This window comes from Streptomyces ambofaciens ATCC 23877, assembly GCF_001267885.1.
Classification (GTDB): domain Bacteria; phylum Actinomycetota; class Actinomycetes; order Streptomycetales; family Streptomycetaceae; genus Streptomyces; species Streptomyces ambofaciens.
Map to the genome: position 1 here is coordinate 4,594,845 of NZ_CP012382.1, position 55,747 is coordinate 4,650,591.

The following is a 55,747-nucleotide window of genomic DNA, read 5'->3' on the forward strand; positions in this document are numbered from 1 at the left end:
TGGATCCCGTGAAGTTCGTCGACGACCAAGGAACCGAGCACAGCATGGTGCCCGCGTCCGTCGTGGCTTCCGTTCCGGAGGCCAAAGCCGCGGCGGAACGTTACGGCCGGGAAACTCGCTTCGACTTCCTCGACGACAGGGCCGTCCACTGGATGCTGTTCCAGCGGCGTGAGGACACCGAGAAGGGAGGGGTCGTCGGTTGCGTGCTCGCTCTTCTGCTCTTCGTCTTCGGTGTGGGGGCCTGGCCTTTCTGGGACTTGGTCGCCTCCCAGAAGTCTCGGCAGTTCCAGATCGCATTCATCGCGGTGGACGCCCTCATCCTGTGCACCGTGCTCGTGGGCGGGTACCTCGCACGGCGGCGCACCCTGCTCGATCCCGTCGTGCGCAATGTGCGCTGCCGGGCCCGCCTGTATCGCAAGATCGTCGGGATCGCCCGCAAGGGAGGCGCCGACATCCCGCGCCTCTACCCCTATTACGGCATGTACGCCACGTCGCGGAAGTTCTTCCCCGAAGCCCCCGACCGTCCCGTGCCGGAAAAGGAACAGTATCCGTGACGAGCCAGCCCGACCTTGCAGAGTTGATACCGACCCATCCTGCCCCGGTCGCACTGCATGCCGACGACGTTCACGTGCGCTGGGTGATGCCGGAGATCTTCCACGACATTCCGATCCACGTGGCGGATGACGACGAGGCCGTGCGCCTGCTGGGCGAGCTTGTGGAGAAGGCGCTGCCGGGCGCCGGGGACGAAGCCCAGACGGCGCTTGCGGTCACGTGCGCCCTGGGCGTCGACGATCTTCTGGCCGCCGGAGCCGAGTACGCAGGTATATGCGTCACAGTCGTCGACGACTCGCCCTGCGCCGCTACGGTCCTCGCCGGTCTGCTCGACAGCCCGGACGCCGCCGACGTACCGGGCGCGGTGGAGGCGATCGCCACAGACCTGCGCCGGTTCGGTGATGGCGAGGTGACCCGGATCGATCTCCCCTGCGGGTGGGCCGTCTCGTACGTCGGCGCGCGCGAGGACAAGCTACTCGGCGAGCTCACCGCGACGGGGGAAGACCTCCCGTTCCCGACGTGGTTCATACGGGTCTGCGTTCCGCTGCCCCACGGCACCACGTTCATGATGGAGATGTCGACATCGACGATGGCCGGCTGGGACGCTTTCTCCACGATGTTCGGCAACACCGTCAGGAGCATCCGGCTGTTCCACGCCGACGGATCACCGCTCATCACTTCCCTGGCAGAGGCGTGAACTGGTCGTGTCCGGATCCCCGCCCTCTGACTACCGCCTTCTCGTGCCCCGTGACTGGTTCCGCGTCGACCTCACGAAAGAGCGCTGGCGCGGTCAGTTGAAGACCTTCGTGGACAAGGAGTTCGCGGGAGTCCGCGCTCCCGCGGAGACCGCCCGCCGTATCTGGTCCACTCTTCGCAACACCGCCGAGCATGGACTTTCTCGTGGCGCGCTCGAATTCTTCCTGCGGACGGAAGTGCCCGAGGGGAGCACCGCACCCGCCTCACTGCTGATCTCGTGGCCACCCATGTCCAGAGGTGTGGCCCCGACGCCGGAAGAGTTTGCCGAGGCCATGGCCGGGCGGGCAGGCCCTGAAGCCGTGGTGGAAGTCGTCGAACTGCCTGCCGGCCGCTCGGTGAGACTCCGCACGAAATCAAATGTGGACTACCACGTGTGGATGCCAGGCGACGCCGGCTACCTGCATCTGGCCTTCTCGGTACCACTCAGTGGCACAGACGGCCCCATGGGCAATCTGTGCGATGCCATTGCCCACTCGCTTCGGTGGATCTGATACCGCGGAAAGTACGAGCGTGGTAAGGACGAACCGGCCTGGGTTGAAGGAGACCATCGAGTGCGCCTTCGCGTTCCAGCCGGCCCGGATCGATCACACGTTGGCCCGCAGGGAACGAGGCTGAGGCCAGGGCGTGGGCCACGGAGGTTCTTCGATGACGTGGTCGAGCAGGCCGTGGCCCTTGAGTTCGCCGAGCCCACGCGCGCGGAGCGCGGCGAAGATCACCGGAAGGGTCGGCAATCTTGTCGATGCACAACGACTGAAGGACTGGCTGACGGAGTCTGATCCTCTACGGGGGTCAAGGACGCCGCGACGACGAGTGACGGGTGAGTGAGGCAGGCCATGGGTCAACGGACGAGTGATGTCTGAGCAACCATGACGAGGTGGCATACCGCGGCACCTGGACGAGCCGGTGGTACGCCCGCAGGGCAAGCCGCCGCACAGCACTCACGTGGTACGGCGGGCGCGCTTGTACGCCGACGGGCGAAATGTGGCCGTACGTGACGCCCGATGTCGGGAGCACTGATTTGCCGTAGGTGTCGACGGTATTCGGCGAACGGTTTTCCACCCGCCCGCGGATTTGTGAGGAATCGTTCAGAATCGCCCGGCGGACCGCTGAGAGGCCGTTCTCTTTCCGAATGCCGTGTGCGGATTCCGCTGGTCAGGCATGAGATTGCGGCTGTGGCGGGAGTTTCGACTCGTTGCTGATCGAGTCGGTGGGGGTGGCGGATGCCGTCGATGCGGGCGGTCCTGGAAACGCGGCGGAAGGCCGCTGCCGTGCGGGTGGATGAGCTCGAAGCCGAACTGAAGCGGGTGCGGGCAGACTTGGCGGATGCCGAGGAGGTTCTCAAGCTTCGGACGATCGGCCTCGAGCAGTATCTGGAAGCGCTCGCCGAGGAGGAACAGCCGGCCGAGACAGTCGTTGGCCCGTCGCCGAGGACGCCGGTGGGCCCGCGCCGTGCGGTGCCACATCGACAGAACGCGGCCGGGGTCGAAGACCTGTCGGTGGACTACCAGGCGGTGATGGCAGCCGCGGCCGAGGCCGGGAACGACGGGCTGGGTGCCCGGCGGGCGGCCGTGGTGCTTGGCTGGGACAGTGCCTCGGCCTCACGTGTCGAGGGTGCGAGAGCACGGCTGAAGAGGCTGGTGGAACGGGGCTGGCTGGTGGAGACGAAGCCCGGGAGGTTCACCCTGCCGTCAGCACTGCAGGCCGACGAGATCGTGCGGCCAGGCGGCGGCTCATCAGGGCGATCATCGACCAGCGGATGACGGCTTCGCTCGTGTCGGGGCGGCGTTCGTAGTCCCTGACCAGGCGGCGGCTGCGCAGAAACCACGCAAAGGACCGTTCGACGACCCAGCGGCGGGGAAGGGCCTGGAAGCCTCGAACATCTTCACTGCGGCGGACGATGTCGAGGACGAGTCCGAGCGTGTCGGTGAGCAGGTGCCGCTTGCGACCGTTGATTTTCTTGCCCGCGTCGAAGCCCCGTGAGCCGAAGGTGACGGTGGCGTCCGCTTTCACCGACTGCGAGTCCACGATCCCCGCGCTCGGCTCGGCGCTGCGGCCTTCGCCGGCGCGGACGGCTTCCCGCAACCGGTCGTGCAGCTCGGTGACCAGTCCCGTGTCCCGCCAGCGGGCAAAGAAGGCGTAGACGCGCGGCCAGGGCGGGAAGTCCGCGGGCATTGCCCGCCACTTGATGCCGTTGTCGACGAGGTAGCGCACTGCGTCGATCATCTGCCGGTGGCAGTAGCCCTCCGGACGCCCGCCGCGGCCCGAAAGCCAGCCCGGCACCGGAAGAAGGTCCCTCACCACGGCCCACTCGGCATCGCTCATGTCCGAGCCGTATCGGGGCCGGCGCTGCGGCCGGTCGACTGCGTTCCCGAACCTGTGGGCGAGGCAGTCACACCCACGAGTGGACGAACTGGACTCGGCGACCACGACCACGCGACACTTCGACAACAGGGCCTCTTGCTTCTCGCTGGACTCGACATCCGCGAGCTACCAAGAGGCCCTTCCTTCATGCACCCGCCCCGGACAACTCACCCGAACCAGGACCCCGTTCGAACCTGCCCGACCGCACGAACAGGCAGTGAGGGTTCTGGTCTTCAAGGGTGAGAGCGGGCGTGGACCTCGGTGCAGTTTGTGGGCGAGCTTGATGTCGTGGATGGCGGCGAGGCCATTCAGATGGAATTTCAGCCATTCCTTGAGGGTCTTTTTGTTGATCTGGAGGTGAAGGTATCCCCACAGGTTCGGGTCGGCGTCCGTGTCGATATGAAGCGGGGCACCGAGGTCGGTGCTCCACAGAGTGCCTTCGGGCATGAGGGGGCACGACAGAAAGGACTTCAGGCGTAGCTCCAGCGGGAGGCGCCCATTACGGCGTCGAACAACTCCACGAGGGTGCTGAAGAGGACGGGATCAAAGCCGGGCGCGATCAGCGCCTGAAGAAGGTGAGGTAGCGGCCGACGCAAGCCTTGCTCCCGGGGCAACCAGACTCTCGGTCAGCCTTAGCCCTCGGACGGCTTCCGCAGCCGAACGCTCCTGGCGAAGTCGTCGATCGCGTCGAAAGACGCCTCCAAGAGGGCCGGGTCGTCGTAGTGGCCCTTGAGGAGCAGGTCGATGTTGTTGGACGGGTCGTTCCACGCGTAGCTGACGGCGACCATCAGGTGCCCTTCGGGAGCCGTCCAGCTACGCAGGCAACGCAGGCCGGTGCCGAAGTACGGGGAGGCGAAGGGTGTCGTCTCCACTCGCTCGCTGGCCTCCGCAGTCCCCGGGTCGGGCTCGGCCAGCATGCTCAAGTGCAACTCGCTGTGCTCCTCGTCGCAGGTGAACTGCTTGGCGAAGAACACCAGTGGGGCCGCCTGTGGGGGCATGGGTCCGAAGAGAAACGCCTGGTCGGCCTCGACGCGGTGGCCCAGCATGGCCGCCGAGCCCTCCAGGAACTTCTTCATCTGCCGCTTCTCGCGCCAGGTGAGTTTGCGCTGGTGGAGCAGGCCGGTCGCCTCCAGTTGAAGGTCCAGCCACTCAGCGAACTCTGACTTGTCGAGCCGCAGGGGCATGTGGAACCAGAGACCCGGGTCCGCGTCGGTGTCGACGATCATCATGTGTGGCTCCAGCGAAAGGTGGTCATCACGGCGTCGAAGAGTTCGACCAGTGTCTCGGTGAACTCAGTGTCCATGTCGGGGACGAGCAGCGTGCTGAAGGTGAACGTCAGCCACTTGGCCGGGGCGCTGTGCGGGATCGGCACGGTGTACTGCACTCGCCAGGAGGGGACCTCGATGCCCCGCTCCGGGGCGGCGGGCAGCTTGCGCAGGGTGCGGACGGCAGCCGTACCGTCGAGTTCGCGCGCCGAGGCCTCCTCGGCGTCACGCGCGAGATCGACCAGTACCGACTCGTGCTTCGCGCCGCCCGTCGGCGAGACCAGTGCTGCGGAGGCGATGAGCGAGGCCGGAATGAGCATTCCGTGCACGCGCTCGACGGGGAGGTACAGCGTTAGCCCTTGGGAGTCGCGGGCCTTGCGGACCGTCTGCTTCAACTCCTTGACGAGTTGCATTCTGGCCTTGGGGATGTCGTCTTTGGGAAAGCCGACGGGAAGCTGCGCCACGGAGGCGCGCACGATCCGCTGGATCGCTTCCTTCGTGCCGGACTGAAGCGGGATCGTGGCCCAGCCGGGCGGCGGCACGAGGTTGAAGCCGGTCGGGATGGCTGCTGAGTCCGTTGCCTCCGGGTCGTCCACGGCGTTCTCACGATGCGGCACTGCGGTTCCGGATCCTTTCCGCGACCGACGTCGCACCGACCAGAACGGTGAACAGCGGGGCCCCGACGATGCCTGGCCAAAAGGAGGTGAAGAGGCTCGGCAGCAGCAAGGCCCACCCCATGGCGAGGTCACGGGTCAGCAGGGGCGGCCGAGCACTGGGCACCGGGTTCTTGATCAGAATCCAGAGCAGATGTACGAAGCAACCCGCCAGCATGATCCAGTAGATCCGGAAAAGAACGTCCCGGCTGGAATTGGGCAGCAGTAGCGCGATACCGATCAACGGGACGATCGACAACAGGGCACCGATGATGGTCACCCGAACCCTGAAGTTCGCGCCTGCACCCAACTGCTCTCTGACCGAGTCAGCCATGTCTCCCGCTCTTCCTGTGCGTCCTACTGTTCAACGACGTCCTGTCCGAGTGATCACCAGTGAGTGTCCGGTGCCGGCATCCAGCCGCTCTCCTTCCAGGTGTTGTAGTCCTCGTTGTAGGGCTTGTCCCTGGGGAGCAGATGGTGTTCGGCCAGCCAACCCATCGAGTCGCTTTTACTCAGCGCTTTGTCCGTGACGTCGACGGCCATGCCACCGTACCCGGCGGTCAAGGCAGCTCCGTAGCCCAGGTTTCCGAGTGCGGTGGTGCCGCTCGACACTGCTCCGGGGAAGACTCCCTTATTCGCGCGGAGCTGACCGTAGAGGCCTGCCGCTTCGTCGTCCCCCAGGTGCTTCCACTTCGAAAGCGTTGAGACCGGCGTGGGGCCCTTTGTGACCAAGCCGGCCTCCCTGGAGATCTTCTTCAGCGTGAAGTGCCGCAGGTCTGAGAAGAACTTCCGGGAAACGTCGTCCTGTGCGCCCGCCATGGCCCGGCTCAGGTCGTTGAGCATCCCCTTATGGGAGCGAAGGCCCGCCTTGAGTCCTGCGGTCCTGCTTGTCTGCGCGGCGGTGGAGGCGGCCTTGTTGGCGCCCTTGAGCGCGTTGATGCCGCCTCGGCCGATGCCCATCAGAAGCAGGCCGCCGACGTCGAAGGCCAGATCGGTCCAGGACGCGTCACCTGAGGCGACCAGCAGGGATCTGGTAAGGATCGTGAGCACGGCGATACCGAGGACCAATAGGTTCAGTCCGGGGATCCAGATGGCGACGATCCCGGCGATGGTCGCGATCCATCCGAGCCCGTCCAGGACAGTCTTGATCCATTTCGCGTTGTCGTGCACCCAGCCCTTGACGTTGTCCCACCACGAGTCCTCGATTACGTCGTCGATCTCGTCGCGGATCTTGCCCGCGTGGTGGTTGGCGCGGTCGTCCCGGTCGCCGGTGACGGTGTGCAGGCGGGTTCGGTACGGCTGGAGGGGGTCGTCGGCGGGACTGGTGCCACTGGGGGACGAGTGCGGAGCCTCCTTGTCCTCCGAGGCGGACTTCTTGGCCTTCTCGGCCTCTACTTCCTTCTGCTTCTCCTTGGCCTGACGCAGAATCTTGTCGGCGTCGCCCTGGAAGTCCTCCAGCTCGTTCGACCACTTGGTGAGATGGCCGTGTACCCGTTCGTATCGTCCGGCTACCTCCCGCATGTGCTTCTCAAGCGTGGAGGACTGCTCACGCAGAGCCTCTACGTACTTGCCCTTGAGTGTCTCGTCGTCGCTGATCGCCTTGAGGTTCTTGGCCTGGTCCCGAAGCTTCTTGGCGACCGAGATCATGTGTTTGACCTCGGCACGGATCTCCTCCGGGTCACCGGGCACGGGATCGGAGTCACACAGCGGCTGCCAGTCCACCGGACGGCGCTTCGAGGTCGGTGTCATGGCGTCACTTCTTCTTGTCCTTCTTGGCCAACTGCTCGTCGAGATCCTCGAACGCCTTCTTGCTGCCGGCCACGAGCTTGCCAACCGATTCGATGGACTCGACGAGCTTGGTGCGGTAGTCGTCCCAGTTATCGACGAAGTCCTCCATGGCTCCGGCGACGGCACCAGAGCCCCAGTGTTCCTTCATGTCGTCCCGGCGGTTCTCGATGTCCTCGAAGGTCTTCTTGAGCTGGCCGAGCTTGCGTTCGCAGTCTGCGAGGAAGTCGTAGTCGACCGTCAGGTCCGGCTCACCCATGCAGTTCCCTTCCCCCGTGTCTGATCATGTGGTGTCGCGCGTCGTGGAGAGAGCGTCGGTCAAGACGACAGACGCTAGTGGTGGGGCTGCCGTCTTCGCCACAGCGAACTTCTCCGACATTGCTGCCGGAGTAGGACGTACGGGGTGTTTGGTGATGCGGTTGCGTCCTGACCCCATTTCGGGTGCTCCGCATTCGCTAGGCACTCGTACGAGTGAGCTCGACGGCTTCATCCGTCAGCCCTGACACCTCGAACAGCACCCCTGCGAGCTCCACCGTGTCGCCGACCCGAACGTCCTTGTAGCCGGCGACGGGAACCGCGGCGCAGTTCGCGGCGATCCCCGCGGTGCCGGCGTTTGTGTCGACGTAGGAGACCGTGAGGGACAGGCCTGTCGGGAAACGCTGGACGCCGCCGTTGTCGAGCAGTGAGAAAGTGTCCCCTCTCGGTGGGAAGCCCTTGGCGGCGATGGCCACGACGGCGCGGTTGGTGGTGAAGCAGAGGCCGGTGTCCGCGGAGCCCTGCCGGGGTTCGAGCGATGTCGGTGCGGCGGCGAGGGCAGTACGGTCCGCGGCAAGCTTCGGTTCCAGGGCCACGCGGTAGGAGCAGATCTGCCGCACGGTGTACTCGTGGCCGCCGACCTCGATGTCAGTCCCGGGTGAGGCCTTCCACTGCCGCTGCTCCGGTGCGTACTTGAGGCCGTCGCGCAGCGTCGCCGTACGCGTCGTGCCGTCCGCGGACCCATCGGCGTACTGCACACCCCCGCCGCCGGGCAGCGCGAAGCCGCCACCGCGCAGAACGTGCACTCCGTTGGCCGGGGCGGTGCCCACGCATGCGGGGCCCTTGTCGCGGGCGACAGTTGTCCTGCCGCCCGCCCCGCCGCTGTCGGACGACGAGCCGCAGCTGGCCAGGGTCAGCATCGCGAGAGCGGTCAGTGTCGCGGCCCTCGTGCGACCGCGCCCGATGCTACTCACCGGCCTGGACCCAGCGCGTCGCGCCCACCAGCGGTGCCGTACTCATGCCGTTCAGGGTGCGCTGCCGCTGCCGGAGGGTGCTGGTGCATTCGTCGGCGTCCTCGCTGGGCCTCACGTCCGCGTCATCCCCCGTTCTCTGTGCACGTACGGCGTCGGACTCGCTGGACGGAGCCACGCCACCGCTGGTGCAGCATACGAGGGTCCGGGGCAGCTCCGAATCTGAGACGACCGTCTCCACGGATGGCACACAATCACCACACGCGTTGTTCCGGCACCGGGTCGCTGGTGCTGACACCGCAGCACATCAGCGCCTCAAGGCAATGCGGTCGCCGGGTTGTTCCGCCGTTACTCCGTGAACTCCTCGCATGAGTGCGAGGCCTGGATCGCGAGGAACCGCGGCAGGACCCGCACGGGTGGGGGGACAGTGGTCGCCATGGAGTCGAGTAGTGAGTTTCTGCGTTTCGAGTTGCTGCCGTACCGCACCCGGCCGAGGAACGAGTTGCCCACCGCGGGGGTCAGGGGGGACGTGGGGTGCTTTGGGTCCGTCGTGGTGGAGCGATGTCCGCTCTACCAGCCGCTGGGGGAGAAAGTGGACACCGCCCGACTGAGCGGCCCCGCCTTTCCGGAGACGGTCTTCCGTGGCAAGCGCAGGAGCGGGCGGCCTTCGCTGTTCAGGGCCGAGCTCGTCCTCGGCGGTCGGCCCGCGGAACTGCGGTTCAACGCCCGGGCCCTGAGAAAGGCCACCCGGGTGCTGCGCATCGCGTATGACGGCCGGGAGTACGTCTATCGCTCGCAGGGCCTGGGAAAGGCGAACGTCCTGGAAAGAGAGGGCGTCAGGATTTCGATCGAGTTCGGCCGACAGATCCCACCGGCCGACATCGCCAGGGCAGGCACCGCCATCGGCCCCGTGGACTCCGTCGACCTCGCCATCGCCATCGTGCTGGAGGAGGTGGACACAGACGTTCTCACTTTGGGCGGCACGGCGATTTCGTCCCCCTTCGCCTTGATGCAGCACTTTTCGGACCGGGCGGAGTAGCGGTCCTCAAGTTCCCACCAGGCGCGCGCTCTATGACGGCCCAGGTGCGGCCCCAGCAGTTCCAACCGGGACTTCGGGCTTGCCGCAGGGCTGGCATGCCGGCTTCTCAGGTGACCTACGGTGTTTCGGGTGGTCCTTGCTTTACTGGCCTACGGTGCGGCGAACCGGCAGAGGACGCCGAGACCGGTTGCGCAGCATCGGCTGACCGAGGACAGGAAGGCGCCAAGTGGAGAGCGGAATCACCTTCGAGTTGCAACGCGCTGCGTCTACCCGAGGACGCCGGGGTGATGTCGCCTCGTGGGTCGGCCAGGTGGACGGCCTCGGCCGTATCGAGCTGAGCTTTCCCACGGAGCACAGTGATTATCCGGCGGAGTACTGCGAGGTGGCGGTGGCCGGTGAGAGTTTCCCGCTCGTCACTTACCTCGGCCTGCGGTATCTGCGAAGGCCCCTCCTCGCCGAGGGGGAGCTGCGTGTCGACTGGGAACCGGCGGATCTCCATCGCGGTACCTATCGGCTGGGACGAATGGGGCGCGCTCTCCGTATTCACATCAAAGACCGTTCGTACGCCTATGCCCAGGTCGGTGGCAAGCGCAGTCACGAACTGGCGCGGCAGGGCGCGGGTGTGCTCATGAGGCGTTCTGGATGGAACAATCCACGGACCTTGGCCGGGACCTGCTTCGGGACGGCGGACGCACTCGACATCGGCCTCGCCGTCGTCCTGGAGGCCGTGTACACGCGAAATCTCTCGCTGCCCGGCGCCGTGGTGTCGATGCCGGGCCGCTTTCTGAACCGGTGCAATTTTCTCTGATCTCCGGGCCTGCCTGTCGAAGTTCACGCCGGGCACCGCCAAGACCGGGTCCCGCCGCGCGCGCCTTCAGCCTCGCCGTCCTCTTCAAGGCGTGTACGCGCGTGACCGGTCACTTCGCAGGCCTTGATTTCCGGGCGGGGGCGGCTGGCGGACAGGCCCGAGAGACAGCGGCCGGCCGACGTCGGCTCCGGTGCCTTGTGCGGCGCCTGCCTCAGAACACGGTCAGGCGTCCGCCAGTAGTCGACGCCGGGTTCACCCACTCTCGCGAGAGCTGTAGAACAACCGCTTCGCGCGGTGGAGGGTCACCACAGCGCGAAGGCGGGCAGGGGCGAGTGAGGGCCGGCCGCGTATACGGCGATGCAGGTTGCGGACCAGGTCTTCGGGGACTTCTCTGCGCAGCGCGTTTCCCTATCTGGCTGCTACTACCGTACTCACCGGTTGATGGACTGGATCTCCTGGACCGTGACCGCCTGGGCGTTCCCGAAGGTCCCGTCGGGCAGGTCGCCGCCCGCGCCGCCGGAGCCCGTCCACGCGATGTCCCAGGTGATGGTGGCCTGGAGGTCGTAGGTTCCGTCGCCGGAGGAGCGCAGGTACTTGATTCCGCAGGGCGGGGTCTGGTCGGCCTTGCCCTTGGCGTACGGCTCGCCGATCGAGCCGTCGGCGTTGATGGTGCACTCGCCGGAGGCCGGGTAGGTCTCGGCGTCCGGTGTGCCCGGCTCGAGCTTCAGGGACACCGGCTTGGCGGTCGTCGTGGCCGTGAGATTGAAGCCGGGAGCGTTGATCGCGGCCGTTGCCTGGACCTCGTCGAAGACGGCCTTGTCGAGCCACGCCCAGGTCGGCAGGTTCACCTTCGTGGTCTCCTCGGGGGCGAGGCTGACCTTGGTGTCGGGAAGCTGCATGTGCTGGTAGGCGAGGGCGGCGAGTATCTCCGGGGTGATGGCTTCCTCGTGCTGGGGCGGGGGGGCCTCGCCGTTGTCCACCCAGAAGGGGAGGTCGGTGCAGGCACTGCGCTTGAGGATGTCCGGTTCGTCGGGGTTCTCGACACCGGCCCAGAACATTCCCTCGCCGTCCTTCTCGATGTTGTAGTCCTTGTAGCCGGGGTTGTCGGCCCAGCCGAACTCGTCCTCGTAGTGACTCCTCGTCTGGCCGATCGCCGAGCCCGCGTGCCCGGTCATACCGGGAGCGCTCGCGGCCTTCTCGAGGTCTGCGGACATCTTCTTCTTGAATTCCTTGGCCCCGAGGTAGGGGGCGTACCAGCAGGGAGGAGGGGACCAGTTGACGTCGGCGGACGTCACGTTGCCCTTGCCACCGCCCTTGGCGACGGACCCGGAGTACTGGATGCGGGCGGCGGCGTAGATGCCGGTCCTGTCGCTGCCACCGGCCTGGTCGGAGCTGGCGCCCTGGTCGTTGCCCGTCTGTTCTGCCGAGTGGGCAGGCTCCGTGAAAACCACGACGCCAAGGGTCAGGGTCAGGCCGGCTGCAGCAGTGCTCAGTGCCGTACGTCGTGACCTGTTCACCGGCATTCCTCCGCCTTCGTCTTGACGAACACCTTGGAGGCCTGCCACAGACCCGCGCCCGTGGGGTACTTGACCATGATGACCCTGAAGTGGTCGTAGTCCGCGATGCTGGGCTCGCTCCTCAGGATCTTTCCGGTCTTGACCTCTTTCCCGTAGAACTTGCTTGAGTCCACGCAGAACGCGACCTCGACCGAGTTGCCGTTCGAGGTTGCCCGGGTAGATGCCTCGTAGTGGCGACGGGTGCCAGTCGCCGTCCAACCGCCGTCCACACGGCTGTCGATCTGAGTCTTCGCGTAATGCAGCCCCTCGCCTGTGGCGTAAGCGGTCACGGCGGCGACGTTGGATGTGCGCTTGTCCACCCCCCGATAGATGGCACGGAAGAAGTTCGCGGCGTCTTCCATCGCCGCCGCCTCGTTCTTGTCCTCCGGCTTCTCCCAGTCGAAGGTCAGGTTCATGTCCTTCGGGAGGGAGACGTCCACGCCGTCCGGCTTGTCGGCGGCCGGGGCGCCCGAGGGGCTCGGCGACTTCGTGGGCTGGGCCGAGCCCTGGTCGGCGCCGGCGATCTTGTCGTTCTCGCCGGAGTCGGCGTCACCGCCTCCGCAGGCCGTCAACAGCAAGGCTGCCGTCGCGGTGAGTGCGGCGGCAACGGGCAAAGAGCGGCGCTTCACAGTGGACTCCCCGTGAGACAAAGGATCAGTCAAGAGAACAGACGCTATAGGTGTGGTTCGTGGTTTCGCCAGAGCGAACTATGGAGTGAGAGGCAGGGGACGACGTGGCGGAAGGCATCCCGGGAGTCGCCGATCGGGTCGGCGCGGGTGGCCGGTGGCGGGCGGACGCGGGCCGGTGGCTTTTGTTCAGCGTGCTGTGTGCAGGGGGTTCGCTCGGACTGGCCTGGACCGGGCCGGTCGTGCCGTTGCCGGGCCCCGTGCGGGGGGTGGGGCTGCTCCTCGCCGTCCTGGTGCTGCCGTTGGCCTCGCTGCTGGTGCCGTTGTTCGTGCTGCGGCGGGTGCCGCGCAGGAAGCGGAAGGTGGCCTGGCAGCTGGCCGTGCCGCTGATCGCCGGGGTGGCCATGGGGGTGTTCGGGACTGCCGCCGGTGACCAGACGGCCCTGGCGGACCGGGGGCGGTGGACCGAGGCCGTCGTGGTCCGCATGGACGACAGCGGGACCAACCACTGTGACCTGCGTGCGGTGGACGGAGGTGGGATCTCGCCCTCGCTCTCGGAGGGGGACGGCTGCCACGACTGGGTCACCGAGGGGGACGAGTTGCGTGTGCGGTACGACCCCGAAGGGATCGCCGGGCCGACCGAGTCCGTGGGGAGAAGCTCGTACGGAGGCATGCTGGGGTCCCTCTTCGCGGCCGCCGTCGTGATGGGCACCTGGGGTGCTGTGCGGCAGAACAGGTGGCACCGGGAGTACGACGGGGGATGACCGGGAGGGAGGCCGCGGCTCCTTCCTGCCGAAGGACCCGCGGAGGTCCGCCGCACGTTCTTCAGGGCTGGAAAGCCCACGAAAGGGAGCCGCACACTACTCACCGCCGAAGGACCCCTCGCGGGCTCCCCGTACGCTCCTCACGGCCGAAGGACTCCCGTGGGGTCCTCGCACGCTCCTCACGGCCGAAGGACCTCTCGCGGGCTCCTCGCACGCTCCTCACGGCCGAAGGCCCCCCGCAGGGCCCCCGCACGCCCCCCACCGCCAGTGGCCCCGCGACGCGGTCGCCCGCCCCTCACCCCAGCTTTGCTTTCTGTGCGTTCACCACCGTCGGTGAGAGCTTCGCGTCGCTCGGCCTGCGGTTGGCGATCGCCAGGCCGTCGACCGAGAAGTGGACGGCGAGGAGGTCACCGCTGCGGACGACCTCCGTGTGCAGGACGTGCGGGACGCCCAGCGAGGTCATCGTGGCCTTGAAGCCGAGCGACTCGTCCCCGGCGGGCGTGACCTTCTCCGCGGTGACGGAGTCGTAGGGGGTCTTCGCCCCGTTCGCCTCGGCCGTGAAGCCGCCTCCGCACGACCCCACGGCCTTGCGCACGCCGGCGAAGGCGGACTGCGCGTCCCCGGACCGGTGGGCGGTCAGGGTGATGTACGTGAAGCCGATGCCGTTCGCCGTCTCCGTCTCCGTCCCGGTGTCCCGCTGCCCCGAGACGACCCGGGTGAGGTCGGCCTCGGGGGCGCCGAGCGGCAGTTGGTTCATGGCGTGGGCCAGCGGCGCGCAGACGGGCTTGTCGAGCGTCACCTCGTCCGGGGTCCGGGCGAAGCGGAACTCGTCGTCGGGCTCCGCCACCCTGAGACCCTTCACGTCGGACGTCGTGACCATCGTCCGGGCCAGACGCTCCGCCGCAGTGGGTTCCTTCGTCGAGGGCGCGGTCGTCGCCGGAGCCGCGCCGGAGCCGGAGTCCCCGGTGCCGCCGCAGGCGGTGAGCGCGGTGAGGGAGAGCAGGGACAGGGTGGCGAGCGCAGCCGGGGTGGCGCGATTCATGCGGGCTCCTGCGTGGGGGGTGTCACTGGTCCGAGCGAAGATCTTGGCACGGTCGATCCGTTCCCTCGTGAGTGATTCGTGCAGGCCTCATGACGACGCCGTGACGAACCGCACGCCCGGAGAGATCCCTGGCGCCGTTTCTGGATTCGCATCCGCACAGTCGGGGCGGTCGGATGCAGGTCTTTGCTCAACTGGGTTGGGACGTTGCGAAGTTGCGGACAGCTAAGGGCGGGCGAGGTGGAGTCCGAGGAGGCGGGCGTGCCTTGAGGGGCTTATGTGCTGCTGATACGGTGCGATGGCTTGACACTCGCCTCAGCGCTGGATATTCGCCCAGGTCGGACGGGTGCGTCAGGGGATGTCCCTGGACGTCACCGACCGGGCAGCGCGGGCGGAGTGTCCGAAAATGCAGGTTATTCCGCGTACTTGAGTAGTGCGCGGAGACAATTTCTTGGGTGTACGGGGAGCGGTTGCGTGAAGATCCAGGAGCGTACGGGGGCGGGCGCGGGACGTTCCGCGGCTCCGGCTCAGCCGTCGGTCGGTGACCGGCTTCCCAGCCCCCCTCGCGAGCGCAAACCGGCGCTGGCCGCGCTGGCGGTGCTGCTGATCCTGGTGGGTGCGCTGGGCGCGACGATGCTGGTGCTGCGGGCCGGGGACCGGATCGAGGCGGTCCAGGTCACGGCCGACATCAAGCCCGGTGAGTCCCTCACCAAGGACAACATCAAGGCCGTCATGGTCAATGACGACTCCGGTGCCAACTTCGTGCCGTGGGAGCAGCGCGCGGGCCTGATGAAGCTCCAGGCGAAGTCCACGATCTACGACGGCACGGTCGTCGTCGGCCAGATGTTCGCCGACAAGACCGGCATGGAACAGGGCAAGGCCACGGTCGGCGTCTCCCTCAAGGAGGGCCAGTACCCGGACGGCCTCGACTCGGGCGACAACGTGGCCGTCTACCGCGTCGGCAGCAAGGCGTCCTCCGGCAGCAGCGAGCAGAACGGCTCCTCCGGCTCGTCCGGTGCCGACAGCTCCCTGCTGGTCGAGCGCGCGGTGGTCGTGTCCGCCGAGGCGGCCGGCGGCGACACGATCAGCAGCACCGCCCTGCCGGTCACGCTGACCGTCGACGCCGCCGACGCGGCCGCCGTCGCGCAGGCCGCCTCCGCCGGCGAGGTCGCCGTCGTCCTGATCCCCGGCAACTAGAAGGCGACCCCACATCCCATGGCCCTCATCGCCCTCGCCGCCGACAAGGGTTCCCCCGGCGTCACCACCGCGGCCGTCGCCCTCGCGGCGGTCTGGCCGCGCCGCGTCCTGCTCGCCGAGACCGACCCGGCGGGCGGCGACCTGGTCTACCGCTCCGCCGCCGCGCACGGCGGACCGCTCAACCCGAACACCGGCATGCTGTCGATAGCGGCCACCGCCCGGCGCGGCCTGGTGCCCGACCAGCTCTGGGACCACGTGCAGCCGCTGAGCGGCGGCCTCGAAGTCCTCGTCGGGCTCGGCATCTCCGAGCAGGCCGCCGGTCTCGCGGGCCTGTGGCCCACCCTCGGCCGGGCCTTCGCCTCGCTCGCGGACTCCCCGAACGCCCCCGCGGACGTCATCGCCGACTGCGGCCGCATCAGCGGTGACACGCCGGCCACGGAGCTCTTCCCGCACGCCGCGCTCGTGCTGCTCGTCTCCCGTACCGAGCCGGAGGCCATCGCCCGGGTCCGCGACCGCGCCGCCGCCCTGTCCGCCAAGCTGCACGGCGGCCCGCGCGGTGCCGCGACCCTCGGCATGCCGATGATCGGCGTCGTCCTGGTCGCCGACACGAACGACGCGGCGAAGCTCTCGGGCCAGGTCAACGACATGCTCGTGCACGCCCAGACCGGCGCCCGCGTGGTCGGCACCATCGCCGACGACCCGGCCGGCGCCGACCAGCTGGCCGGCCGCAGGCGTGGCCGGCTGGAGAAGTCGCTGCTCATCCGCTCGGCCCGCAAGGTCACCTCGGACCTGTACCAGCAGTTCGGCGCCGCCTGGTCCATGCCCACCGGACCCGCCGGCACCGACCTGTCCGGCCACGCGGGGGCCGGCCGATGACCGCTGTCGACCACTCGCTGGTCAAGCGGTTCCGGCAGGACGCCGGCGACCGCATCGCCGAGCAGCGCCGCCAGGACCAGGTCAGCGGCGTCACGCCGATGTCCACCGAGGACGAGCGGCAGTACGCGCGCGCCGTCATCGCGCAGATCCTGGAGGAGTACGCCCGCGCCGAGATCAACGCCGGGCGCACGCCGCTGGACGCGGAGACGGAGGAGGCGTACGCCGCCGCCGTGCACGCCGCCCTGTTCGGCGTCGGGCGGCTGCAGCCGCTCCTCGACGACCCCGAGGTCGAGAACATCGACATCAACGGCTGCGACCACGTCTTCGTCGGCTACTCCGACGGGCGCGAGGAGCGCGGCGAGCCGGTCGCCGAGACCGACGAGGAGCTCATCGAGCTGATCCAGATCCTCGGCGCCTACTCGGGCCTGTCGTCCCGCCCCTTCGACTCCGCCAACCCGCAGCTCGACCTGCGGCTGCCGGACGGTTCGCGTCTGTCGGCGGTCATGGACGTGGCCCGGCGCCCGGCGCTGTCCATCCGCCGCGCGCGCATGGGCAAGGTCTTCATCTCCGACCTGGTCGGCAACGGCACCCTCACCCCCGAACTCGGCCACTTCCTGGCCTGCGCGGTCCGAGCCCGCAAGAACATCATGATCGCGGGCGCCACGAACGCCGGCAAGACGACGCTGCTGCGCGCCCTCGCCAACGAGATCCCGCCGCACGAGCGGCTCATCACCGTGGAGCGGGCGCTGGAGCTCGGGCTCGACACCTTCCCCGACCTCCACCCCAACGTGGTGGCGTTCGAGGAGCGGCTGCCCAACTCCGAGGGGCAGGGCACCATCAGCATGGCGGAACTGGTCCGCCGCTCCCTCCGTATGAACCCCTCCCGCGTCATCGTCGGCGAGGTGCTCGGCGACGAGATCGTGACCATGCTCAACGCGATGTCGCAGGGCAACGACGGCTCGCTCTCCACGATCCACGCCAACAGCTCGCACGAGGTCTTCAACCGCATCTCGACGTACGCCCTCCAGGCCGCGGAGCGGCTGCCGATCGAGGCCAGCCAGATGCTGGTGGCGGGCGCCGTCAACTTCGTCGTCTTCATCCAGCGGCGCAACAACTTCCAGAGCGGCGGCCGCCTCCAGCGCATGGTGACCTCGGTCCGCGAGGTCAACGGCGTCGACGGACGCGTGCTGTCCAGCGAGGTCTTCGCCGAGGCCCCCGACGGCCGCGTGGTGCCGCACGCCCCCATAGCCTGCCTGGAGGAACTCATCGCCTACGGCTACCGGCCCAACGGAACCTGGGGGTGAGGGACGTGACCACGCACACCACCGGCGTACCGCTCGCGGCACTGGACTCCGTCGGCTCGATGGGCGGCCTGTTCTCCACCACCGTCCTGTACGCGCTGGGCTGCGGTGTCGCCGTCGGCGGCGGCCTCGCCCTCTTCCTCGTCGCCGTACGCGGACTGCCCGCCAAGCCCGAGCACGAGAAGCGGCAGGCGGCCGAGCGGGCGGGCGAGCTGATCCGCTGGGCGGGCCAACGGGGGTCCCTCGCGGCCATCGTCGGCCTCGCCGTCCTGCTCCTCACCCGCTGGGCGGTGCTGGGCATCGCGGCCGGCGTCCTCGTCTTCTTCTGGGACCGCCTCTTCGGCGGCGCCGGTGAGGAACGCGCCGCGATGAAGCGGGTGGAGGCCCTCGCCTCCTGGACGGAGTCGCTGCGCGACACCATCGCCGGCGCGGTCGGCCTGGAGCAGGCCATCCCGGCCTCGGCCCGTGCCGCCGCCCCCGTCCTGCGCCCGCACCTGGACGCCCTCGTCGACCGGCTGCGCTCCCGCACCCCGCTGCCCGAGGCGCTCCAGCACCTCGCCGACGAGATCGACGACGCGTCCGCCGACATCATCGTCGCGGCCCTGATCCTCAACGCGCGACTGCGCGGCCCCGGTCTGCGCCAGGTCCTCGGCGCGCTCGCCAAGTCGGCGCGCGAGGAGGTCGACATGCGCCAGCGCGTCATGGCGCAGCGCGCCTCGACCCGCCGGTCCGTCCAGATCGTCGTCGCGGTGTCGGTGCTGTTCGTCCTCGGCCTGTCCATCTTCAACCGGGACTTCGTCGAGCCGTACGGCTCACCCGTCGGCCAGCTCGTCCTGGCCTGCGTGTGCGGGCTGTTCGCGCTGGGCTTCTGGTGGCTGCGCAAGCTGTCGACCATCGAGACGCCGGAACGCTTCCTGGTACGGGACGGCTCCGACGTCCAGTTCGTGCGGCCCCGCACCGCGGACCGCACGGGCGCGCAGGGTCAGCCCGCACAGCGCCTGCCGCAACCGTCCCAGCCGTCGCAGGCGTCTGGGGACGAGGGGGTACGACGATGAACCTGACGATGCCGGTCCTGGTCGGTGCGGTCATCGGCCTGGGCGTCTACGCCCTGGTCCGCGCCCTGATGCCGAGCAGACGGAGCCCGGTCCAGCAGGTCGCCCGGATCGACGCCATGCGGGCGCGCGGAACGGCGTACGAGTCGGCCCGCACGGTCAAGGACACCGGCCGCCTCGGCTCGCTGCGCGCCCAGGTCGGCGCACGCGTCGCCGAGCTGTACCTCCAGCAGGGCTGGGAGCAGCGCTCGCTGCGCGCGGACCTGGCGGTGCTGGACCGCAGCTGGGAGAAGTTCCTGGCGACCAAGGCGCTGCTGGCGGCGGGCGGTCTGTTCTTCGGGCCGTTCCTGTTCGCGATCGTCTGGACGCTGGGCTTCAACGACAGCCCGATCGTCCCGGTCTGGCTGGCCCTGCTCTGCGCGGCGGTCTTCTTCTTCCTGCCCGACCTGGAGGTGCGCCGGGACGCGGCCGACAAGCGCCGCGACCTGCGCCGCGTGATCGGCGCGTACCTGGACCTGGTGTCCATGAGCCTGGCCGGCGGGCGCGGTCTGCCCGAGGCCCTGATGGCGGCGGCGGAGGTGTCGGACGGCTGGGCCACCCACCGCATCCGCAACGCCCTGGCCGACGCGCGCATCACCGGCATCAGCCAGTGGCAGGCGCTGGGCCAGCTCGGCGAGGACCTCGGCGTCGAGGAACTCAAGGACCTGTCCGCCTCGCTGGCCCTGGTGGCCGACGACGGCGCCAAGGTCCGCGAGTCGCTCGCCTCCCGCGCCGAGACCATGCGGCACCGCGAACTCTCCGAGATCGAGGGCAGCGCGGGTGAGAAGTCCCAGTCGATGCTCGTGGCCCAGCTCCTGCTGTGCGCCGGGTTCCTGGTCTTCCTGATCTACCCGGCGGCGATGCGGGTGTTCCAGGTGTGACGCACCGCCTGAGGCGGCCCTCCCGGCCCCGACCCCTTCGACGCAGCACCTCCGAGCCGCTTCGACCCCAGAACTGATACGAGAGGACAGAACCCACCATGAACGGACGGAACCTCCGCACCGGCACCACGGGCATCGTGCCCGTGGACTTCCTGATCACCTTCCTGCGGGCCCGCGTGGACCGCGCCCGTTCCGGCGAACTGGACCGCGGCGCGTCCGCGGTCGAGTGGGTCATCATCTCCGCGGTCGTCGTCGCGATCGTCGGCGTGGTGGCCGCCATCATCAACGCCGCGCTCAGCGAGGGCGCCAACAAGGTCGGCGACTGCATCAAGGGTGCGGACGCGGGCAGTACCTGCTGACCGCGGGTACGGGTTCCGCCGCCACAGGCAGTACGGAAAGCAGGGGGATACGGGGTGTCAGTGCGCGTACGTGGTTGGGTGCGCCGACGCGTGGAGGCTGCCTCCGCGCGCGGTGACTCCGGCATGACCGCGATCGAGTTCGTGCTGCTCACGCCGGTCCTCTTCTTCATGATCTTCGCGACGGTGCAGTTCGGGCTGTACTTCTTCGCCGACCACGTGGCGCAGGCGGCGGCCCAGGCGGGCGCGCGCAAGGCCCGTGCCACGGCGCACGACCAGCCCGGCGGCTGGCGGGGCGAGGCCCGGGACGTGGTCGACAGCTACATCCGCCAGCTGGGCCCCCAGCTGGTCCTCTCCCCGGACGTGAAGCTGCTCCAGCCGGAGCAGGACACGGTCGGCGTGGAGATCACGGCCCGCATTCCGACGGTCTTCCCGGGCCTGGACCTGACGGTGCACGCCCAGTCGATGGGGCCGGTGGAACGGTTCGTCCAGGAGGGGGAGAACTAGATGGACGACTCCCGTCCGACCGCCGGTGACGAGGGCCTGTCCACCATCGAGGTGGTGATCCTGGCCCCGGTGATGATCCTCTTCATCCTCGTCCTGGTGGCTTTCGGCCAGCTCGTGGACGGCCGCGGCGCGCTCGACGGCGCGGCACGGGACGCCGCCCGCGCGGGTTCCATCCAGAAGGACCACGGCACGGCCATCGCCGAGGCGAAGAAGGCGGCCGAGTCCAACCTGGCGGACGTCTGCGCCGGCCCGGTCTCCGTCGTTCAGAAGAGCGCGGGCTTCGAGCCCGACACCCTCTTCACGGTCGAGGTGAGCTGCGAGGTGCGCGGCCTGGCCTCCATCGGCCTGAACATCCCGACGACGCTGACGGCGAGTTTCAGCTCCCCGCTGGACCCTTACCGGAGGACGGCGTGAGGGCTCTCGTACGCACCTGGCTCACGGACCGGCGTGCCCGCCTCGACGACCGCGGCTCGGGCGCCGGCGCGGTGATCATCTTCGCCCTGGTCTTCCTCTCCCTCTCGGCCTTCGTCATCGACGGCGGCATGTCCATCTCCAAGCGGGAACGCGCCGCGGACATCGCCGAACAGGCCGCCCGCTACGCCGCCCAGGACATCGACCGCGAGGCCCTCTACGACGACGTGGGCGGCCCCGCCCCCATCAACTACGAGAACTGCGACGCCCGGGTCAAGTCCTTCGCCGCGGAGATGGACATGACCGGCCAGGACATCGCCGCGACCCACTGCGTGACGGCCGACGTCGCCCAGGTGGAGGTCGAGGTCCAGCTGACCTACTCCCCGGTCTTCACCGGGATGTTCTACGGCGGCGACGTGGTCGTCCACGGGCAGGCGGTGGCGGAGAACGAGGTGGGCTGACCGACCCCCGCCCCTCCCGCCCCGCTGTTCCCTCTTCCCCCCCCACGACGGAGGTACCACTCCCATGCAGACACGCCCCACGACCATCGCCGCCGCGGCCCTGGCGGCGGTGACCCTGTTGCTCTCCGGCTGCGGAGGCTCGGACGGCGAGGACTCGGGGAAGGACGGGATCGCGGGGGCGGACACGGGCGCGAAATCATCGACGTCTCCGTCACCGACGACGACCGATGACGGCATCGACCGCCCCGAGGTGAGCCTGCCGGAAGGCGACAGCCTGGCCTTCGCGCCGGAAACCACGGGTGACGCCAAGGCGGACGCCGTACTCAAGGACAACGCGGAGTATCTTCGCGCCATCGACGAGGCGATCGGGAAGCAGGACCCGAAGTCCGAGGCCGTCGCCTTCTACAGCAAGGACGCGGCCTACCTCGGGTCCGTGGAGTGGATCAGCGGCTTCGTCAAGGACGGTGTCACGGTCACGGGGACGGTCCGCTATTTCGATCGCAAGGTGACTTTCAGCAAGGACGGCTCGGCCGGGCTGGTCTACTGCGCGGACGAGTCCAAGGGCTACACCAAGGACGTCAAGACCGGTGAAGTCAACGTGACGCAGGCGAGCAAGGACTCGTACGTCCTCTACAACGATCGCCTGAGGAAGAACGACAAGGGGGTCTGGCAGACGACCAAGAGCACCTCCGAGCGTGGAAGCGAGGTCTGCCAGCCGTGAATCGCACCGCCAGGTCAACAGCTTTCAGCACTGCCGCCGCACTTCTGATCACCTTGCAGGCCGCCCCTCTGGCGTGGGCCGACCGCACCACCACGAGTGGGAAGAGCAAGGATGCCGACGCCGGCCGCAGCGGCCGCACCATGTACGTCCAGACGAAAGTACAGACGACGGTCAACGGCAGCAGCAGCACCACCAAGTCGGGCACGCTTTCGTCCGCTGACAGCAACTGGACCCCGCCCGCTTGCTGGTACGAGCCCGCCTTCTCGCCCAAGGAGATCCAGGCAACCGTCAAGTTGTGGCGAGGCCTCGATGGCCTTCCCCTCATCGGCGGCGTCGGCGAGTTCGTCGGTGACATGCTGGACCTGCGATACAAGGACGGCCATCCCTACAAGAACTACAACCTCGACAAGCAGGGCGAGGGCATGTTCTGGGCGGCCGCAGTCAACCCCAATCGCAAGGACGACCCCGAGGCCAGCGCCTGCGACGAGCCACCCTTCTGGGTGGACAACGGTGATACGCCCGACGAGCCGCTCGCCCTGTCTCCACAGGTGCTCGCCGAATACGCCTACGACGAACTCCCCGTCCCGGGTACCGAGATCGAGATGAAGCCGGCCGGGGCGACGAAGGTGAACCTCCCCACTTGGATCTGGCTGGACAAGGCCAAGTTCAAGAAGGTCTCGGTCACCGCGAGCCTCCCCGGTACGGGCCTCTCCGCGACCACCACCGCCGAGCCCGTCTCCCTGCACATCGACCCGGGGACGGGCGACGCCCAGACGTTCCCCGCGTCCGGCGACTGCGAGATCAACGCGGACGGCAGCATCGGTGAGCCCTACGCCGACGGCAAGGCGAACGCCACCCCGCCCTGCGGCGTCACCTACCTCCGCGCCTCCGGCGCCGACGGCGCGTACCCCTTGCAGGCCACCGTCACCTGGAAGATCTCGTGGACCAGCACCACGGGCGAGGGCGGCGATCTCCCGGAGGGCACGTTCGGCGCGACGCAGGACGTGACCGTGCAGGAGATCCAGTCGGTCAACCGCTGAACCGCTGAGGCCGACGGGCCCGCTACTGGTCGCGGCCCAGGTACAGGTCGAGGTCCAGCTCACGTACTCGCCGGTCTTCACCGGCATGTCTACGGCGGCGACGTGGTCGTCCACGGGCAGGCGGTGGCGGAGAACGAGGTGGGCTGACCCGACGCCTTCCCTCTCCCGCCCGACTGCCCCATCCCCCCACCAACGGAGGTACCACTCCCATGCGCACACGCCCGACCACCACCGCGGCCGCCGCCCTGACGGCCGCGGTCGCCCTGATGCTCTCCGGCTGCGGATCCGACACCGATGACTCGGGCAAGGACAAGATCGCGGGCGCGGACACGGGGGCCTCGGCCTCCGCGACACCGTCCGCGTCCGCGAGCGAGGACGGCATCGAGCGGCCGGAGATCAAGCTGCCGTCCGACGTTCAGAACGTCTTCGAGGGCGGCTCGACGGGCGACGCGAAGAAGGACGCTGTACTGGCGGACAACGAGAGGCGCGTCAACTCGATCGACGAGGCGATCGTCGTGGATGCGGACAAGCATCCGGCGCTCGAGTTCTATTCGAAGGGTGACGCCCTCATGTCGGCCGCCACCTACATCAAGTCGTTCTACGACAACGACCGCAGCTTCACGGGCAAGACTCGTTACTACGACCGTGAAGTCACGTTCGCGAAGGACGGATCGGCGACCGTCACGTACTGCATGGACGCGACCGACACCTACCCGAAGAACCGCAAGACCGGCAAGGTCGACCGCTCAGTCGAGTCGTCACCCAGTGACTACGCCTTCTACAACACCCGGCTGGAGAAGAACAGCGAAGGTGTGTGGCAGACGACGAGTGTGTCTTCGACCGAGGCAGCCGAGAGGTGCATGTGATGCGGCTGGTTTCCTCCACCCGCCTGTTCCTGGTCCCTGTCCTGGCCCTGGGGGTCAGCGCCGTGTCGTCCGTGGCCGTAGCAGGTGGCGGCCGCAATGCCGGAAGCGGCACGGAGGCCAGCTCCAGCGCGTCCGCTCAGGAGGGCGTCATCAGGGCGGAGACCAAGGTCACGACCACTGTGAACGGTAGCTCTCGGACGATCGGCACGGGGACGCTCACGCCGGAGAACAGCAACTGGACGCCGCCGGCATGCTGGTACGAGCCCGCCTTCTCTCCCAAGGAGATCGAGAAGACCGTAAAGCTGTGGCGGAGTATCGATGGCTTGCCGTTCCTCGGCGGAGTCGGGGACTTTGTCGGCGACTCCCTTGATGCGTACTACAAGGACGGAGAGCCCTACAAGGACTACAACCTCGACAAGGAGGGTGAGGGGATGTTCTGGGCGGCGGTGAAGAACCCCAACCGCAAGGACGACCCCGAAGCCAACTCCTGCGACAAGCAGCCCTTCTGGGTGGACGAAGGCGACGTCCCCGAAGAACCCCTCGCCCTCACCCCCCAGATCCTCGCCGAATACGCCTACGACGAACTCCCCGTCCCCGGTACCGAGATCGAGATGAAGCCGGCCGGGGCCACCAAGGTGAACCTGCCGACCTGGATCTGGCTGGACAAGGCCAAGTTCAAGAAGATCTCCGTCACCGCGAGCCTCCCCGGTACCGGGCTCTCCGCGACCACCACCGCCGAGCCCGTCTCCCTGCACATCGACCCGGGGACGGGCGACGCCCAGACGTTCCCCGCGTCCGGCGACTGCGAGATCAACGCCGACGGCAGCATCGGTGAGCCGTACGCCGACGGCAAGGCGAACGACACCCCGCCCTGCGGCGTCACCTACCTCCGCGCCTCCGGCGCCGACGGCGCGTACCCCTTGCAGGCCACCGTCACCTGGAAGATCTCGTGGACCAGCACCACGGGCGAGGGCGGCGATCTCCCGGAGGGCACGTTCGGCGCGACGCAGGACGTGACGGTGCAGGAGATCCAGTCGGTCAACCGCTGAACCGCTGAGGCCGACGGGCCCGCAACTGGCGTACCGACCCCCACCCCTCCCGCCCCATCGTTCCCTCTTCCCCCCCACGACGGAGGTATCACTCCCATGCAGACACGCCCCACGACCATCGCCGCCGCGGCCCTGGCGGCGGTGACCCTGTTGCTCTCCGGCTGCGGAAGCTCGGACGGTGAGGACTTGGGGAAGGACGGGATCGCGGGGGCGGACACGGGCGCTTCGGCATCCGCGTCACCGTCCCCGTCGGCGAGCGACGACGACATCGACCGCCCGGAGATCAAGCTGCCGTCCGACGTCAAGAACGTCTTCGAGGGCGGCGAGAGGCGGGACCCGGTCAAGGACGCGGTGCTGGCGGACAACGAGCGGATGATCAACTCGATCGACGAGGCGATCACTGTGGACGCCGAGGAACATCCGGCGCTGAAGTTCTACAGCCGGGAGAACGCCCTGATCGCCGCCACGAACTACGTCCAGTCCTTCTACGAGGCTGGCACGACCTGGACGGGCTCCACGCGCTACTACGACCGCGAGGTCACCCTGAGCGGCGAGAGCGCGGCCACGGTGACGTACTGCGGTGACGAGACGGAGTCGTACAGCAAGGACCGCAAGACCAAGAAGGTCAAGAAGACGCCGGGCGATGCGGACGACTACGTCTCCTACAGCGCACGTATGAAGAAGAACACCGAGGGCGTTTGGCAGACCACCAACGTGGTGTCGGAGCGAGGAGCCGAGAAGTGTCAGCCGTGAGCCTTACGCGTCGACACCTGCCCATCCTTGCCGCACTGCCCCTTCCGATGTCACTGGCACAGGGTGTCGCTCATGCCGGGGACAAGCATGACCGGCAACCTCTCCTCCACCTCCAGCAACTGGACCGCCCGGAGAAGGCATGTTCGGCGCTATCCAGGCAGCGCCCCGCAGGTACGAGACGACTCGGCGCTCGTCGGGCGCCGCAACGTCCCGCACTGCGTCTGCGATGGAGCCCTCGGTCGGAAACTCCCAGCATGGGGAGAGCTCTGCGAAGAAGCCGACAGGTCGGACCGTCCCGCTCACCCTGAACGGTGTCCATGTTCACCAGGGCCTCCTCAAGCCACAGCCACCGCCCGTACCCTCGACGCGCCTACTTCTCGCCGTCGCCACCGCCCTTGCCCCCGCCCCGCTTGTCCTCCGTTTTCACGACGCCGTTGACCTTCTTGGTGAGTTCGTCGTCGAGTTTCTTGAACTCGCGGACGACGGCGTCCGACATGTCGGCGAGGGCGTCGAGCTGCTGGGTGATGTCCTCGCGGCCGTCCTCCCAGTTGGACTCGAAGTCGCCGAGGGCGTCATTGACGCTGCCGTCGCCGATGTCGTCCTTGTACGACTCGAAGAGCTTCTTGGTGTGGTTCAGCCGCGTCTTCAGTGACCGCAGCCGGCGTCCGTAGTCCTCCAGCTCGGTCAGCGGCAGCGCGAGGTCGCTCTTGCCCTTGCCCATGCTCTGAACCCCCTGCCTGTCAGACGAAGCGGAAGGTACTGGTCACGGCATCGAAGATGTCGTGGAACGCCTCGGCGAGGTCCAGCACCGGACTGGCCCCAGAGACGAGGACCACCTGGTCGGTGGTTCCCGGGACGGGGATGTACGTCTGGGTCAGCACCATGCGCAGGGTACGACTGTCGCCCTGGGCCACGGGCACGTCCTCGACGCCGTAGGTCCGCGCGGCCGTGCCCACCTCGGGGATGTCGACGGTCGTGACCTTGCGCCAGGCGTCCCCTTCTCGGCGGGGGGTGATCGTCCGCAGGTTCTCGGCGATGGCGCGGGGGTCGGTGGACAGGACGACGCCCTGCTTGTTCTTGGCACCGAGCACGGAGACGGTGACGGTAGCGGAGAGCGGGACACCGGCGAAGTTCTCGGCCATGCAGCCCAGATAGACGGCACCGGAGTCGTGGGCGTCCTTCGCCATCTTGCGGAGCATGGCCGTCAGGTCCGCCCGGTAGGGCACGAGTTCCGGTGTCTCCCTGAGGCGTTCGTCCACCAAGGTGTGAATGGTCGCCTCCCGGCCTTCGGGGCGGATGTCGAACTCCCACCACGAGTCGGGGACCGCCAGCGACACACCGACGGGCGCCGGGGTGGTTGTGGGGCTTGCCTCCTCCTCTTGGCCTTGAGCGGGTGTGCGGTGAGAGCCGTCGGGCGCGGGCAGCCAGTCCCACGCGTCCTCGGAGCGCTCTGACGGGACCGCGCTGGTGGTGAAGGACAGGGGGAGGGCCAGAGCGGCCACGCGCGACAGACTGAGCGGCGAGACGGGGACGCGGGCACGACCGTCCACGAGGCCACTCAGGTCGATCTGCACGGTGAGCCCGGATTCCCCGAGCGACTGGATGCTCCGCAGCTTGTCGGAGATCAGGTCGACCAACTCGTCCAGTGCCCCCTCGAGACCCTGATCGGGCCGGGCGGTGACCTCGACCGCCCAGACTCCTTCGCCGGGCCGGAAGCGGGAAACCGCTGCCGGGTCCCGGGTGAGTGACGGAGCGATACCGAGCGCCTGAGTGACGTCTTGTGGGGCCAAGTCCTTACCGGTGATGAGGAGGGTGGCTGTCGGGCTGTCCCACGAGGGGGCCGAGATCGTCATCATTCTCGCTATCGGTCACTTGTGCTCGGAGAAATGGTGAGCGGCACGTTCAGGGCAGCCATTCGAGACACCACGTCAGGAGTCAGAGAAAAGCTGCTGCCGTTTCCGACGAAGCCCGTGACGCTGATTGAGAGCTCATACCCCTGTGCCGTCAGATGATTAATTCCCGAAGAATAGGGCTCGATTTGTTCGAGCAGTTTCAGGAGCTGCTCGTTAACTCCTCCCGGGTACCTTTTGTGCACGGCCAGCGCCCATACGCCTTCCGGAGGCGGATCGGTACGCCGACTGTCCGCCTCCGGGACCGACAACGAGGTCGGGGGCACCCGGATGACCTCCGAGAGAAGGGAAGAATCGAGGTCGGGCTTGCGGACGATCAACTGCACGCCCGTTTCTGCCCAGGTTCCTTCCTCGTGATCCCATTGCATTAGTCCGGCTCCTTCAGAAGATCTCACGGCATGCTGCCCAGTGTACGTTCCCCATGCCGGGCTGGAGCAGTTCGTCCAGTCTTGTCCGTTCGGCAACGGTGACCGAATTCTCGAATACGCTGAAGCCGCCACCTGCGCCAGCGGCAGGGGCGGCCAGTGTGTAATTGGGAATCACGTCTCCGGACCGAGCCACTTGCAATGCTTCTCCCGGGTAAACTCCAGCCTCGACGGTGAGGCCGTCCAGGCCGCCGAGTCGGTCGCCGTGGTCCACGTAGAACGACATGGACGTGCCTTCCGGTACGCGAATGGTGCCGGCGCCCTCTTCGAGGAACCCGTGACCGGCCAGCACCGTTTCATCGGTTCTTCCGCCCTGGAACACCCGAGTCGCGTAGTAGTGGCCTTGGTCGGACCGGTAGACCTTCTTCGAGAGTTGCGGACTGAGCTGGATCAAGGCTTGCTTGATCTGGTCTATCGAAGGAAGAGGGCCCCCGGATCCGCGGGACGCCGCCTTGCTCAGCCACGATCCGTCCAGGCCCCGGAAGATGTTCCGGGTTCCCGCTCCGAAGCTGCGCAGCCCGCCGGCGAGGTTCTGCAGGCCGCCGCCAATGCCCCCCATGAACCCGGCGCCGAGCGCCTTCAGTCCGCCCGCCTTCCACAGCTTGCCCAGTTTGGCGAGGCTGGTGAGGCCCTTGGTCGCGGGTATGCAGTCCAGTGCCGCCCATAGGAGGTCGCCCCAGCCGGCCTGGCCTTTGATGACCTTTCTCATCGTGTCGGCCATCACGACCAGGGCCGCCGCGAAGACCAGCCACCCCAGCGGCCCGCCCACGATCATCACGATGATCCCGGCGATGGCCACGACCCACTTGCAGACGGTGACGATCTCGTCCCAGTGGTCGGAGACCCAGTCGCCGATCTCCTCCCACCAGTGCCGGTTCGGAATACCGGCCTCGGAGGCTTCCTGCAGCTTGGTCACCGTTCGGCGGGCGGCATCCTCACGCAGGCCCTTCGCCTGATCCGCGAGTTTCTTGGCCGCTTCGAGGGCGCTCTGCGCGCTCTCGACGTTCCGCTCGGCCGCGGCCTGGCGGGCGTTCGCGTGCTGCGCGTCCCGGGTGGCGCGGCGGACATCGGCCTCGTCGGGCTTGGGGACGTCCTGGCCGCCGCTCTTGGCGGGGTCGTAGGAGTCCACCTTCTCGGTCGCGGTACGGACCCAGTCGTTGGCCCCCGCCAACGTCGTCTGTGCGGTGGCGAGTTCCTCACGCGCCTTGCGGCCGTCCCGCAACGCCTTGTCGGCCTTCTCCTGAGCGTCCTGAAGGTCGGGCCAGAAGGACGCGAGCGCGTCGCCCGCGAGGTCGTACGACTTCTTCAGCTTCCGCAGCTTCTTCGGGACGTCCTCGAACTCCTCGGCGAACACGTCCGCCGTCTTGCCCGCCCAGGAGAGGATCTCGTCCTCCTTGGCTATCCCCTTGAGATCGCGCAGGGCTTCGGCCACGTCATCGGCGAAGTCGTGCAGGGTCCCGGCGAGGGTGCGTATGCGCTGCGGGTCGCCCGGTGTCGGGTCCTTCTCCAGGTCGAGTACGTGCCAGTCCGCCGGCCTGTGCGACACCGTGTTCTCCCCCGTGCACCTGCGATGCCTACCGCGTAGAACGTGCGTATGAACCTATCGCACGGGCGGCAGGGTCAGGAGGTCGTCGTCTTGAGGCTCTGGACGAGTGCGGTGAAGGATGCGAGAGGACAGTCGGTGGGTCCGGTCATGCCTCGCGCCTCACAGTTCCTTCGCCAAGTGATGGATGAAGTCCCGCGTCCGGGCGGGGGCGAATGCAGCCTTTTCCACCTTACGGAACAGGGCCCGGAAGCGGTCGAGCTGTGATTCGGCGTCCAGGAAGGCAGTGCCGTTGGGAGAGTCGCGAAGCACGGTGTCGAGCCGTGGCAGCGGGCCACCGACGTGCATCGCGGCTGCGCCGGCACCGGCGAAGTGGTCGGTGTCGAAGGGAACGACGCGTACGGACGCCCTGTTCAGCGGTTGACGGGCTGGTTCCGGGGGTTGTGGGGGTGGTGAAAGGGGAACGGCGTCGTGGGGCAAAGGGGAGGAAGCGGGCGGGCGTTGAGAGGGTCGCCGACTGCTGCCTTCGACGCTGTCGGCGTGAGTCCATAAGATCTCTGTAGGCTCAGCACACCCCTCATACCTGACACACCGACCACCCCTGCCACCCCTGCTCACGCTCACACACGACCCGGGACACCCGCCATGCCGCGACGCCGCACCACCAGCTCGTCAAGCTCGACGGGAAGTTCGCCGGCTCCGAGGAACCGGACGCCCCAGCCGGTGCGGGTGCGGCGGCGGTCGTTCGGGGACTTCGTCAAGGCGTTCCTCGCCTTCGTCGTCCTGGCGGGGCTGGTCGTCGGAGTGCCCCTCGCGCTGGCCGTGACCGTCGGGTGGCCGTTCCCCGACGGCGCCCCGGGCCTCGACTGGCTGCAGCGCGAGATCACCGTCGAGACCTTCCTGCGCATCTTGACCGTCATCGTCTGGTTCGCCTGGGCCCAGTTCACCGCCTGCGTGCTCGTCGAGGTCAAGGCCGCGCTGTCCGGCGTCGGGGTGCCGGGCCGGGTGCCGGGGGCCGGGCCCAGTCAGCTGCTGGCCCGGCAGCTCGTGGCCGCGCTGCTGCTCGTCGGCGCCACCGCGGCCAGCCTCACGCCGGGGTTGTCGCAGCTCGGGCACGGCCTGGAGGGGAACCAGAAGCCGTCCGTGGCGGCCGCCCAGCAGACGCCGGGACTCTTCGCCCAGCAGCAGGAGCAGGCCGCCGCCACCGCGGGCGCCCTGGCCGAGCAGGCCGGACAGGCCGCGGCCCGTGCCGACGGTGCCGCCGCGGCGCACGGTGACACGAAGTACTACCGGATCCAGCCGCCCGAGGGACGCCACCACGACTCCCTCTGGGAGATCGCCGACCGGCACCTCGGTGACGGCCGCCGGTACCACGAGATCTTCGAGCTCAACAAGGACCGCGTGCAGCCGGACGGTTCGAAGCTGTCCGAGGCCTCCCTGATCCGGCCGGGCTGGATCATGGAGATGCCCGGCGACGCCCGCGGCGGCGAGCTCGTCGAGATGCCCGACGAGGCACCGAACGTCTCGGAGCAGGTGCAGCAGCAGATCCACGACTACGCGCGGACCGGGGACCAGGCGCAGGGCGGCGGCGGAGCCCAGGGCGGAGGCGCCGGCGACGCCCACGTCTCCCTCCCCGAGCAGCGCCCCGCGCCCGCCCCCGACGCCGGGCAGGAGCACACCACCCCCACCGAGGCCGGACCGTCGGGGCAGGCCGGGCAGTTCGGGGACTCCTTCGGGCTTCCCGAGGCGCTCCTCGCCGCCCCCCTCCTCGCCGCCGGTCTCCTCGGCGCCCTCGGCCGCCGGCGCCGGCAGGCGCTGTGGCAGTCGGCGCTCGGCAGCATCGGCGGACGGCGCGGCATGGAGCCGCCCACGCCGAGCGGCGACGCCCTGGACGTGCAGGACGCGCTGCTCGTGGGCGCCGACCCCGAGGGCGTACGCCTGCTGGACCGGTCCCTGCGCGGGCTGGCCGGCGCGCTCGCCGCCGAATCACGGCCGCTGCCCGTCGTCTACGCCGCCTGGCTGGGCGGCAACGGCGACCTGCACCTCCAGCTCGCCCAGCCGGCCGGGAAGCCGCCGGCGCCCTGGCAGCTCGGACAGGACCAGACCTTCTGGATGCTGGCCCGCGCCGACGCCGAGGGATACGAGGACGTCGACACCGCCGCGCCGTACCCGGGTCTGGTCAGTCTCGGCACCATGGACGACTCCCGGCTGCTGCTCAACCTGGAGTCCGTGCCCGGCCTCGTCTCGCTCAGCGGTAGGGAGGCCGACCGGGCCGCCGTCTTCGCCTCGGTCGCCGCCGAACTGGCCACCAACGGCTGGTCGGACCGCATGACCATCACCCTGGTCGGGTTCGGGGACGACCTCACGCCCCTCGCGCCCAGCCGGATCCGCCACCTCGACGGGTTCGAGGACCTCTTCGAGACCATGTCCGCCGAGACCCGGCAGCGCCGCGGCGCGCTCGGCGCGGCGGGGCACGACTCCGTCCTCACCGGCCGCACCGGGCCCGCCCAGCACACCCGCTGGGCGCCGCACCTGGTGCTGCTCGCCGCCCAGCCGTCCGACGAGGACGCCCTGCGGCTCGCCGAGCTCGCGGCCGACGCGAGCCGCCTCGGCATCGGCTACCTGGTCGGCACCGAGGGAGCCGAACTGCCCGGCGCGGCCTGGGAGATGGAGATCACCGGCGAGGGAAGGCTGCTCGCCCCGCTCCTCGGCCTGGAACTGGAGGCCCAGTTGCTGCCGGCCGCCCAGCAGCGGGCCGTCGTCGAGCTGTTCGCCGACGCCGACCCCGAGCGCGGCCCCGACGGACCGACCAACACCCCGCCGTTCCTGGTCGACATCAGCGAGCAGGGCCGTCCGGCGGTGTACGCCCGCCTCGTCGGGTCGTACGAGATCATCGGTCTGGACGCGCCCGACGGCGAGCGCAGCGCCCAGTTGCACGAGGCGCTCGCCCTGCTCCTGCTGCACCGCGAGGGCGTCCACCCGCGCGTGCTGTCCTCCGCGCTCTGGCCGCGCGGGGTCACGCAGGACGTCCGCGACGCGCTGCTGGAGCGGCTGCGGGCCTGGCTGGGCACCGACCCCGACGGCACGCCGAGGCTCGGCACCGACGCTACCGGGCGGCTCACCCTCGCCAAGTCCGTCGTCTCCGACCTGGACGTACTGCGCTCCCTCTACTACGAGGCCACCCAGGGCCGGGGCGTCGGCAGCCGCCAGGTGCGCGGCCGGCTGCTCACCGACGCGCTGGTGCTGGTGCGGGGGCCGCTGCTCGCCGACCGGCCCGAGGGCCGCTACCGCTGGCTCACCCACGAGATCGTCGACGCCCAGCTGCCGCTGCTCGTCGCCGACACCGGTCTGGCCCTCTCCGAGTTCCACCTGGAGAAGGACCGCGCGGAGAAGGCCATCGAGGCGCTGAACGCGGCGCTGCGCACCGCACCCGCCGACGAGCGGCTGTGGCACGAGCTGCTGCGCGCCACGCACGCCACCGACGACCCCGACCGGCTCCACGCCCTCGCCGCCGACCTCATCGGGCGCAGCGGCGCGCGCGGTCTGCCGCCGCGCACCGAGGCACTGCTCGACGAGCTGCTGCCGACCTGGCGCGACGGCGTCGCCGCCGCCGGATGAGCACCGGCCTCCTGGTAGTCCTCGTCGCCGCGCTCTGGGGCGCGGCGACGGGCGCGCTCCTGCCCCGCGCCGCCTACCGCTTCTCCGCCCCCTCGGGGGAGGCGTGGCGCGACAGCTGCCCGCAGGAGCACCCGGTCCCGGGCTGGCTGGGCCGGGCGCGGTGCGCGCGGTGCGGCGCCGAAGCGACGTCGTACGGGCCCCGCACCGCCTCCCTCGCCGCCGTCACCGCCCTCGTCTGCGCCGCCCTGGCCGCCGCCACCGGCACCCGTCCCGAACTGGCCGTCTGGCTGCTGCTCGCCCCCGCCGCCGTGCTGCTGGCCGCGGTCGACCTGCGGGTACGGCGGCTGCCCGACCCCCTCACCCTGCCGCTCGCCGGCGCCGCCCTCGTCCTCCTCGGCCTCGCCGCGCTCGCGCCCGAGCACGCCGGCCGGTGGACCACCGCCCTGCTGGGCGCCCTCGCGCTCGGCGCCGGCTACTGCGTCCTGTTCCTCATCAACCCGGCCGGCATGGGCTTCGGCGACGTGAAACTGGCCCTCACGGCCGGTGCCGCCCTCGGCTGGTACGGCTGGCCGACGGTCATGCTCGGCACCTTCGCCGGGTTCCTGCTCGGCGCGCTCTACGGCGGGGCCCTCGTCGTCGCCCGGCGGGCCGGGCGCAAGACCGCCATCCCCTTCGGGCCGTTCCTGATCGCGGGTGCGTTCCTCGGCGTGCTGGCCGGGGCCTACGCGGCCTGAGCGCGGACCCGTGAAAGGGCTGGCGTACGCTGGTCGCGTCCGTCCACAACCCTTACGAACTCTGCGAAAGGGACGCCGGTGACCGAGAAGGCCGACCTTCAGCCCATCCTCGACCGCGCCGCCGCCGGTGGGCGGATCACCCCCGAAGAGGCGCTCGACCTCTACCGGGACGCGCCGCTGCACGCGCTGGGCGCCGCCGCCGACGCCGTACGCAGGCGGAGGTACGCCGGTACCGAGCACATCGCGACGTACATCATCGAGCGCAACATCAACTACACCAACGTGTGCGTCACGGCGTGCAGGTTCTGCGCCTTCTACGCCGCGCCCAAGGACACCGCCAAGGGCTGGACCCGCGACCTGGACGACATCCTGCGCCGCTGCGCGGAGACGATCGAGCTGGGCGGCACCCAGATCATGTTCCAGGGCGGCCACCACCCCGACTACGGCGTCGAGTACTACGAGAAGCACTTCTCCGCCATCAAGAAGGAGTTCCCCGAACTCGTCATCCACAGCCTGGGGGCGAGCGAGGTCGAGCACATGGCGCGGATCTCGAAGGTGTCGGTCGAGGAGGCCATCACCCGGATCCACGCCGCCGGGCTCGACTCCTTCGCGGGCGCCGGTGCGGAGCTGCTGCCCGAGCGTCCGCGCAAGGCCATCGCCCCGCTGAAGGAGTCCGGCGAGCGCTGGCTGGAGATCATGGAGATCGCGCACAACCTGGGCGTCGAGTCCACCTCCACCATGCTCATGGGCACCGGCGAGACCAACGCCGAGCGCATCGAGCACCTGCGGATGATCCGGGACGTGCAGGACCGCACCGGCGGTTTCCGCGCCTTCATCCCGTACACGTACCAGCCCGAGAACAACCATCTGAAGGGCCGCACGCAGGCCACGCTCTTCGAGTACCTGCGGATGATCGCCATCGCCCGCGTCTTCCTCGACAACGTCGCCCACATCCAGGGTTCCTGGCTGACGACCGGCAAGGAGGTCGGCCAGCTCTCCCTGCACTACGGCGCCGACGACCTCGGTTCGATCATGCTGGAGGAGAACGTCGTGTCGTCGGCCGGTGCCAAGCACCGCTCCAACCGGCTGGAGATCATCGACCTGATCCGCAAGGCGGGGCGCGTCCCGGCGCAGCGGGCCACGACGTACGAGCACCTCGTCGTGCACGACGACCCGGCGAACGACCCCGTCGACGAGCGCGTCGTCTCGCACATCTCGTCCACGGCGATCGAGGGCGGCACGGCCCACCCCGAACTGAAGCTGCTCGCTTCCAACTGAGGCCGTCATGCTGACGATCCACGTCTGTGAAGCCTCGCCCGAGACGGCCGTCGTCGTCGACGGCGCGCGGCTCGCCGCCGTCGGCCCGTACGAGGCACTGGCCGCCGGCCACCCGCGGGCGCGGGTGCGCCGGTGGCCCGGCATCCTGACGCCCGGACTGCTCAACCCGTACGGCCCGGAGCTGCTGGAGCAGGCGTACCACCCCGACCCGCGCGAAGCGGACCGGCTGGGCACCGAGCCGCTCTTCGGGGACCGCGCGCGCGCACTCCTCGGCGCGGACGCGTCCGCGCGGGGCGCCAGCGCGCGCCGCGGGGTACAGCGCATGCTGGCGCACGGAACGGTCGCCGTCGCCGGAGAGCTGCGGAGCCGCGCGGCCCTGGACGCGGTGCGCGGAGCGGGGCTCGCCGTGGCGGCGCGTCCGGCCACCCTGCCCGGGCCCGCCTCCTTCTCACCGAAGCCGCTGGTGCTGCTCCCCGGGCTCGCTCCCGGGAAGCCCGCCCGGTTCGCGGTGTTCGACGTACCCGACCGGGCCGCGCTCGTGCGGGACGGCGCGGCCACGTGCGTGGCCACCGTCGTGGGCGGCCGTCTGGTGTACCGGGGGCGCTGAGCGCGCGGTCCGCGAGGAGCGTCCGACAGGCCTACGCGCCGAACGCCGCCCCGAACGCCCCGTCCTCCTGCTCCACGCCGCTGCACGTGGTCAGCGCGTCGGTGGCCGGCGCCTCCTCGCCGCACCGCCTGTCCCGGAAGGCGGCCCACACCGACACCCACGCGAGGCCCTTCTCCTTCGCGAAGGCCCGCACCTCGGCCGCGTCCGCCAGGGTGAAGGTCTCGCCGGCGACGTCGTTGACGCCGAGCATCGAGGTGAGCGCCATGCCCTTCCAGGCGGTGGCGTCCGACGTCGTCCTCCTGCAGCCTGCTGGGGGTGGCCTGGGTCCTGACCGCGGTCCTCGTGCTGCTGTTCGGTTGGGTGGAGGACGTCGCCGCGCGGAAGAGGCCGCGCCTGCTGCCGTGAGCCCGTGCTGCAACAATGGGCCGGTGACCCGCGCTTCCCTGAACAAGCAGCCGCACGAAGTCGCCTCGATGTTCGACCACGTCGCGGAACGGTACGACCTGACGAACGCCGTGCTCTCGCTCGGCCAGGACCGGGCGTGGCGCAAGGAGGTCGCCAGAGCCGTCGACGCCCGCCCCGCGCAGAAGGTCCTCGACCTCGCGGCCGGCACGGCGACCTCCTCCCTGCCCTTCGCCCGCACCGGCGCCTACGTCGTCCCGTGCGACTTCTCCCTCGGCATGCTCCAGGTGGGCAAGGAGCGGCACAGCTGGCTGCCGTTCACCGCGGGCGACGCGACCAGGCTGCCGTTCGCCGACGACGTCTTCGACGCGGTCACCATCTCCTTCGGGCTGCGCAACGTGCAGGACACGGACGCCGCGCTGCGCGAGATGTACCGGGTGACGCGGCCCGGCGGCCGGGTCGTCATCTGCGAGTTCTCGCACCCGACCTGGACGCCCTTCCGGACCGTCTACACCGAGTACCTGATGCGCGCCCTGCCGCCGGTGGCCCGCGCGGTGTCGTCCAACCCCGACGCGTACGTCTACCTCGCCGAGTCCATCCGCGCCTGGCCCGACCAGCCGGCGCTCGCCCGGCGGCTGGGCGAGGCCGGCTGGTCCAGGGTGGCGTACCGGAACCTGACGGGCGGCGTGGTGGCGCTGCACCGCGGGTTCAAGGAGAGCTGAGAGCGGCGCGTCGGGTCGTCCCCGCGCGGCTCGCCCCGCTCCCGGAGCCCGCCCCGGCGCGGACCGGGCACCCGCGGCTCGCGGACGCCCTCGCCCCGCCCCGGCCGAAGCCGAACCGCAGGTACACCGCCGCCCGGCGCTGCACGCGCCGGGCGCACCTCCCGGCGGTGCCCGGCGGAACGGCTCCGCCGGGCACCACCCGGACGTGTCACGTGGCCCCCGCGACGCGTGCCCGCTTCAGGTGACCGGCGCCGTCGAGTGCAGGGGCAGCCGGTAGCAGTGCCCCTGCTGCTCGGAGACCGGCGTCGTGAAGACCTCGGAGAGCCGCATGCCCAGCCGCTCCGTGACCGCGATGGACCGGGCGTTGCGCGCGTTGACCATCGCCACGACCTCCGCCACGCCCGCGGCCCGCACCCGCTCCAGCGTCTGCCGGGCCGCCGCCGTCACGTACCCCTTGCCCCAGTGCTCCCGGCCGAGGCGCCAGCCGATCTCGATCTCGCCCTTGGGGCCCCACTCCTGCGGCCACGGCTGGGCGCCGGTGAAGCCGACCACCCGGCCCTCCTCGTCCACCATCGTCCACAGGCAGAAGCCGTGCTCGGCGTCGTGCCGGCGCTGGCGGGCGGTGAGCTCCTCGTAGACGGACAGCTCCGCGGACCTCCCGCCGTGGAACTCCATGACGTCCGGGTCGTCGAAGATCCGGTGCCAGGCGACGGCGTCCTCGTCGGTGGGGACGCGCAACCGTACAACGGGCAGAGCTCGGTTCACTGGGCAGCCCTTCAGCCGGGTGGTCGGTGACGCTGAATAGACTGCCCATGTCCAGTGCCCGTCGGCACGCAGATTTCGAATCTCTGGGGAGATCCCGCCGTGACCGAGCCCCTCTCCGACCACACCGCCGATGTGATCGTCGTGGGCGCGGGGCCAGCCGGCTCCACGACCGCGTACCACCTGGCCAAGGCGGGACTCGACGTCCTCCTGCTGGAGAAGACCGCCTTCCCACGGGAGAAGGTCTGCGGCGACGGCCTCACCCCGCGCGCGGTCAAGCAGCTCGTCGCCATGGGGATCGACATCTCCGAGGAGGCCGGCTGGCTGCGCAACAAGGGTCTGCGCATCATCGGCGGCGGCTCCCGCCTCCAGCTCGACTGGCCGGATCTGGCCTCCTTCCCCGACTACGGACTCGTCCGCAAGCGCGACGACTTCGACGACCAGCTCGCCCGGCAGGCCCAGAAGGCCGGCGCGCGCCTGTACGAGCGCTGCAACGTCGGCGCCCCGGTCGTCGACGACCGCACCGGCCGCATCACCGGCGTGCACGCCAAGCTGGGGGAGGACAAGCGCGAGGTCACCTTCCACGCGCCGCTGGTCGTGGCCGCCGACGGCAACTCCACGCGGCTGTCCCTCGCGATGGGCCTGCACCGCCGCGAGGACCGCCCGATGGGCGTCGCGGTCCGCACGTACTTCACCTCGCCGCGCCACGACGACGACTACCTGGAGTCCTGGCTGGAGCTGTGGGACCGCCGGGGCGCCCAGGACCGCCTCCTGCCGGGCTACGGCTGGATCTTCGGCATGGGCGACGGCACCTCGAACGTCGGCCTGGGCGTGCTGAACACCTCCTCGTCCTTCAAGGAGATCGACTGGCGCGAGATCCTCAAGGCCTGGTGCGCCTCCATGCCGGAGGACTGGGGCTACACCCCGGACAACATGACCGGCCCGATCCGCGGCGCCGCCCTGCCCATGGCCTTCAACCGCCAGCCCCACTACACCAAGGGCCTGCTGCTCGTCGGTGACGCCGGCGGCCTGGTGAACCCCTTCAACGGCGAGGGCATCGCCTACGCCATGGAGTCCGGCCAGATCGCCGCCGACGTCATCGTCCAGGCCCACGCGCGGTCCACGCCGGCCCAGCGCGAGATCGCCCTCCAGCGCTACCCGCGCGTCCTGAAGGACACCTACGGCGGCTACTACACGCTGGGCCGCGCCTTCGTGAAGCTCATCGGCAACCCGAAGGTCATGCAGATCGCGACCCAGCGCGGCCTCACCCACCCCATCCTGATGAAGTTCACCCTCAAGATGCTCGCCAACCTGACGGACCCGACGGGCGGCGACGCGATGGACCGCATCATCAACGGACTGAGCAAGGTCGCGCCGAAGGCGTGATCAGCCCCGGGACGGGCGCGGCCGGGTGAGGTCCCCGGAAGCCTCGTCCAGGGCCCGGGCGTTGGCGGCCCGGCGCGCCAGGACCTCCTCGCGCCGGTCCGCCGACCGCCGCAGTGCCGTCTTCCGGTCGCGTGCGGAGAGCCGGTCCAGGTAGACGTGCCCGTTCACGTGGTCGGTCTCGTGGGCGAGGCAGCGCGCGAAGTATCCGGTGCCCTCGACGACGAGCGGGGCACCGTGTCGGTCGAGGCCCCGGACGACGGCCCGGTCGGGGCGCGGGACGGTCATGGTGGCGCCCGGCACCGAGAGGCAGCCCTCGCCCTCGTCGAGCAGCCGCCGCTCGGCGGGGTCGAGGGGTGCTTGCACCGGGTTGACGATGTGCCCGACATGTCGGACACCGTCGTCGTCCAGGCAGTCGTAGACGAACAGGCGCAGCGCGACGCCCACCTGATTCGCCGCCAGGCCGGCTCCCTCCGCGACGTACATGGTGCGGAACATGTCGTCGATGAGCGCGGCGAGGTCGGGCCCGAACTCGGTGACGTCCCGGCAGGGCTTGTGCAGGACCTCCTCGCCGAACTCCGTGATCCGCCGCACCGACCCGCGCAGGGCCTCCGGCGCGAGCGGGGGACAGGCGGCGGCGGGCCGCCCCTGTACGAACACACTGGGCATGGCGTCTCTCCTTCGGCTCGCGGACGGGCCGGTGGGAGTCCGGCCCGCGCCGAGCATGCCAGGAGAGGCCGAAGGGCCGCAGCCCCCGAGCGGCTGCGGCCCTTGCGTACGTGCTGTGCGTGCGTCCGGCTACAGGACGCGGACCGCGCCGCTCGGCGGGTCGTAGGAGAGCGACGCCTTGACGACGCCGGTGGAGGAGTTCTGCGCGCCGACGAACATGCCGTCGCCGACGTAGATGCCCACGTGGTACGCGCTGCCCGCACCGCCCCAGTACAGGATGTCGCCGGGCTGGAGGTTGCTCAGCCCCACCTGGGTGCCGGCGGTCGACTGGTCCTGGGAGACCCGCGGGAGGCTGATGCCCACCTGCTTGAAGGCGGCCTGCACGAGACCGGAGCAGTCGTAGGCGGACGGACCGGTGGCACCGGAGACGTACGCCTTGCCGACCTGGGCCTGCGCGAACGCGACGACCGCGGCGGCGGAACCGGTGGCGGTGGACGTGCTGGTGCTGCCGACGCTGCTGCTGCCCGTGCTCTCCGAGGACCCGGTGTCCGCGGAGGCGCTCAGGGTGGCGCGCTCGGCGCTGCGCTCGGCACGCTCGGCGGCCGCCTTGCGCTCGGCCTCCTCGGCCTTCTTCTTCTCCTCCGCGGCCTTCTTCTTGGCCTCCGCGAGGTCCGCCTTGGCCTTCTTGGCCGCCTGCGCGGCGGCCGCGTCGCGCTCGGCCACCAGCTCGTAGTTGGCGGCGGCCTGCTGGGTGGCGTCCGCGGACTGGGCGACCTGAGCGGCCAGGTCGGCCGTCAGGGTGGGCAGTTCGAGGGTCTGCGTCACCGGTTCTGCCGCGTTGGCCGAACCCGACGCCCCGGCCACTGCCAGGGTGCTGAGGACGCCACCGGCAACTCCGGCTCGCATCGCGATGGTCGACGCGCTGCGGCGGGGCTTCCGGTGGCTGCGTATGTGAGCGGTGTGGGACATAGGGACAACCGGTATCAGGAGCTCCTCCATACCTTCAAGAAACGTGGGCTGCGCCACAGTTGTTCAATCAGGCCTCGAATCCCGGGCGTGTCGCTCCTTATTGACGCCCTAACGGACATTGCGGGCGGTCCGTAACCGGCCTGTGATCACGGTCTTTGATCGTTACGCCCGAATTGCCCCGCGCTTACCACTTGTTGAAGCAGTTGGCCAAGCCCGGTTCTCAGACGCCTCTCATGAATGTGGCGCAGGTCACGGAACGGTTGCCCCGTCGGGCGCGTCCGTGGCGCGTGACCCGGTCCTGCGGAGCTCGTGAACGCGTGCACGTGTCCACATCGCACCGGCTCCTCCCCCTGATGTGTGAACGCGCCCTCTATCAAGTGATCGTGTCCGGCGCCAGTTTGCATGCAAGAGAAGCTTCTTGATATTGAGACGCTCCTCCACGCACCTCTCTGGCCAGCGGCGACGATCGGAATTGTCACCTCTGGTGATCAGCTGAACGCTTCTTGTGTGAAGATCACTGCTCATCCGACTTCATGATCGTTCGTCAGGTGGTGGAGATCACAAAGCTTGTGCAATACCCCGTGTCGCAGATCACAGAGCGGCAGGCATAAGATGCGAGGCAGTTGGGCTTGTGACCTGCTTCACATGTTCGCGATCTTCGCCGGGACGAGCGGGGCTCGTGGGGCTGTTGGGGCGGGGGAGAGCGAGCCCGATGCAACCGCCAGCAGTCAGTGCCGACTGAGAGGAGCGAGGAGCGGTGAACGCGTATGCGCCCATCCTCGTACTGGGAGCCCTCGGGGCAGGCTTTGCGATCTTCTCCGTGGTCATGGCCACGCTGATCGGTCCGAAGCGGTACAACCGGGCGAAGCTCGAGGCCTACGAGTGCGGCATCGAGCCGACCCCCACGCCGGCCGGCGGCGGGCGCTTCCCCATCAAGTACTACCTGACGGCGATGCTCTTCATCATCTTCGATATCGAGATCGTCTTCCTCTACCCCTGGGCCGTCACCTTCGACGCCCTGGGGATTTTCGGGCTCGTGGAGATGCTGCTCTTCGTGCTCACCGTCTTCGTCGCGTACGCGTACGTATGGCGGCGCGGCGGCCTGGAATGGGACTGAGGGGCCATTGACATGGGACTCGAAGAAAAACTGCCGAGCGGCTTCCTGCTGACCACCGTCGAGCAGGCCGCGGGCTGGGTGCGCAAATCGTCCGTCTTCCCCGCCACGTTCGGCCTCGCCTGCTGTGCCATCGAGATGATGACCACCGGCGCCGGCCGCTACGACCTGGCGCGCTTCGGTATGGAGGTCTTCCGCGGATCGCCGCGGCAGGCGGACCTGATGATCGTCGCGGGCCGGGTCAGCCAGAAGATGGCGCCGGTGCTGCGGCAGGTCTACGACCAGATGCCGAACCCGAAGTGGGTGATCTCCATGGGGGTCTGCGCCTCCTCGGGCGGCATGTTCAACAACTACGCGATCGTCCAGGGCGTCGACCACATCGTCCCGGTCGACATCTATCTCCCCGGCTGCCCGCCGCGGCCCGAGATGCTGATGGACGCCATCCTCAAGCTCCACCAGAAGATCCAGAGCTCCAAGCTCGGCGTGAACGCCGAGGAGGCGGCCCGGGAGGCGGAGGAAGCGGCGCTCAAGGCCCTGCCCACGATCGAGATGAAGGGGCTGCTGCGGTGAGCGACGCGAACAACACCGCGGGTGACGCGAACGGGGCCAACCCCGAGAGGGAACTGTCCGCGGAGAACCTCCCGGGCCAGCGTGGCCAGGGCGGCGAGGAGATCCGCGTCCAGCGCGGGATGTTCGGCGCCGCGGGCGGCGGCGACACCTCCGGCTACGGCGGCCTGGTCCGCTCCGTGCGGCTCCCCGGACCGGCGAGCAGGCCCTACGGCGGCTGGTTCGACGAGGTCGCCGACGAGCTGGAGGGCGCGCTGGAGGAACAGGGACTCCTGCCCGCAGGCGCCATCGAGAAGACGGTCGTGGACCGGGGCGAGCTGGCCTTCCACATCGAGCGCGAGCACCTGGTCCGCGTCGCCCGCACCCTGCGCGACGACCCGGCCCTGCGCTTCGAACTGTGCACCGGCGTCAGCGGCGTCCACTACCCGCACGACAAGGGCCGTGAGCTGCACGCCGTCTACCACCTGCGCTCGATCACCCACAACCGGTTGATCCGCCTGGAGGTGAGCGCCCCCGACAGCGACCCGCACATCCCGTCGCTGGTCCCCGTCTATCCGACGAACGACTGGCACGAGCGCGAGACGTACGACTTCTTCGGCATCGTCTTCGACGGTCACCCGGCCCTGACGCGGATCATGATGCCGGACGACTGGCAGGGCTTTCCGCAGCGCAAGGACTATCCCCTCGGCGGCATCCCCGTCGAGTACAAGGGCGCCCAGATCCCGGCTCCGGACCAGCGGAGGTCGTACTCGTGAGCAGCACACAGTCAGCGTCCGCGGCTTCGGCGCGCGAGACCACCGAAGGCACCGTCTACACGGTCACCGGTGGCGACTGGGACGAGGTCGTCCAGTCCGCGGCCCGCGCCGACGACGAGCGCATCGTCGTCAACATGGGCCCCCAGCACCCGTCCACGCACGGTGTGCTCCGCCTGATCCTGGAGATCGACGGCGAGACGGTCACCGAGGCCCGCTGCGGCATCGGCTACCTGCACACCGGCATCGAGAAGAACCTCGAGTACCGGACCTGGACGCAGGGCACCACGTTCGTGACGCGCATGGACTACCTGACGCCGTTCTTCAACGAGACGGCGTACTGCCTGGGCGTCGAGAAGCTCCTCGGCATCGAGGACCAGATCCCGGACCGGGCCTCGATCATCCGGGTCCTGCTGATGGAGCTGAACCGGCTCTCCTCCCACCTGGTGTGCATCGCCACCGGCGGCATGGAGCTCGGCGCCACCACGATCATGATCTACGGCTTCCGTGATCGTGAGCTGATCCTCGACATCTTCGAGCTGATCACCGGCCTGCGGATGAACCACGCGTACATCCGCCCGGGCGGACTCGCCCAGGACCTGCCCCCCGGCGCGGTGGACCAGATCCGCGAGTTCGTGAAGAAGATGAAGAAGAACCTCCCGGAGTACGACAAGCTCGCCACCGGGAACCCCATCTTCAAGGGCCGCATGCAGGACGTCGGCTACCTCGACCTGACCGGCTGCATGGCGCTCGGCGCCACCGGCCCGGTCCTGCGCTCCACCGGCCTCCCCCACGACCTGCGCAAGAGCCAGCCGTACTGCGGCTACGAGACGTACGACTTCGACATCCCGACCGCCGACACCTGCGACTCCTACGGCCGCTTCCTCATCCGGCTGGAGGAGATGCGCCAGTCGCTGCGGATCGTCGAGCAGTGCCTGGACCGGCTCCAGCCCGGCCCGGTCATGGTCGCCGACAAGAAGATCGCCTGGCCCGCCCAGCTCGCCCTGGGGCCGGACGGACTGGGCAACTCCCTCGACCACATCAAGAAGATCATGGGCACCTCCATGGAGGCCCTGATCCACCACTTCAAGCTGGTCACCGAGGGCTTCCGCGTACCGCCGGGACAGGCGTACACGGCGGTCGAGTCGCCCAAGGGCGAGCTCGGGGTGCACGTCGTCTCCGACGGCGGCACCCGCCCCTTCCGGGTCCACTTCCGCGACCCGTCCTTCACCAACCTGCAGGCCATGGCGGCGATGTGCGAGGGCGGCCAGGTCGCCGACGTCATCGTCGCCGTGGCGTCCATCGACCCCGTGATGGGAGGCGTCGACCGGTGACCACCTCTTCTTCCGAGCGGGGCGTCAGCCTGGGCATGCCGGAACTGCCCGCGCCCGCGTACCCGGACGACGTCCGGGCCCGGCTGGAGACCGACGCGCGCGAGATCATCGCCCGCTACCCGGACTCCCGGTCCGCCCTCCTGCCGCTGCTGCACCTGGTGCAGTCGCAGGAGGGACACGTCACGCGCACCGGCATGCGGTTCTGCGCGGACATGCTGGACCTCACCACGGCCGAGGTCACCGCGGTCGCCACCTTCTACTCCATGTACCGGCGCAGGCCGAGCGGCGACTACCAGGTCGGCGTCTGCACCAACACGCTCTGCGCGGTCATGGGCGGTGACGCGATCTTCGAGTCCCTCCAGGAGCACCTCGGCGTCGGCAACGGCGAGACCACCGAGGACGGCAAGGTCACCCTGGAGCACATCGAGTGCAACGCGGCCTGCGACTTCGCTCCGGTCGTGATGGTGAACTGGGAGTTCTTCGACAACCAGACCCCCGCGAGCGTCCGGCGCCTCGTCGACGACCTGCGCGCGGGACGGACGGTCACGCCCACGCGCGGTGCGCCCCTGTGCACCTTCAAGGAGACCGCCCGCATCCTGGCGGGCTTCCCCGACGAGCGGGACGGCGCCGTCGCGGCCGGCGGCAGCGCGGGTCCCGCCTCCCTGGCCGGACTGAAGCTGGCCAAGGGCGAGGCGACCGCCGCGCGCGTGGTGCACCCGCGGGACGGCGGGCCGCACGACGCGCCGCAGGACCGCGCCGCGCACGACCCGTCCACGACGGAACACCTCAGCTCGCACGACGCGCCGCAGGACACATCGGCATCCGACCCTTCCCACCCGGCAGGGCCCACCGCCGAGGAGGGGGAGTGATGACCGTGGCAGCCGAGATCAAGGACACCAGCCCGGAGAAGCTGCTCGCACCCGTGCTGTCGGCCTTCTGGGACGAGGACGAGTCCTGGACCCTGGACGTCTACCGGAGGCACGAGGGGTACGAGGGGCTCCGCAAGGCGCTGGCGATGTCGCCGGACGACCTGATCGCGTACGTCAAGGACTCGGGTCTGCGCGGACGCGGCGGTGCCGGGTTCCCGACCGGGATGAAGTGGCAGTTCATCCCCCAGGGCGACGGCAAGCCTCACTATCTTGTTGTCAACGCCGACGAGTCGGAGCCGGGGACCTGCAAGGACATCCCGCTCCTCTTCGCGAACCCGCACAGCCTCATCGAGGGCATCGTCATCGCGTGCTACGCCATCAGGTCCTCGCACGCCTTCATCTACCTGCGTGGTGAAGTCGTCCCGGTGCTGCGGCGGCTGCACGAGGCCGTGCGCGAGGCCTACGCGGCCGGCTTCCTCGGCGAGAACATCCTGGGCAGCGGACTCGACCTCGAACTCACCGTGCACGCGGGCGCGGGCGCGTACATCTGCGGTGAGGAGACCGCGCTGCTCGACTCGCTCGAAGGCCGCCGGGGTCAACCGCGGCTGCGTCCCCCCTTCCCCGCTGTGGCAGGCCTCTACGCCTGCCCGACTGTGGTGAACAACGTCGAGTCGATCGCGTCGGTTCCCGCGATCCTGAACCGGGGCAAGGACTGGTTCCGGTCGATGGGCAGCGAGAAGTCCCCGGGCTTCACGCTCTACTCGCTCAGCGGCCACGTCGCGGGCCCCGGCCAGTACGAGGCCCCGCTCGGCATCACGCTGCGCCAGCTCCTCGACATGAGCGGCGGCATGCGCCCCGGTCACCGGCTGAAGTTCTGGACACCGGGCGGCTCCTCGACCCCGATGTTCACCGACGAGCACCTCGACGTCCCCCTCGACTACGAAGGAGTGGGCGCCGCGGGTTCCATGCTCGGCACCAAGGCGCTCCAGTGCTTCGACGAGACGACCTGCGTCGTGCGCGCCGTCACCCGCTGGACCGAGTTCTACGCCCACGAGTCCTGCGGCAAGTGCACGCCCTGCCGCGAGGGCACCTACTGGCTCGTCCAGCTGCTGCGCGACATCGAGGCCGGCAAGGGCGCGATGTCCGACCTCGACAAGCTGAACGACATCGCCGACAACATCAACGGCAAGTCCTTCTGCGCCCTCGGCGACGGTGCCGCCTCGCCGATCTTCTCCTCGCTCAAGTACTTCCGCGAGGAGTACGAGCAGCACATCACGGGCCGCGGCTGCCCCTTCGACCCGGCCAAGTCGACGGCCTGGGCGGACCACCGTACGGAGGTGAACGCATGACTGTGACCACCAGCTCTCCCTCCGGCGGGGGAGAGGCGGCGGTCCCGCCGGAGGACCTCGTGTCGCTGACGATCGACGGCGTCGAGATCAGCGTGCCCAAGGGCACCCTGGTCATCCGGGCCGCCGAGCAGCTCGGCATCGAGATCCCCCGGTTCTGCGACCACCCCCTCCTCGACCCGGCCGGCGCCTGCCGCCAGTGCATCGTCGAGGTCGAGGGCCAGCGCAAGCCCATGGCGTCCTGCACCATCACCTGCACGGACGGGATGGTGGTGAAGACCCACCTCACCTCGCCCGTGGCGGAGAAGGCGCAGCACGGTGTGATGGAGCTGCTCCTCATCAACCACCCGCTGGACTGCCCGGTCTGCGACAAGGGCGGCGAGTGCCCGCTGCAGAACCAGGCGATGTCCCACGGCCAGTCCGACTCCCGCTTCGAGGGGAAGAAGCGGACCTACGAGAAGCCCGTGCCGATCTCCACGCAGGTGCTCCTCGACCGCGAACGGTGCGTGCTGTGCGCCCGCTGCACCCGGTTCTCCAACCAGATCGCGGGCGACCCGATGATCGAGCTGATCGAGCGCGGCGCGCTCCAGCAGGTCGGCACCGGCGAGGGCGACCCCTTCGAGTCGTACTTCTCCGGCAACACCATCCAGATCTGCCCGGTCGGCGCGCTCACCTCGGCGGCGTACCGGTTCCGCTCCCGCCCCTTCGACCTGATCTCCTCGCCTTCGGTGTGCGAGCACTGCTCCGGCGGCTGCGCGACCCGCACCGACCACCGGCGCGGCAAGGTCATGCGGCGCCTCGCGGCCGACGAGCCCGAGGTCAACGAGGAGTGGATCTGCGACAAGGGGCGGTTCGCCTTCCGGTACGCGCAGCAGCGGGACCGGCTGACGACGCCCCTGGTGCGCAACGCCGAGGGCGACCTGGAGCCGGCCTCCTGGCCGGAGGCGCTGCAGATCGCCGCGCAGGGGCTGCTCGCCTCGCGTGGCCGGACGGGCGTGCTGACCGGCGGCCGGCTCACCGTCGAGGACGCCTACGCGTACAGCAAGTTCGCGCGCGTGGCGCTCGACACCAACGACATCGACTTCCGCGCGCGCGTGCACAGCGCCGAGGAGGCGGACTTCCTGGCCTCCCGGATCGCCGGACGCGGCCGGGACCTCGACGGCACGGGGATCACCTACACCGCGCTGGAGAAGGCGCCCGGTGTCCTGCTGGTCGGCTTCGAGTCCGAGGAGGAGGCGCCCGGCGTCTTCCTGCGGCTGCGCAAGGCCTGGCGGGGGCACGGGCAGAAGGTGTTCTCCCTGGCCACCCACGCCACGCGGGGTCTGGAGAAGGCCGGTGGCACGCTGCTGCCCGCCGCTCCGGGCACCGAGACCGAGTGGCTGGACGCGCTCGCGAGCGGGGCCGGTCTCGCGGACGACGGAGCGCGGGCCGCCGAGGCGCTGCGCGCCCAGGGCGCGGTGATCGTGGTCGGGGAGCGGCTGGCGTCCGTGGCCGGCGGCCTCACCGCCGCCGTCCGGACCGCCGCGGCGACCGGCGCCCGGTTGGTGTGGATCCCGCGCCGGGCGGGTGAGCGCGGCGCCGTCGAGGCGGGCGCGCTGCCGTCGCTGCTGCCGGGCGGACGTCCGGCGACCGACCCCCGCGCGCGTGAGGAGGTCGCCGCCGTCTGGGGCCTGGCCGACCTTCCGCACCGCTACGGACGCGACACCGGCGAGATCGTCGAGGCCGCCACCCGGGGCGAGCTCCAGGCGCTGCTGGTGGCGGGCGTGGAGGTCGCCGACCTGCCCGACCCGGCACGCGCGCGTGCGGCACTCGCCGAGGCCGGATTCGTGGTGTCGCTGGAGCTGCGGCCCAGCGAGGTCACCGAACTCGCCGACGTGGTGCTGCCCGTCGCCGCGGTCGCCGAGAAGGCCGGGACCTTCCTCAACTGGGAGGGCCGGGTGCGCTTCTTCGAGGCCGCGCTCAAGCCCGACCACATGACCCGCCGCCTCGCGCCCACCGACGCCCGCGTGCTCCAGATGCTGGCCGACGCCATGGACGTGCACCTGGGTCTGCCGGACCTGCGCACCACGCGCGCGGAGATCGACCGGCTCGGTCCCTGGAGCGGGCCCCGGGCCACCGAACCGCTGCACACCGCGGGCGCACTGCCGCGGCCGGCCGCCGGCGAGGCCGTACTGGCCGGGCACCGGCTGCTGCTCGACCAGGGTGTCCTCCAGCAGGGCGACGAGGCGCTCGCCGGGACCCGGCACGCCGCCCGCGCGCGCCTGTCGGCCGCCACGGCCGCGGAGGCGGGCGTCAAGGACGGCGACCTCCTGGCCGTGACCGGCCCCGCCGGGGTCGTCGAACTGCCGCTGCAGATCACCGAGATGCCCGACCGGGTGGTCTGGCTCCCGCTGAACTCGGCCGGCGACGGCGTCGCCTCGGACGCCGGGGTGCTGCCCGGCTCCCTCGTCCGCATCGGCCCGGCGACGCTCGCGGGCACGGCCCCCAAGGAGGTGGAGGCATGAGCCCGTACCTCGCCGCTGAAGACCTCTCGATGTTCGGCACCGACCCCTGGTGGCTGGTCGTCGTCAAGGCGGTGTTCTGCTTCGCCTTCCTGATGATCACCGTGCTGTTCTCCATCGTGTGGGAGCGCAAGGTCGTCGCCTGGATGCAGCTGCGCATCGGTCCGAACCGGCACGGGCCCTGGGGCATGCTCCAGTCGCTCGCCGACGGCATCAAGCTGATGCTCAAGGAAGACCTCGTCGTCAAGCGCGCGGACAAGGCCGTGTACGTCCTCGCGCCGGTCGTCGCGGCCATCCCGGCCTTCATGGCGATCGCCGTGATCCCCTTCGGCCCGGCCGGCAACGAGGTGTCGGTCTTCGGCCACCGCACCGCGATGCAGCTCACCGACCTGCCGATCGCGATGCTGTTCATCCTGGCGGTCGCCTCGGTCGGCATCTACGGCATCGTGCTCGCGGGCTGGAGCTCCGGCTCGACGTACCCGCTCCTCGGCGGCCTGCGGTCCTGCGCGCAGATGATCTCCTACGAGATCGCGATGGGCGCCGCGTTCGCCTCGGTGTTCCTCTACTCCGGGTCGATGTCGACCTCGGAGATCGTCTCCCAGCAGACCGACCGCTGGTACATCCTGCTGCTCCCGGTCTCCTTCATCCTCTACGTCGTCACGATGATCGGCGAGACCAACCGCGCCCCCTTCGACATGCCGGAGTCCGAGGGCGACCTGGTGGGCGGCTTCAACACCGAGTACTCGTCGATCAAGTTCGCGATGTTCATGCTCGCCGAGTACGTGAACATGGTGACGGTCTCGGCGGTCGCCACCACCCTCTTCCTCGGCGGCTGGCGGGCCCCCTGGCCGGTCAGCACCTTCTGGGAGGGCGCCAACCACGGCTGGTGGCCGCTGCTGTGGTTCGTGGTCAAGGTCCAGCTGCTGCTGTTCTTCTTCATCTGGCTGCGCGGCACGCTTCCCCGGGTCCGCTACGACCAGCTGATGAAGCTCGGCTGGAAGGTCCTCATCCCGGTCTCCCTCGTCTGGCTGATGCTGGTCGCGACCGTGCGGGCCCTGCGGAACGAGAACTACGACTTCGCCGACATCGCCCTCTACATCGGCGGCGGCGTCCTGGTCCTGCTGCTGTTGTCCTTCGTCGTGGACATGTACCGCGACAAGGGCAGGCAGGCCGAGGAACCCGCCGAGGGACGGGCCGGGGAGCCGGCCGCATTCGACCCGATGGCCGGCGGGTTCCCGGTGCCGCCGATGCCCGGACAGGAGGCGCCGCCGGTACCGCGACGCCGTCCGCGCCGGGAGCGAGAGCTGATTGTCAGTGGCGGACCCGATACTCAGAGTGACGAACCCCTGGGCGGATCTACGGATGGAAAGGAGGCGTCCGATGGCTGAGGAACCGAAGGAGACCAAACCCGGTTTCCAGAACCCCGTGGCCGGCTTCGGCGTGACCTTCAAGGCCATGTTCAAGAAGCGGCTGACCGAACAGTATCCGGAGCAGCAGAAGACCACCGCTCCGCGATTCCACGGACGGCACCAGCTCAACCGCCATCCGGACGGCCTGGAGAAGTGCGTCGGCTGCGAGCTGTGCGCCTGGGCGTGTCCCGCCGACGCCATCTACGTGGAGGGCGCGGACAACACCGACGAGGAGCGCTACTCACCGGGTGAGCGGTACGGCCGCGTCTACCAGATCAACTACGCCCGCTGCATCCTGTGCGGCCTGTGCATCGAGGCGTGCCCCACGCGCGCGCTGACGATGACCAACGAGTTCGAGCTGGCCGACTCCAGCCGCGCCAACCTCATCTTCACCAAGGACCAGCTGCTCGCCGGCCTGGAGGAGGGCATGGTCGACTCGCCCCACGCCATCTACCCGGGCACCGACGAGCAGGACTACTACCGGGGCCTGGTCACCGAGGCCGCACCGGGCACGGTCCAGCAGGTCGCCCACTCCGAGGGCGAGGTGGTCCAGGAGGCCGCCTCGACCTTCGGCGAGGACGAACCGGCGTCGGAGGGTGTGGTCCGCCGATGACCGGGCAGCTCGCCGCCGCGGCGACGCTCGCCGCCGGCACCTCCACCGGAGAGGCCGTCCAGTTCTGGATCCTCGGCACGGTCGCGGTGATCGGCGCCCTGTGCACCGTCTTCATGAAGAAGGCCGTGCACAGCGCGCTCTGCCTCGCCGGGACCATGATCGTCCTGGCGGTGTTCTACCTCGCCAACGGCGCCTACTTCCTGGGCATCGTGCAGATCGTCGTCTACACCGGCGCGATCATGATGCTGTTCCTCTTCGTGGTGATGCTCGTCGGCGTCACCGCGGCGGACTCCCTGAAGGAGACCATCAAGGGGCAGCGCTGGCTGGCCCTGCTGTCCGGGCTCGGCTTCGGCATCCTGTTGATCGGCGGCATCGGCAACGCCTCCGTCTCGGAGTTCACCGGCCTCGGCCAGGCGAACGCGAACGGCAACGTGGAGGGCATCGCCTCCCTCATCTTCACCAAGTACGTGTTCGCCTTCGAGATCACCGGCGCCCTGCTCATCACGGCCGCCGTCGGCGCCATGGTGCTCACCCACCGCGAGCGCACCGAGCGGGCCGCGACCCAGCGCGAACTGGCCGAGCGGCGCGTCCGCGAGGGCACGCACCTGCCGCCGCTGCCCGCGCCCGGTGTCTACGCCCGGCACAACGCGGTCGACATCGCGGGCCTGCTGCCCGACGGCACCCCGTCCGAGCTCACCGTCAGCAAGACGCTGCGCGAGCGGGGCCAGATCCGCGACGTGTCGAGTCAGGCGCTCAACGACCTGAAGGCGCTGGAGCAGCGGGCCGAGGAGCGTCTGGAGCGCAAGGCGGTCGAGCCGGCCGACTTCAAGCGGTCCGAGGAGGCGCCGAAGTGAACCCCGTCAACTACCTCTACCTCGCGGCCCTGTTGTTCACCATCGGCGCCACCGGCGTGCTGATCCGGCGCAACGCGATCGTGGTCTTCATGTGCATCGAGCTGATGCTCAACGCCTGCAACCTCGCGTTCGTCGCCTTCTCCCGCATGCACGGCAACCTCGACGGCCAGATCATCGCCTTCTTCACGATGGTCGTCGCCGCCGCGGAGGTCGTGGTCGGGCTCGCGATCATCGTGTCGCTGTTCCGTTCCCGCCACTCGGCCTCGGTCGACGACGCCAGCCTGATGAAGCTGTGAGGGGTCGCTGAATCGTGGAAAATCTGATTGCGCTGCTGGTGGCGGCGCCCTTGCTCGGAGCGGCGGTCCTGCTGTGCGGCGGACGCCGGCTGGACGCCGTCGGTCACTGGATCGGCACGCTGCTGGCCGCCGCGTCCTTCGTGATCGGCGTCGTCCTCTTCGCCGACATGCTCGGCAGCGGCGCCGAGGACCGCACCCTGACGCAGCACCTGTTCAGCTGGATCCCGGTGGAGGGGTTCCAGGCCGACGTCGCCTTCCGGCTCGACCAGTTGTCGATGACGTTCGTCCTGCTGATCACCGGCGTCGGCTCGCTCATCCACCTGTACTCGGTCGCCTACATGGAGCACGACGAGCGGCGCCGCCGCTTCTTCGGCTACCTGAACCTGTTCCTCGCGGCGATGCTGCTGCTCGTCCTCGCCGACAACTACCTGCTGCTGTACGTCGGCTGGGAGGGCGTCGGCCTCGCCTCCTACCTGCTGATCGGCTTCTGGCAGCACAAGCCGAGTGCCGCCACCGCCGCGAAGAAGGCCTTCCTGGTCAACCGCGTCGGTGACATGGGCCTCTCCATCGCGATCATGCTGATGTTCCTGTGGTTCGGCACCTTCGCCTTCGGGCCGGTGCTCGGCGGCCACGGGGAGGCCGGGCTCGCGGGCTCGGCCGACGAGGGCAAGCTGACCGCGATCGCCCTGATGCTGCTGCTCGCCGCCTGCGGAAAGTCCGCCCAGGTGCCGCTGCAGTCCTGGCTCGGGGACGCGATGGAGGGCCCGACCCCGGTCTCCGCCCTCATCCACGCCGCGACCATGGTGACGGCGGGCGTGTACCTGATCGTCCGCTCCGGCGCGATCTTCAACGGCGCGCCCGACGCCCAACTGGTCGTCGCCATCGTCGGCGCGGTCACGCTGCTGTTCGGTGCGATCGTCGGTTGCGCCAAGGACGACATCAAGAAGGCGCTGGCCGGGTCGACCATGTCGCAGATCGGCTACATGGTGCTGGCGGCCGGTCTCGGCCCCATCGGCTACGTCTTCGCGATCATGCACCTGGTGACGCACGGCTTCTTCAAGGCCGGGCTGTTCCTCGGCGCCGGCTCCGTCATGCACGGCATGAACGACGAGGTCGACATGCGCCGCTACGGCGGACTGCGCAAGTACATGCCGGTCACCTTCGTCACCTTCGGCCTCGGCTACCTCGCCATCATCGGCTTCCCGGGCCTGTCCGGCTTCTTCTCCAAGGACAAGATCATCGAGTCGGCGTTCGCCAAGGGCGGCACCGAGGGCTGGATCCTCGGCGGCGTGGCCCTGCTGGGCGCGGCCATCACCGCGTACTACATGACGCGCGTGATGCTGATGACGTTCTTCGGCGAGGAGCGCTGGCGCAAGGCGCCGACGCCGTCGCCCGCGCGGCCCGATGTGGAGCCCGCCGCGGAGACCCGCGGGGAGTACACGCCGCCGCACCCGCACGAGTCGCCCGGGCTCATGACGATCCCGATGATCGTGCTGGCCGTCGGCTCGGTGTTCGGCGGCGCGTTCTTCAGCATCGGCGACCGCTTCGTGCACTGGCTGGAGCCCATCACCGGGCACGACCACGGACACGCGCCGATCAGCGCCCTCACGGTCACGGTCTCCACGGTCGCCGTGATGGTCGTCGGTGTGGCGGCCGCCTGGGCGCAGTACGGGCGCCGTCCGGTCCCGGCCGTCGCCCCGCGCGGGTCGCTGCTCACCCGGGCCGCCCGGCGCGACCTGCTCCAGGACGACTTCAACCACGTCGTCCTGGTCCGCGGCGGCGAGCACCTCACGCGCTCCCTGGTCTACGTCGACCACACCCTGGTCGACGGGGTCGTCAACGGCACGGCGGCCTCGGTCGGCGGCCTGTCCGGGCGGATGCGCAAGCTGCAGAACGGGTTCGCGCGCAGTTACGCGGTCTCGATGTTCGGCGGTGCGGCGGTCCTCGTCGCCGCGACCCTGCTGATGAGGGCGGTCTGATACCGATGTCCTTTCCCCTGCTGACGCTCACGGCGGCGCTCCCGGCCGTCGGGGCCATCGCCACGGCCGCCGTGCCGGCCGCGAAACGCACGGTGGCCAAGTGGCTGGCGCTGCTGGTCTCGCTGGCCACGCTGGCGCTGGCGGTCGCGGTGCTGGTCCGCTTCGACCCCGACGGCGACCGGTACCAGCTCACCGAGTCCCACTCCTGGATCGCCGACTTCGGCGTCCGGTACGAACTGGGCGTGGACGGCATCGCGGTGGCGCTGATCGCACTGACCGCCCTGCTCATCCCGTTCATCATCCTGGCGGGCTGGCACGACGCCGACCCGCTGGAGACCGGCAGCAGCCGGTGGCGGCCGACGCAGGGCTTCTTCGCCCTGATCCTGGCCGTCGAGGCGATGGTGATCATCTCCTTCGAGGCCACCGACGTCTTCCTCTTCTACATCTTCTTCGAAGCCATGCTGATCCCGATGTACTTCCTCATCGGCGGCTTCGGGGACCGGGCCCACGAGCACGGCGAGAAGACGGCGGCCACGCAGCGGTCGTACGCCGCCGTGAAGTTCCTCCTCTACAACCTGGCCGGCGGACTGATCATGCTGGCCGCGGTGATCGGGCTGTACGTGGTCGCCGGGAACTTCTCCCTCGCCGAGATCGCCGCGGCACGGGCCAGCGGTGAGCTGGACATGGCGACCAACACCGAGCGGTGGCTGTTCCTCGGCTTCTTCCTCGCCTTCGCGGTGAAGGCGCCGCTGTGGCCGCTGCACACCTGGCTGCCCAACGCCATGCAGGAGTCGACCGCGCCGGTCGCCGTGCTCATCACGGCGGTCGTCGACAAGGTCGGCACCTTCGCGATGCTCCGCTTCTGCCTCCAGCTCTTCCCGGAGGCGAGCAAGTGGGCGACGCCGGTGATCCTCGTCCTGGCGGTCATCAGCATCATCTACGGTGCGCTGCTCGCCGTCGGCCAGCGCGACATCAAGCGGCTGATCGCCTACGCGTCGATCTCGCACTTCGGCTTTATCATCATGGGCATCTTCGCGATGACCAGCCAGGGCCAGTCCGGCGCGACGCTCTACATGGTCAACCACGGGATCTCCACCGCCGTGCTGATGCTGATCGCCGGCTTCCTGATCTCCCGGCGCGGCTCGCGGCTC

59 protein-coding genes and 1 pseudogene (2 of these 60 only partly in view) are annotated in these 55,747 nt (G+C 69.4%); 40 read left to right on the forward strand and 20 right to left on the reverse strand.

Annotation, left to right across the window (positions count from 1 at the left end):
• The 4 genes from SAM23877_RS20530 to SAM23877_RS20545 all read left to right on the forward strand — a co-directional run.
• Positions 1–554, forward strand: the 3' portion of a protein-coding gene (locus SAM23877_RS20530) for a hypothetical protein (protein ID WP_053135257.1). It extends 19 nt beyond the left edge of the window; 554 of the gene's 573 nt are visible here — the last part of the coding sequence; the start codon falls outside the window, past its left edge; it ends in the stop codon at positions 552–554.
• Complete coding sequence (locus SAM23877_RS20535) at positions 551–1,249, forward strand: hypothetical protein (protein WP_053135260.1); 699 nt, start codon at positions 551–553, stop codon at positions 1,247–1,249. The genes SAM23877_RS20530 and SAM23877_RS20535 overlap by 4 nt, the downstream gene beginning before the upstream one ends.
• A gap of 43 nt (positions 1,250–1,292) precedes the next feature.
• Positions 1,293–1,799 (forward strand): hypothetical protein, encoded by a 507-nt coding sequence (locus SAM23877_RS20540; protein WP_244902974.1) that lies wholly within the window; start codon positions 1,293–1,295, stop codon positions 1,797–1,799.
• 729 nt (positions 1,800–2,528) lie between these two features.
• Entirely contained in the window at positions 2,529–3,068 is a 540-nt protein-coding gene (locus SAM23877_RS20545; RefSeq protein ID WP_053125971.1) for a hypothetical protein, read from the forward strand.
• On the opposite strand, the gene SAM23877_RS20550 is transcribed toward SAM23877_RS20545, so the two are convergent.
• From SAM23877_RS20550 to SAM23877_RS41790, 8 genes are all read right to left on the reverse strand, one after another.
• On the reverse strand, positions 2,986–3,630 hold the full coding sequence (locus SAM23877_RS20550) for a transposase (protein ID WP_244902975.1): 645 nt from the start codon (positions 3,628–3,630) through the stop codon (positions 2,986–2,988). The genes SAM23877_RS20545 and SAM23877_RS20550 overlap by 83 nt on opposite strands.
• Positions 3,631–4,301: 671 nt before the next feature.
• Positions 4,302–4,898 carry a hypothetical protein gene (locus SAM23877_RS20555; protein WP_053135270.1) on the reverse strand — a complete coding sequence of 199 codons (597 nt, stop codon included), beginning with the start codon at positions 4,896–4,898 and terminating at the stop codon, positions 4,302–4,304.
• Complete coding sequence (locus SAM23877_RS20560; protein WP_244902976.1) at positions 4,895–5,530, reverse strand: hypothetical protein; 636 nt, start codon at positions 5,528–5,530, stop codon at positions 4,895–4,897. The genes SAM23877_RS20555 and SAM23877_RS20560 overlap by 4 nt, the downstream gene beginning before the upstream one ends.
• Positions 5,531–5,537: 7 nt before the next feature.
• Positions 5,538–5,921, reverse strand: coding sequence for a hypothetical protein (locus SAM23877_RS20565; RefSeq protein WP_053135273.1), 384 nt, complete (start codon positions 5,919–5,921; stop codon positions 5,538–5,540).
• A 53-nt stretch (positions 5,922–5,974) separates the two neighbouring features.
• The gene (locus SAM23877_RS20570) at positions 5,975–7,336 is read right to left on the reverse strand and encodes a putative T7SS-secreted protein (RefSeq protein ID WP_244902977.1); all 1,362 of its coding nucleotides are present in this window, start codon (positions 7,334–7,336) and stop codon (positions 5,975–5,977) included.
• Between the two features lie 4 nt (positions 7,337–7,340).
• Entirely contained in the window at positions 7,341–7,631 is a 291-nt protein-coding gene (locus SAM23877_RS20575) for a WXG100 family type VII secretion target (protein WP_053135275.1), read from the reverse strand.
• Between the two features lie 196 nt (positions 7,632–7,827).
• The gene (locus SAM23877_RS20580) at positions 7,828–8,547 is read right to left on the reverse strand and encodes a hypothetical protein (protein ID WP_244902978.1); all 720 of its coding nucleotides are present in this window, start codon (positions 8,545–8,547) and stop codon (positions 7,828–7,830) included.
• A 46-nt stretch (positions 8,548–8,593) separates the two neighbouring features.
• Positions 8,594–8,716 carry a hypothetical protein gene (locus SAM23877_RS41790; RefSeq protein WP_280518073.1) on the reverse strand — a complete coding sequence of 41 codons (123 nt, stop codon included), beginning with the start codon at positions 8,714–8,716 and terminating at the stop codon, positions 8,594–8,596.
• Between the two features lie 318 nt (positions 8,717–9,034).
• Here SAM23877_RS41790 and SAM23877_RS20585 point away from each other — a divergent pair, with 318 nt between their 5' ends.
• Both SAM23877_RS20585 and SAM23877_RS20590 read left to right on the forward strand, forming a co-directional pair.
• A complete protein-coding gene (locus tag SAM23877_RS20585) occupies positions 9,035–9,637 on the forward strand; it encodes a hypothetical protein (RefSeq protein ID WP_053142694.1) in 603 nt (200 codons plus the stop codon).
• Between the two features lie 226 nt (positions 9,638–9,863).
• Positions 9,864–10,445 (forward strand): hypothetical protein, encoded by a 582-nt coding sequence (locus tag SAM23877_RS20590; RefSeq protein ID WP_053135279.1) that lies wholly within the window; start codon positions 9,864–9,866, stop codon positions 10,443–10,445.
• Between the two features lie 431 nt (positions 10,446–10,876).
• On the opposite strand, the gene SAM23877_RS20595 is transcribed toward SAM23877_RS20590, so the two are convergent.
• Positions 10,877–11,968, reverse strand: coding sequence for a hypothetical protein (locus SAM23877_RS20595; RefSeq protein WP_053135281.1), 1,092 nt, complete (start codon positions 11,966–11,968; stop codon positions 10,877–10,879).
• Positions 11,959–12,630, reverse strand: a complete 672-nt coding sequence (locus tag SAM23877_RS20600; RefSeq protein WP_174532238.1) for a hypothetical protein — start codon at positions 12,628–12,630, stop codon at positions 11,959–11,961. Before SAM23877_RS20600 ends, SAM23877_RS20595 begins: the two co-directional genes overlap by 10 nt.
• A gap of 191 nt (positions 12,631–12,821) precedes the next feature.
• Between SAM23877_RS20600 and SAM23877_RS20605 the strand changes: the two genes are divergently transcribed.
• Positions 12,822–13,391, forward strand: coding sequence for a porin family protein (locus SAM23877_RS20605; protein ID WP_244902979.1), 570 nt, complete (start codon positions 12,822–12,824; stop codon positions 13,389–13,391).
• A 295-nt stretch (positions 13,392–13,686) separates the two neighbouring features.
• On the opposite strand, the gene SAM23877_RS20610 is transcribed toward SAM23877_RS20605, so the two are convergent.
• Complete coding sequence (locus SAM23877_RS20610; protein ID WP_053135285.1) at positions 13,687–14,433, reverse strand: hypothetical protein; 747 nt, start codon at positions 14,431–14,433, stop codon at positions 13,687–13,689.
• 471 nt (positions 14,434–14,904) lie between these two features.
• Between SAM23877_RS20610 and SAM23877_RS20615 the strand changes: the two genes are divergently transcribed.
• The 14 genes from SAM23877_RS20615 to SAM23877_RS20680 all read left to right on the forward strand — a co-directional run bounded on the left by SAM23877_RS20615 (position 14,905) and on the right by SAM23877_RS20680 (position 25,940).
• Positions 14,905–15,627 carry a hypothetical protein gene (locus SAM23877_RS20615; RefSeq protein ID WP_053135287.1) on the forward strand — a complete coding sequence of 241 codons (723 nt, stop codon included), beginning with the start codon at positions 14,905–14,907 and terminating at the stop codon, positions 15,625–15,627.
• 18 nt (positions 15,628–15,645) lie between these two features.
• Positions 15,646–16,503, forward strand: coding sequence for a hypothetical protein (locus SAM23877_RS20620; protein WP_053135291.1), 858 nt, complete (start codon positions 15,646–15,648; stop codon positions 16,501–16,503).
• Positions 16,500–17,807 carry a TadA family conjugal transfer-associated ATPase gene (locus tag SAM23877_RS20625; RefSeq protein WP_053135294.1) on the forward strand — a complete coding sequence of 436 codons (1,308 nt, stop codon included), beginning with the start codon at positions 16,500–16,502 and terminating at the stop codon, positions 17,805–17,807. The genes SAM23877_RS20620 and SAM23877_RS20625 overlap by 4 nt, the downstream gene beginning before the upstream one ends.
• A gap of 59 nt (positions 17,808–17,866) precedes the next feature.
• The gene (locus SAM23877_RS20630; RefSeq protein WP_053142700.1) at positions 17,867–18,859 is read left to right on the forward strand and encodes a type II secretion system F family protein; all 993 of its coding nucleotides are present in this window, start codon (positions 17,867–17,869) and stop codon (positions 18,857–18,859) included.
• On the forward strand, positions 18,856–19,776 hold the full coding sequence (locus SAM23877_RS20635; protein ID WP_053135297.1) for a type II secretion system F family protein: 921 nt from the start codon (positions 18,856–18,858) through the stop codon (positions 19,774–19,776). Before SAM23877_RS20630 ends, SAM23877_RS20635 begins: the two co-directional genes overlap by 4 nt.
• Positions 19,777–19,874: 98 nt before the next feature.
• A complete protein-coding gene (locus SAM23877_RS20640; RefSeq protein ID WP_043381290.1) occupies positions 19,875–20,135 on the forward strand; it encodes a hypothetical protein in 261 nt (86 codons plus the stop codon).
• A 54-nt stretch (positions 20,136–20,189) separates the two neighbouring features.
• A complete protein-coding gene (locus SAM23877_RS20645; protein WP_053135299.1) occupies positions 20,190–20,639 on the forward strand; it encodes a TadE family protein in 450 nt (149 codons plus the stop codon).
• Positions 20,640–21,053, forward strand: a complete 414-nt coding sequence (locus SAM23877_RS20650) for a TadE/TadG family type IV pilus assembly protein (RefSeq protein ID WP_053135302.1) — start codon at positions 20,640–20,642, stop codon at positions 21,051–21,053.
• Positions 21,050–21,511, forward strand: coding sequence for a TadE/TadG family type IV pilus assembly protein (locus SAM23877_RS20655; protein WP_053135304.1), 462 nt, complete (start codon positions 21,050–21,052; stop codon positions 21,509–21,511). The genes SAM23877_RS20650 and SAM23877_RS20655 overlap by 4 nt, the downstream gene beginning before the upstream one ends.
• Before the next feature lie 64 nt (positions 21,512–21,575).
• A complete protein-coding gene (locus tag SAM23877_RS20660; protein ID WP_053135307.1) occupies positions 21,576–22,232 on the forward strand; it encodes a hypothetical protein in 657 nt (218 codons plus the stop codon).
• Positions 22,233–22,285: 53 nt separating this feature from the next.
• Positions 22,286–23,272: a hypothetical protein gene (locus SAM23877_RS20665; protein ID WP_244902980.1), complete on the forward strand. Its 987-nt coding sequence runs from the start codon at positions 22,286–22,288 to the stop codon at positions 23,270–23,272.
• A gap of 209 nt (positions 23,273–23,481) precedes the next feature.
• Positions 23,482–24,138 carry a hypothetical protein gene (locus SAM23877_RS20670; RefSeq protein WP_053135313.1) on the forward strand — a complete coding sequence of 219 codons (657 nt, stop codon included), beginning with the start codon at positions 23,482–23,484 and terminating at the stop codon, positions 24,136–24,138.
• Complete coding sequence (locus tag SAM23877_RS20675; protein WP_053135316.1) at positions 24,138–25,187, forward strand: hypothetical protein; 1,050 nt, start codon at positions 24,138–24,140, stop codon at positions 25,185–25,187. The genes SAM23877_RS20670 and SAM23877_RS20675 overlap by 1 nt, the downstream gene beginning before the upstream one ends.
• Positions 25,188–25,283: 96 nt before the next feature.
• Positions 25,284–25,940, forward strand: coding sequence for a hypothetical protein (locus SAM23877_RS20680; RefSeq protein ID WP_053135319.1), 657 nt, complete (start codon positions 25,284–25,286; stop codon positions 25,938–25,940).
• A gap of 370 nt (positions 25,941–26,310) precedes the next feature.
• On the opposite strand, the gene SAM23877_RS20685 is transcribed toward SAM23877_RS20680, so the two are convergent.
• The 5 genes from SAM23877_RS20685 to SAM23877_RS42110 all read right to left on the reverse strand — a co-directional run bounded on the left by SAM23877_RS20685 (position 26,311) and on the right by SAM23877_RS42110 (position 30,442).
• Positions 26,311–26,661 (reverse strand): hypothetical protein, encoded by a 351-nt coding sequence (locus SAM23877_RS20685; RefSeq protein WP_053135322.1) that lies wholly within the window; start codon positions 26,659–26,661, stop codon positions 26,311–26,313.
• 19 nt (positions 26,662–26,680) lie between these two features.
• Positions 26,681–27,199, reverse strand: a complete 519-nt coding sequence (locus tag SAM23877_RS20690; RefSeq protein WP_244903073.1) for a hypothetical protein — start codon at positions 27,197–27,199, stop codon at positions 26,681–26,683.
• A 602-nt stretch (positions 27,200–27,801) separates the two neighbouring features.
• Positions 27,802–28,218: a DUF4279 domain-containing protein gene (locus tag SAM23877_RS37665; RefSeq protein ID WP_079030335.1), complete on the reverse strand. Its 417-nt coding sequence runs from the start codon at positions 28,216–28,218 to the stop codon at positions 27,802–27,804.
• Positions 28,219–28,231: 13 nt separating this feature from the next.
• Entirely contained in the window at positions 28,232–29,821 is a 1,590-nt protein-coding gene (locus SAM23877_RS41350; RefSeq protein ID WP_342342864.1) for a putative adhesin, read from the reverse strand.
• 159 nt (positions 29,822–29,980) lie between these two features.
• The gene (locus tag SAM23877_RS42110; RefSeq protein ID WP_425314763.1) at positions 29,981–30,442 is read right to left on the reverse strand and encodes a Scr1 family TA system antitoxin-like transcriptional regulator; all 462 of its coding nucleotides are present in this window, start codon (positions 30,440–30,442) and stop codon (positions 29,981–29,983) included.
• A 21-nt stretch (positions 30,443–30,463) separates the two neighbouring features.
• Here SAM23877_RS42110 and SAM23877_RS20705 point away from each other — a divergent pair, with 21 nt between their 5' ends.
• From SAM23877_RS20705 to SAM23877_RS20720, 4 genes are all read left to right on the forward strand, one after another.
• The gene (locus SAM23877_RS20705) at positions 30,464–33,436 is read left to right on the forward strand and encodes a BTAD domain-containing putative transcriptional regulator (protein ID WP_053135328.1); all 2,973 of its coding nucleotides are present in this window, start codon (positions 30,464–30,466) and stop codon (positions 33,434–33,436) included.
• Positions 33,433–34,170, forward strand: coding sequence for a prepilin peptidase (locus SAM23877_RS20710; RefSeq protein WP_053135332.1), 738 nt, complete (start codon positions 33,433–33,435; stop codon positions 34,168–34,170). The genes SAM23877_RS20705 and SAM23877_RS20710 overlap by 4 nt, the downstream gene beginning before the upstream one ends.
• Before the next feature lie 78 nt (positions 34,171–34,248).
• Entirely contained in the window at positions 34,249–35,448 is a 1,200-nt protein-coding gene (mqnC, locus tag SAM23877_RS20715) for a cyclic dehypoxanthinyl futalosine synthase (RefSeq protein WP_053135335.1), read from the forward strand.
• Positions 35,449–35,455: 7 nt separating this feature from the next.
• Complete coding sequence (locus tag SAM23877_RS20720) at positions 35,456–36,055, forward strand: hypothetical protein (protein WP_053135339.1); 600 nt, start codon at positions 35,456–35,458, stop codon at positions 36,053–36,055.
• 31 nt (positions 36,056–36,086) lie between these two features.
• On the opposite strand, the pseudogene SAM23877_RS20725 reads toward SAM23877_RS20720, so the two are convergent.
• Positions 36,087–36,347 (reverse strand): annotated as a pseudogene (locus tag SAM23877_RS20725) (hydrolase); the annotation flags it as partial.
• 136 nt (positions 36,348–36,483) lie between these two features.
• Here SAM23877_RS20725 and SAM23877_RS20730 point away from each other — a divergent pair.
• Entirely contained in the window at positions 36,484–37,179 is a 696-nt protein-coding gene (locus SAM23877_RS20730) for a demethylmenaquinone methyltransferase (protein WP_053135346.1), read from the forward strand.
• 237 nt (positions 37,180–37,416) lie between these two features.
• On the opposite strand, the gene SAM23877_RS20735 is transcribed toward SAM23877_RS20730, so the two are convergent.
• Positions 37,417–37,944: a GNAT family N-acetyltransferase gene (locus SAM23877_RS20735; RefSeq protein WP_053135349.1), complete on the reverse strand. Its 528-nt coding sequence runs from the start codon at positions 37,942–37,944 to the stop codon at positions 37,417–37,419.
• 99 nt (positions 37,945–38,043) lie between these two features.
• Here SAM23877_RS20735 and SAM23877_RS20740 point away from each other — a divergent pair, with 99 nt between their 5' ends.
• The gene (locus SAM23877_RS20740; protein ID WP_053135352.1) at positions 38,044–39,327 is read left to right on the forward strand and encodes a geranylgeranyl reductase family protein; all 1,284 of its coding nucleotides are present in this window, start codon (positions 38,044–38,046) and stop codon (positions 39,325–39,327) included.
• Here the strand turns inward: SAM23877_RS20740 and def are convergent, their stop codons facing one another.
• Entirely contained in the window at positions 39,328–39,993 is a 666-nt protein-coding gene (def, locus tag SAM23877_RS20745) for a peptide deformylase (protein WP_053135355.1), read from the reverse strand. It lies immediately after the preceding gene.
• 129 nt (positions 39,994–40,122) lie between these two features.
• A complete protein-coding gene (locus SAM23877_RS20750; protein ID WP_079030336.1) occupies positions 40,123–40,962 on the reverse strand; it encodes a C40 family peptidase in 840 nt (279 codons plus the stop codon).
• 757 nt (positions 40,963–41,719) lie between these two features.
• Between SAM23877_RS20750 and SAM23877_RS20755 the strand changes: the two genes are divergently transcribed.
• The 13 genes in view from SAM23877_RS20755 to SAM23877_RS20815 are tightly spaced (at most 14 nt apart) and all read left to right on the forward strand, a layout consistent with a single transcriptional unit that may run on beyond the window.
• Positions 41,720–42,079: an NADH-quinone oxidoreductase subunit A gene (locus SAM23877_RS20755; protein ID WP_003974383.1), complete on the forward strand. Its 360-nt coding sequence runs from the start codon at positions 41,720–41,722 to the stop codon at positions 42,077–42,079.
• A gap of 12 nt (positions 42,080–42,091) precedes the next feature.
• A complete protein-coding gene (locus SAM23877_RS20760) occupies positions 42,092–42,646 on the forward strand; it encodes a NuoB/complex I 20 kDa subunit family protein (RefSeq protein WP_018528252.1) in 555 nt (184 codons plus the stop codon).
• Entirely contained in the window at positions 42,643–43,398 is a 756-nt protein-coding gene (locus SAM23877_RS20765) for an NADH-quinone oxidoreductase subunit C (RefSeq protein ID WP_053135359.1), read from the forward strand. The genes SAM23877_RS20760 and SAM23877_RS20765 overlap by 4 nt, the downstream gene beginning before the upstream one ends.
• Positions 43,395–44,729: an NADH-quinone oxidoreductase subunit D gene (locus SAM23877_RS20770; RefSeq protein WP_053135362.1), complete on the forward strand. Its 1,335-nt coding sequence runs from the start codon at positions 43,395–43,397 to the stop codon at positions 44,727–44,729. Before SAM23877_RS20765 ends, SAM23877_RS20770 begins: the two co-directional genes overlap by 4 nt.
• Entirely contained in the window at positions 44,726–45,598 is an 873-nt protein-coding gene (gene nuoE / locus SAM23877_RS20775; RefSeq protein ID WP_053135365.1) for an NADH-quinone oxidoreductase subunit NuoE, read from the forward strand. Before SAM23877_RS20770 ends, nuoE begins: the two co-directional genes overlap by 4 nt.
• Entirely contained in the window at positions 45,595–46,947 is a 1,353-nt protein-coding gene (nuoF, locus tag SAM23877_RS20780; protein WP_174532239.1) for an NADH-quinone oxidoreductase subunit NuoF, read from the forward strand. Before nuoE ends, nuoF begins: the two co-directional genes overlap by 4 nt.
• A complete protein-coding gene (locus tag SAM23877_RS20785; RefSeq protein ID WP_053135371.1) occupies positions 46,944–49,448 on the forward strand; it encodes an NADH-quinone oxidoreductase subunit G in 2,505 nt (834 codons plus the stop codon). Before nuoF ends, SAM23877_RS20785 begins: the two co-directional genes overlap by 4 nt.
• Positions 49,445–50,833 carry an NADH-quinone oxidoreductase subunit NuoH gene (nuoH, locus tag SAM23877_RS20790; protein WP_053135374.1) on the forward strand — a complete coding sequence of 463 codons (1,389 nt, stop codon included), beginning with the start codon at positions 49,445–49,447 and terminating at the stop codon, positions 50,831–50,833. The genes SAM23877_RS20785 and nuoH overlap by 4 nt, the downstream gene beginning before the upstream one ends.
• Entirely contained in the window at positions 50,826–51,467 is a 642-nt protein-coding gene (gene nuoI, locus SAM23877_RS20795) for an NADH-quinone oxidoreductase subunit NuoI (RefSeq protein WP_053135377.1), read from the forward strand. Before nuoH ends, nuoI begins: the two co-directional genes overlap by 8 nt.
• Complete coding sequence (locus SAM23877_RS20800) at positions 51,464–52,321, forward strand: NADH-quinone oxidoreductase subunit J (RefSeq protein WP_053135380.1); 858 nt, start codon at positions 51,464–51,466, stop codon at positions 52,319–52,321. The genes nuoI and SAM23877_RS20800 overlap by 4 nt, the downstream gene beginning before the upstream one ends.
• Positions 52,318–52,617: an NADH-quinone oxidoreductase subunit NuoK gene (nuoK, locus tag SAM23877_RS20805; protein ID WP_003974374.1), complete on the forward strand. Its 300-nt coding sequence runs from the start codon at positions 52,318–52,320 to the stop codon at positions 52,615–52,617. Before SAM23877_RS20800 ends, nuoK begins: the two co-directional genes overlap by 4 nt.
• Before the next feature lie 14 nt (positions 52,618–52,631).
• Complete coding sequence (gene nuoL / locus SAM23877_RS20810; RefSeq protein ID WP_053135383.1) at positions 52,632–54,596, forward strand: NADH-quinone oxidoreductase subunit L; 1,965 nt, start codon at positions 52,632–52,634, stop codon at positions 54,594–54,596.
• Between the two features lie 5 nt (positions 54,597–54,601).
• Positions 54,602–55,747, forward strand: partial view of an NADH-quinone oxidoreductase subunit M gene (locus SAM23877_RS20815; RefSeq protein WP_053135385.1) — the 5' portion only. 426 nt of this gene lie beyond the right edge of the window; 1,146 of the gene's 1,572 nt are visible here — the first part of the coding sequence; the start codon lies at positions 54,602–54,604; its stop codon lies off the right edge, out of view.

Bases quoted from the DNA above. Each gene is read 5' to 3' on its own strand.
- def (WP_053135355.1), bottom strand. From the start codon at position 39,993: ATGCCCAGTGTGTTCGTACAGGGGCGGCCCGCCGCCGCCTGTCCCCCG.
- SAM23877_RS20720 (WP_053135339.1), top strand. From the start codon at position 35,456: ATGCTGACGATCCACGTCTGTGAAGCCTCGCCCGAGACGGCCGTCGTC.
- SAM23877_RS20800 (WP_053135380.1), top strand. From the start codon at position 51,464: ATGACCGGGCAGCTCGCCGCCGCGGCGACGCTCGCCGCCGGCACCTCC.
- SAM23877_RS20660 (WP_053135307.1), top strand. From the start codon at position 21,576: ATGCAGACACGCCCCACGACCATCGCCGCCGCGGCCCTGGCGGCGGTG.
- SAM23877_RS20555 (WP_053135270.1), bottom strand. From the start codon at position 4,898: ATGATGATCGTCGACACCGACGCGGACCCGGGTCTCTGGTTCCACATG.
- SAM23877_RS20595 (WP_053135281.1), bottom strand. From the start codon at position 11,968: ATGCCGGTGAACAGGTCACGACGTACGGCACTGAGCACTGCTGCAGCC.
- SAM23877_RS20565 (WP_053135273.1), bottom strand. From the start codon at position 5,921: ATGGCTGACTCGGTCAGAGAGCAGTTGGGTGCAGGCGCGAACTTCAGG.
- SAM23877_RS20585 (WP_053142694.1), top strand. From the start codon at position 9,035: ATGGAGTCGAGTAGTGAGTTTCTGCGTTTCGAGTTGCTGCCGTACCGC.
- nuoI (WP_053135377.1), top strand. From the start codon at position 50,826: ATGGCTGAGGAACCGAAGGAGACCAAACCCGGTTTCCAGAACCCCGTG.
- SAM23877_RS37665 (WP_079030335.1), bottom strand. From the start codon at position 28,218: ATGCAATGGGATCACGAGGAAGGAACCTGGGCAGAAACGGGCGTGCAG.
- SAM23877_RS20635 (WP_053135297.1), top strand. From the start codon at position 18,856: ATGAACCTGACGATGCCGGTCCTGGTCGGTGCGGTCATCGGCCTGGGC.
- SAM23877_RS20545 (WP_053125971.1), top strand. From the start codon at position 2,529: ATGCCGTCGATGCGGGCGGTCCTGGAAACGCGGCGGAAGGCCGCTGCC.
- SAM23877_RS20610 (WP_053135285.1), bottom strand. From the start codon at position 14,433: ATGAATCGCGCCACCCCGGCTGCGCTCGCCACCCTGTCCCTGCTCTCC.
- SAM23877_RS20650 (WP_053135302.1), top strand. From the start codon at position 20,640: ATGGACGACTCCCGTCCGACCGCCGGTGACGAGGGCCTGTCCACCATC.
- SAM23877_RS20575 (WP_053135275.1), bottom strand. From the start codon at position 7,631: ATGGGTGAGCCGGACCTGACGGTCGACTACGACTTCCTCGCAGACTGC.
- SAM23877_RS20785 (WP_053135371.1), top strand. From the start codon at position 46,944: ATGACTGTGACCACCAGCTCTCCCTCCGGCGGGGGAGAGGCGGCGGTC.
- SAM23877_RS20630 (WP_053142700.1), top strand. From the start codon at position 17,867: ATGGGCGGCCTGTTCTCCACCACCGTCCTGTACGCGCTGGGCTGCGGT.
- SAM23877_RS20685 (WP_053135322.1), bottom strand. From the start codon at position 26,661: ATGGGCAAGGGCAAGAGCGACCTCGCGCTGCCGCTGACCGAGCTGGAG.
- SAM23877_RS20570 (WP_244902977.1), bottom strand. From the start codon at position 7,336: ATGACACCGACCTCGAAGCGCCGTCCGGTGGACTGGCAGCCGCTGTGT.
- SAM23877_RS20670 (WP_053135313.1), top strand. From the start codon at position 23,482: ATGCGCACACGCCCGACCACCACCGCGGCCGCCGCCCTGACGGCCGCG.
- SAM23877_RS20550 (WP_244902975.1), bottom strand. From the start codon at position 3,630: ATGAGCGATGCCGAGTGGGCCGTGGTGAGGGACCTTCTTCCGGTGCCG.
- SAM23877_RS20710 (WP_053135332.1), top strand. From the start codon at position 33,433: ATGAGCACCGGCCTCCTGGTAGTCCTCGTCGCCGCGCTCTGGGGCGCG.
- SAM23877_RS20675 (WP_053135316.1), top strand. From the start codon at position 24,138: ATGCGGCTGGTTTCCTCCACCCGCCTGTTCCTGGTCCCTGTCCTGGCC.
- SAM23877_RS20760 (WP_018528252.1), top strand. From the start codon at position 42,092: ATGGGACTCGAAGAAAAACTGCCGAGCGGCTTCCTGCTGACCACCGTC.
- SAM23877_RS20620 (WP_053135291.1), top strand. From the start codon at position 15,646: ATGGCCCTCATCGCCCTCGCCGCCGACAAGGGTTCCCCCGGCGTCACC.
- SAM23877_RS20680 (WP_053135319.1), top strand. From the start codon at position 25,284: ATGCAGACACGCCCCACGACCATCGCCGCCGCGGCCCTGGCGGCGGTG.
- SAM23877_RS20625 (WP_053135294.1), top strand. From the start codon at position 16,500: ATGACCGCTGTCGACCACTCGCTGGTCAAGCGGTTCCGGCAGGACGCC.
- SAM23877_RS20750 (WP_079030336.1), bottom strand. From the start codon at position 40,962: ATGTCCCACACCGCTCACATACGCAGCCACCGGAAGCCCCGCCGCAGC.
- SAM23877_RS20640 (WP_043381290.1), top strand. From the start codon at position 19,875: ATGAACGGACGGAACCTCCGCACCGGCACCACGGGCATCGTGCCCGTG.
- nuoH (WP_053135374.1), top strand. From the start codon at position 49,445: ATGAGCCCGTACCTCGCCGCTGAAGACCTCTCGATGTTCGGCACCGAC.
- SAM23877_RS20705 (WP_053135328.1), top strand. From the start codon at position 30,464: ATGCCGCGACGCCGCACCACCAGCTCGTCAAGCTCGACGGGAAGTTCG.
- SAM23877_RS20580 (WP_244902978.1), bottom strand. From the start codon at position 8,547: ATGCTGACCCTGGCCAGCTGCGGCTCGTCGTCCGACAGCGGCGGGGCG.